Raw genomic sequence first — 46,456 nt, 5'->3', positions numbered from 1 at the left:
GAAGCTTGCACCGGAACGCTCGCAGCCGATACATTCCCTGCTGCATCTCTAGCCTTGACTGTGAACGTATATGCTGTGCCCGGATTCAGGCCAGATACCGTTGTCGAAGTGCCGGTTACGTTCACCGTTGTTGTGCCATAGCTTACGATGTACCCGGTTACCCCGACATTGTCTGTTGAAGCTGTCCACGACAGGTTAATCGACGAAGCCGTTGCTCCGCTTGCGCTTACATTGCTCGGTACCGATGGCGCAATGCTGTCACCGCCTGTATCGCCGCACGGTCCAATCAGCTTCCATACTCCGGATGTCCCGCTTTGATCAGGCTGATCACCTCGTGTCCACCACTTCGCTTCATAGCTGCTGCCGTTATACGAGGCGCGTTGTCCACCTGTATACACGGTGGTTGCGTTCCATGCCGCAACTGAACATACTGCAGCTGCATCTGTCGTCACGGATAGCGGAGAGCTTGCTGCCGATAAGTTGCCTGCTCCATCCTTTGCCTTCACCGTAAATGTATATGCTGTATTCGGTGACAAGCCATTAATCGTTGTGCTTGTTCCCGATACGTTCACCGTCGTTGTGCCATACGTTACCGTGTAGCCCGTTACGGCCACGTTATCGGTGGAGGCGTTCCAAGACAGACTGGCGCTGGAGGAAGTTTTTCCCGTCAACTGTACATTGGTCGGTACAGTCGGCGGTGCCGTATCCACAACGGCCTCCTCTGTCGTGACTTGCAGCGGAGCACTTGCCTCTGAGCTATTGCCTGCTCCATCCTTGGCTTTCACCGTAAACGTATATGCCATATTCGGCAACAAGCCATTAATCGTTGTGCTTGTTCCTGCCACATTCACAGTCGTCGTGCCATAGGTTACCGTATAGCCCGATACCCCTACATTATCTGTCGAAGCATTCCATGCTAGGCTGACACTGCTTGATGTTTTGCCTGTCGAGCGCAGATTGCCTGGTACGCTAGGAGGGGTAGTATCTGTCACGCCCCCACCTGAACCGAATTGATTCAAATATGTCCGATGATTGCGCGAAAATTCAAAGTTGAAGTACTTATCCCAATTGATTGACCAGGTCATTAGACCCTTCATTTCGGGATATCCTGCCGGATTTTTCAGTACATAGCTCCCGCCGAATGATTTCCCTTTAATTAAATAATCAAGCGCTTTTTGCACATTCGCCGGAGTCGTGTAGCCGCCGCCTGCCGCTTGTGGTGAAGAAGGCAAGCCGATCAGCACTTGATCTTGGCGAAGAGGAGGGAACATATTATTTGGATTATTCGCTACGGGGAATCCAGCCAGCATCATCTCGGCCATAGCGACATGGAAATCAGCCGTGCCTTGTGCATAGGACTTTCCATCCAGACCAAGCATCGTTCCCGTGTTATAGTGCTGGACATGCAAATAGTCGAGCTCATTGCGAAGGCTGTAAATAACGGGAAGATAAGCCCCCCACGGTCCTCCATAAGCATTAGCCCCCCCTTGAACATAGGCCGTTTCGGGCGCCATAGTCAGGAGGAATTCCGGACCGTAGCTATTGATAATTTCCTTGGATGCTGTTATAAGGTTTACAATTTTGGGGGTAGTCGGATTTTTGAAGTCGGTGTCGCCGCCATTCAAAGAAAGCGAGCTGCCCTCAAGATCAATATCGAATCCATTGAAGCCGTAAGCATCAATGATATTTTTCATCGTAGTAACAAAGGTCTGCTTTGCTTGAGCCGTTGTCAGTTCAATCGTACCGTTGGCTCCGCCAATCGAGATTAATACCTTTTGACCACGAGATTGCAAGAAAGCCACATCTGATTGAAATTCACTTACTGTTGCATTATAAGGCGTGAAAGCCATATTGCCGGTTGTCGTACCACCGCTCGGCTCGGCGAATGCGACTTGAACCACGTCATAATCTGCCGAAATATCACGCAATTTAATCGTATTAGAGCCATTATCGAAATTATGCCAGTAGCCTACAATAATTTTGTTGTTCGCGGGAATCGCCGCTTGTGCGAATGGAGTCCCCCATTGAAACCCGGTTAATACAAGTGCCAGAATCAATACAAAAGAAAAAGCAGATAAAAATGGGCGAACCTGTCGAGAATTTGCAGATGCAATCATCCTTCTAGTCTCCCTTCTCTTCCTTCAATTGGTTTAATTGCTGCTTCACCTATGGATTGCGGTTATTTTTCATTAAACACTCCCTTAATCATGTTTTTTGAAATCGCTTACATTAGTCCCGTTGTAGAAAATAGGCGATGCCTCACCTCCTTCAAAAAAGACGTGGTGAATAAACCGAGGATTGTCCATCGGTCACAAACGTTTATTAAGGATTCATTCGAGTGTATAAGGCTGGAAATTTAGAGAGGGATAAAATTGCGCAGATTAAAAAGACAACTGATTTCGTTCAGTTCCTATTGTGGGGGATTTATCACACTTTAAAAAGGCGATTTTTATATAATTTAAGGGTAAATATCTCTTATCAATTAAAATCTTGCCCAAATGCGAATAATTAATTACAGAAAAGAATAGATAAAACCAGATTTACAGTGAAATAAACTTGTACATCGAGGAGCAACAAAATAAACAACATTGCCTTTCGCAGCGGTTAATTCAGAAGGGATTGGACGAACAGACCGAGTACAGACAGAACAATGACAGGTACAAGCAGGAGCCATACGTAGCCAATTATTTTATTTGGCTTTTTGCTTATTCGCAATACTAGAAACAAAACAACAAACAGAAAAAAACTATATTTTAACAAGAAATAAAGCATGGCTAACTTCCCCAATCCTATGTATTAATCGTATCTCGCTTTATTATAGCAAAATGTTCTATTCCTCGCATAAATCACTGCTTTCCCCCATAGATGCATCATTCGTGCGTATTTTTATCGGATAGATGCCGTTATGACCCACACGCTTCATCTGCTCTTTCAATAAGCTATTCAAAACTCGTAATCTATCAATCGGATTCAATAAGGTTAATAGATAAAGAGTATAAGCTTTTCAATGATTTTATTTAAAGACGACTATAGAAAGGAGCAGCATTTTTCCTACGGCCCATTATTAAACAGAAAGGAGGTTCTGCATCTCGCGTAAATCTGTAAGACCTACTTTAAGATAGTATTTAATTACAAGGAGGCTAATATCTATGAATCAAATGATCCGACCTATCTCCGCAAAGCTATTAATTGCCTGCGGTATAGCAGTAATTGCTTTTGTTTGTGCTCTACTGCTCTCTCAGAAAGCATTCGCCCATGGCTATATTGATGGGCCGGCAAGTCGTGCCTATCTCTGTAAAACGGGGCAAAATACGAATTGCGGCGCTATTGTCTATGAGCCTCAGAGCCTGGAGACCAAAAAAGGTTTTCCTGCGGCAGGGCCAGCTGATGGCAAAATAGCTAGTGCAGGTGGCATCTTCCCTAAACTGGACGAACAATCCTCAACACGCTGGACGAAAGTGAATATCTCAGGCGGACAAACCACGTTCCATTGGACATTGACTGCTGCTCATTCCACCACGAGCTGGAAGTATTACATTACCAAAGCCAACTGGAATCCCGAAGCCGCACTTACGAGAGACTCATTCGACCTTACCCCATTCTGCTCCGTAAATTACGGCGGTGTTCGCCCACCCTTCTCTTATTCCGATACTTGTAACGTTCCTACGGACCGTTCCGGCTACCATGTTATTCTGGCTGTCTGGGAAATTGCTGATACCGCCAATGCCTTTTATAATGTCATTGATGTCAACTTCGGAGGCAGCAACCCCGTTGATACAATAGCGCCAACTGCACCTGCTTCGCTTGCTTCAACAGGCGTAACTCCAAGCAGCGTATCCTTAGCATGGAATGCTTCCACAGACAACGTAGGTGTTTCCGGCTATAAAATCTATAACGGTTCATCATTGGTAGCTACAGTATCGTCCGCAACACTAAACTATACCGTAACCGGACTGAATTCAAATACTGCTTATACGTTCTATGTAACCGCCTATGATGGTGCAGGCAATGCCTCGCCAAGCAGCAATAGCGTTAACGCAACTACAGCTGTCTATGTCGTTGATGTTCAGAATCCTACGGCTCCGAGCGGCTTGCAAGTTGTCGGTGCGCCAACTTCAAGCACGATTTCTCTCCATTGGAGCCCCTCGATAGACAATGTTGGCATAGCCGGCTATAAGATCTATAGCGGAACCGTGTTAATCGCTACAGTATCAGGTACAACTACGGATTATGCCGTTACAGGATTAAGCCCAAGTACAGCTTATACGTTCACGGTATATGGCTTTGATCCTTCCGGCAACCAATCGGCAGCCAGCAACGCTCTATCTGCGACAACTGCTGCTGCTCCAGCCATACCTGCATGGGCGCCTAACACGTCCTACACGGCTGGCACGTCAGTCACTTATAATGGCTCAGTCTATGAATGCCGTCAATCACACACCTCCCTTAGTGGCTGGGAGCCAGCTAACGTACCCGCGCTGTGGCTGTTGAAATAATTCGAAGACGGATAATAAAAAGGACAGAGCAGACTGTTTCAGCTGCTCTGTCCTTTTTTGTGAAGCGGAATTTAGAAGACCCTCGAAATTTCTAGTTCTGTATCTACCGAGCAATTTTAGTCCATTTTTCCTATATTGGATTAGATGCAGGGATCTTTTGAGCTACTTTTGGTTGAGCGAATATCCATTTTTTTTAGCGAATTCTACCATCAGACCCTTTCAGCTAGCGATTGCAAAGAGTCCGTCTATAAGGCGATTTCTCTTATTATATCTGTATTTACAAGACTTTTCCCCGCCTCGTCCAGACGATGCTGCGCCGATCTTTTTCACAGGTAATTTTTCCAATGTGAAATTATTCCTCATTTTTTTGATTAAATACGCCAAATGGCACTCATAATTGTGACATAATCGTCGTACAATGAAATCGGTCATAAAACAATATACTGAAAAAGATGTTTATTCTTTGATAATTTTGGTTATTGTATCGTGTTACACTGTGTATCTGCGTGGAATGAACGAAATAAAGCTCTTATTACAAATTTTTAACGTAATCAATCAATAATTATTATTGTTATCTAATTTATGTTAAAAAAATTTCGTTCACACAAAGTTCACAGTTAAGTGTATAATCAGGACAGGAATAGACAGAATTCCAATATTTTCTCTTTAATCCACCTGAGAATATCTGTTTTTATTTGTCACTGAGTTCTATGAAAAGGCTTTCTTTTTTGTCTACCCATGCGGTATATGAGCTCCTAACCCGAGTTTATATAAATAAATGATCTGAGAGGAGTGTTGATCGACTGAAGCAAGCATTCAACATGGAGACCGAGCAATACCGAAGGATCAGAGGAGGCGTTAACGTCTGCATTAACGGAATGCGCATAGCACGAACGGAAAGAAAAGTATTAAGCAAAACCCGTAGTTCCAAATTAGAGGAGGCTATTAAATGACATCTATTCGTTTATCAAATTCACCGACTAACAAGCTATTAGCATCGTTTGGGATCATGTTGCTGGCTGTCATCTGTATGGTTTTGTTATCAGATAAAGCGCTTGCACATGGATATGTAGAAGGTCCTGCGAGCCGCGCAGCACTTTGTAAATCAGGACAAAACACGAACTGCGGCAATATCGTATACGAACCGCAAAGCTTGGAAGCACCAAAAGGCTTCCCTGCTGCTGGACCTGCTGATGGCAAAATCGCAAGTGCTGGCGGAGCTTTCCCTACTCTTGATGAGCAAACAGCTACTCGTTGGGCAAAAGTAAACCTTACTGGCGGACAAACAACTTTCAACTGGAAGTTGACTGCAGCTCACGCTACAGCTAGCTGGAAATATTACATCACTAAAGCTAACTGGGATCCGAACAGTGCACTTACTCGCAACTCGTTCGACCTTACTCCATTCTGCTCTGTGAACTACGGCGGTGTACGCCCTCCATTCTCTTATTCCGATACTTGTAATGTTCCTACTGATCGCAGCGGATACCATGTTATCCTTGCAGTTTGGGAAGTTGCAGATACGGCTAACGCATTCTACAACGTGATCGACGTTAACTTCGGCAACGGTGGCGGCGGCAACAACGGCGACACTCAAGCACCAACTGCACCAGCTAACCTTGCTTCCCCTTCCAAAACAGCTAACTCTGTTAGCCTGACTTGGAGCAGCGCGACAGACAATGTTGGCGTAACTGGATACCGCGTATACAATGGCACGAACCTTGTTGCAACTGTAACAGGAACAAGCCACAACGTTACAGGTCTTACAGCTTCCACAGCTTATACATTCAGCATCAAAGCAATTGATGCAGCTGGTAATGCATCCGCATCCAGCAATGCAATTACAGTAACAACTGATGCTGGCGGCGGTGGCGGTACTGGTACTTGCACTGCAGCAGCATGGAGTGCAAGCGCTGTCTATACTGGCGGCCAACAAGTTTCGCTTAACGGAACTGTTTACGAAGCGAAATGGTGGACTACAAACGAAAATCCTAGCACTAGCGGTTCATGGGGCGCTTGGAAAGTAATCGGTACTTGCGCGTAATCTCTACCCTTTCAATTAGGAATTAAGTCCATGCACTCCCTAGGCGGAAAGTCACTTCCGCCTGGGGAGTGCTTCATCTATTCAATCACAGTCAATGAATTTCAGATTTACATGACACTAAGTGTCATAAATCACTCATATTTCTAACATCAATTTTGGATTATTGGCATAACCAAGTAAATTTATAAAACGATACCCATTAATAATTATTATTGATTTGTAAAAGTTCAAAAAAATATTATTTCACACAACTTTCATATTTTATAGTATTATATGGATTGACTCGAACAAGCCCATGATTTTCCTTAGAAGAACATGGCTAACTAGGTATATGGACTCATTCACTTGAGTTTATATAAAAACAAAAGATAGAAGGAGTGAGTATCTGGTAATAGGTAATTGGAACCGTTTCTGTTCACAACTTTACAGGGGAGGAAATGCGCACTATCATTTTTCTACAAGATTCGCAAAGTTAATTGATTAACATCGTTCGCACTGAATTAATTAAATTAATATTTGCCATGTAACACCCAAAATAAAGGAGGCTATTATTTTATGAATCAACTTCGTCTGAACAACCCAGCAATTTCGAAAACGCTTGCAGCAGTAGGTATGCTTATCGTAGCTGTACTTTGTATCCTTATGTTTTCCGAGAAAGCGCTTGCACATGGTTATGTTGAAGGTCCTGCAAGCCGTGCTGCACTTTGTAAAGCTGGCACTAACTCCGATTGCGGCGCTATCGTATACGAGCCGCAAAGCTTGGAAGCGCTTAAAGGTTTCCCTGCTGCTGGTCCTGCTGACGGCAAAATCGCAAGTGCTAGTGGAGCTTACCCTAAACTTGATGAGCAATCCGCTACTCGTTGGTCCAAAGTAAACATCACTGCTGGTCAAAACACTTTCAACTGGAAAATCACAGCTAACCATGCAACAACTAGCTGGAAATACTACATCACTAAACAAAACTGGAATCCTAACGCTGCTCTTACTCGTGATTCCTTTGACCTTACTCCTTTCTGCTCCGTTAACTACGGCGGTCAAAAACCACCTTCCAGCTACTCGGATACTTGTAACGTGCCTGCACGTTCTGGCTACCAAGTAATCTTGGCAGTATGGGAAATTAATGACACTGTAAACGCTTTCTACAATGTAATCGACGTTAACTTCGGTGGCGGTACTTCAACAGGTGATACGCAAGCGCCTACAGCTCCATCCGCTCTTGCATCTTCAGCTGTTACAGCTAACAGCGTTTCCCTTGCTTGGAATGCTTCTTCCGACAACGTTGCAGTAACTGGTTACCAAGTATTCAACGGCAGCAGCCTGGTTGCTACTGTAACTGGTACTAGCCACAATGTTACAGGTCTTGCAGCTTCCACAGCTTACAGCTTCTCCGTAAAAGCAATTGATGCAGCTGGCAACGTATCTGCAGCTAGCAATGTTGTATCCGTAACTACAACTGCTGGCAGCGGCGGCGGTACTGGTACTTGCACAGCAGCAGCATGGAGTGCAAGCGCAGCTTACACTGGCGGTTCCCAAGTTTCGCTTAACGGTACAGTTTACGAAGCAAAATGGTGGACTACGAACGAAAACCCTAGCACTAGCGGTGCATGGGGCGCTTGGAAAGTAGTCGGTACTTGCGCTTAATTCTTACCTACTAATTCGTACAACTAGTTATTGAACGACTGCATCTCCTTGGTAGAAGATCATGCTTCACTGAGGGGATGCAATTTCTACAAGCTACTCGCTCAAGTTCAAATTATTAATGCAACACACACACTAAAGGAGGCTATCATTTTATGAATCAACTTCGTCTGAACAACCCTTCCGTTTCGAAAACTCTTGCAGCATTCGGTATGCTTATCGTGGCTGTACTTTGTATTCTTATGTTTTCCGAGAAAGCGCTTGCACACGGTTATGTTGAAGGCCCTGCAAGCCGTGCAGCTCTTTGTAAAGCTGGCACTAACACAGATTGCGGCTCCATCGTTTATGAGCCACAAAGCTTGGAAGCGCTTAAAGGCTTCCCTGCTGCTGGTCCTGCTGACGGCAAAATCGCAAGTGCTGCCGGCGCATTCCCTAAGCTTGATGAGCAATCCGCTACTCGTTGGTCCAAAGTAAACATCGCTGCTGGACAAAACACATTCACTTGGAAAATCACAGCTAACCATGCAACAACTAGCTGGAAATACTACATCACTAAACAAAACTGGAATCCTAACGCTGCTCTTACTCGTGATTCCTTTGATCTTACTCCTTTCTGTTCTGTTAACTACAGCGGTCAAAAACCACCTTCCTCCTACTCGGATACTTGTAATGTACCTGCTCGTACAGGCTACCAAGTTATCTTGGCAGTATGGGAAATTAACGACACTGTAAACGCTTTCTACAATGTGATCGACGTTAACTTCGCTGGTAATCCAGTTGCTGACACGCAAGCGCCTACAGCTCCATCCGCTCTTGCATCTTCAGCTGTTACAGTTAACAGCGTTTCCCTTGCTTGGAATGCTTCCACAGACAACGTTGGCGTAACTGGTTACCAAGTATTCAACGGCAGCAACCTGGTTGCTACTGTAACTGGTACTAACCACACTGTTGCTGGTCTTGCAGCTAACACAGCTTACAGCTTCTCCGTTAAAGCAATTGATGCTGCTGGTAACGTATCCGCAGCTAGCAACGTTCTATCCGTAACGACAAGCGGTGCTCCTGCTGGTCCTGACACTGAAGCTCCATCAGCAGCTGTTGGCTTCCACGTTATGGACAAAACTTCCAACAGCGCTTGGTTGATGTGGGATCCAGCTACTGACAATGTTGGTGTAACTGGCTACCGCATTTACAACGGTACTACTCTTGTAGCTACTGTTCCTGGTACAGCTACTGATTACACAGTTACTGGCTTGACTGCTGAAACGCTTTACACTTTCTCTATCACTGCAATTGATGCTGCTGGCAACGTATCTGTAGCTAGCGAAGTAATGACAACTACTAAACCTGCAGCTACAACTTGCTCCGCAGCAGCTTGGAGCGCAAGCGCAGTTTACACTGGTACACAAAAAGTTTCCTATGAAGGCAACATCTACGAAGCAAAATGGTGGACTACAAACGAGAACCCTAGCACTAGCGGTGCATGGGGCGTATGGAAACTGATTGGTCCTTGCGGCGCTTAATCGTAACGAAATAATACATTCTATTCTATAACCCTCTTATTCATGCACGGATAAGAAAAAAAACACTCTCCTTCTGGAGAGTGTTTTTTTGTTATTCTCCAACAATTGCATCCATTTAAATCCTTCTTAAGCCCTTTTATCTTTCCCCTAGGCAAAACTTATAGCTGAGCCCAAATTTAAGGCGTAAGGCCAATATTAAGCATTCTTTTTCTATTGCTTGTACATATGCTAATACCATAGAGGTAATCACTTTGAATTCGGGGAAATACAGGAGGATTGTTATGGTAGCATTCGGAATCATTTTATGTGCATTATCGACAGGAATAGGTGCGCTTCCCGTCTTATTTCTGCGTCAAATTTCTCATCGCAAAATGGATATGCTCCTTGCTTTCACTGCGGGCATCATGGTCGCAGCCTCCACATACGGCCTTATTCCCGCTTCATTAAAGCTCTCCAATTTATTCATTCTGTGCTTCGGCGTCCTGCTGGGAGCATTCATCCTAAGTCTTTTGGAGCAATTCGTCCCTCATACCGATCTTCAGCATGCTATCCCTGGTGTCACCCTGCCGGCTGAATCGGTCATGGTCATTATGGCCATGGCATTGCATAATTTGCCGGAAGGCTTGTCCGTAGGAGCCAGCTACGCCAGCCAAACTGAGCATTTGGGCAGCGTTGTTGCCTTCTCCATTGGTTTGCAGAATGCACCTGAGGGCTTTCTTGTCGCCTTATTCCTCGTCAATCAAAACGTAAATCGACTGCTCGCCGTACTCATCGCTACCCTTACTGGCGCTATTGAAATCATTGCCAGCTTGCTTGGCTATCAGTTAGCCCAATATGCGATTCAATTCGTTCCGTATGGCTTAGCATTTGCAGCAGGGGCTATGCTCTTTATCGTATACAAAGAGCTTATCCCCGAAACCCACGGCCATGGCTATGAAAGAGCCGCCACCTTCTCTTTTCTTATGGGTCTGCTTGCTATGATTACGCTTGTGGAATGGTTTGAGTAAACTGTTTTGCATAGATGAAACACTTTTGGTTATCGTAAAGAAATCACCCTGCAACAATGACCCTACATCTGGAGGTAAAAAGTTCATGTATTACGTGTATAGCTTCGCATTGCTAGTTACAGGATTATTAGGCGTCAATATCATCTTCTCGTATCAAAGTCAGCATATTGACCCGCAGCTATGGGCTACAGTCAAGTTCCAATTGCTAATGCTCCCTTTATTCCTGCTGATCAATCTATGCATCGGCTACGGTATTAAATTTGGCTATAAAGCAGTTGGAACACTTTCCTATGTACTGCTCGCATCCAAAGGTCTTGAGCTGTTTATTTCATTATTAATGGGGTTTCTGTTCCTGAAAGAAACAGCCAGCTGGAAAACTTGGCTAGGGCTGTCCATTATTCTTATTGGATTCGCAGTAGCCAAAAGCAAATAAAAGGAAACAGCCTTCGCCTGCCTATTCCTTAAATAACTGAATAAATTGCTGGGCGCTCTTAGACAAATAACGATCCTTGAGCCATACAATCCCTACTTCGGACTGAAAATCAGCATCGGCAATAGTCAGCATCTTAATGGTTGCCAGCGGGAAGGATGCCATTACAGACTTCGGGAATACCGTCGCGCCAATCCCCGCCGCTACAAGTGCCATAATGATTGCAACACTGGAGCATTCACAAATGACCTTCGGCTCGAAGCCATGCGCTCGCGCTTCTATCATCACCTGATCATGCATTCCTGTCGTCTTATCCGTCTTTAATGTAAGAAACGGCAAATTCGCCAGCTCGCTCATATTCATCGTTTCCTTATCCTTGTCCTCGACCCAACTAGAGGGAAGAACAGCAACGAAGGGATCGGAGGGCAAGTTCAGCACACTGAAGGGCTGCATATCGCTTGACGATTCGAAGGGAAGCCTCGCGACAATCAACTCTATGCTGCGCCTCTCTAGCTGGTTTCCCAGCAGAAAATGATCGCCTTCCATTATTTTAAAAGTGACTTGCGGGTACAGCTGACGATATTGCTCGATACGCGGTGGCAGCAAGGAAATGCAAGAGACGACAGAACCTAGCGCCAGAGTACCTTGAATACCTCCATCCAGCTCCTTTACTTCCATTAAAGTCTCATTGAATTGGTACAATAGCTGCTCAGCCTTTTCACGCAGCAGCTCGCCTGCATGGGTAAGGGTAAGCCCCTTGCCGCTTCTATCAAATAAGGTAACATTCAGCTCCTGCTCCATCAGCTTCAACTGGCGGCTAAGGGGAGGCTGCTCCATGTTCAGAACTTTGGCAGCTTTCGTTATCTGACCTTCATTCGCAATCGCCAAAAAATACCGCAGCTGACGTATATCGATAGTATTCTCTCCTCCCATACCCTTATGGTATGCTTATCCCATAAAACAGATATTATTAATATACCGCGTCTAATGTTACGATTCAATTAACTATACCGAATACAGGGAGATGCTAACCGTTATGAAGCCGACAATCGAGATACAATTAACCTCCTCCAAAAAACAAAAGCCGGACGGAGACAAGCTAGGATTCGGAAAATATTATACTGACCATATGTTCATTATGGATTATGATGCAGGCCAAGGCTGGCATGACCCTCGCATTATTCCTTATCAGCCTATCTCTTTAGATCCTGCTGCAAAAGTATTTCATTATGGACAGACTGTTTTCGAAGGGCTCAAAGCCTATTTAACCTCCGATGGGAAAATTCGATTATTCCGTCCGGAGAAAAATTTCCAGAGACTAAATCGCTCTAATGAACGCCTAAGCATTCCTCATCTAGACGAAGAGGTGGCGCTTGAAGCTCTTAAGCAGCTCATCTATACGGATCGCGACTGGATTCCTGCTGAAGAAGGAACCTCACTCTATATTCGTCCATTCATTATCGCGACAGAAGCGGCATTAGGCGTTGCGCCTTCCTTGCAATATAAATTTATGATCTTGCTGTCTCCGGTTGGCTCCTATTACTCGGAAGGCATCCACCCTGTCAAAATCTATGTAGAATCAGAATATGTGCGTGCCGTTAAAGGCGGCGTAGGCAACGCAAAAACCGCCGGCAATTATGCGGCGGGCTTGAAAGCACAAGAGGAAGCGACCAAGCTTGGCAGTACTCAGGTGCTATGGCTTGATGGCGTCTATCGGAAATATATCGAAGAGGTTGGCAGCATGAATGTCTTCTTCAATATTCAAGGAACAATCGTAACCCCATCGCTCAATGGCAGCATTTTGGACGGGATTACACGGGACTCCATCATTCAATTGCTGAAGCATTGGAATATTCCAGTAGAAGAAAGAATGCTCTCTATCGACGAACTAGTGGAAGCTCATAAGAATGGCCACCTCATTGAAGCATTTGGCACAGGAACCGCCGCCGTCATTTCTCCGATTGGTGAGCTTCTATGGCTAGGCACACCTCTATCCATTAATAACGGCGAGACAGGCGAGCTGTCCCGCAAGCTTTATGACACCCTTACAGGTATACAGACTGGTACGGTGCCAGATCCATTCGGTTGGACCGTCATCTTGGACGAGCAGTAATTTTTACTGCTCCCCCCCATACATCCTGGTTTCCATTTGGTCCAGACTTTTGAATTCATATCCTTGCCGGCGCGCTTCGTCAATTATGGCCCCAAGCGCTCCGGCATTATCTTTAGATACGGTATGCAGCAGAATAACTGCTCCGGGATGAAGCTGCTTAATGACCTGTTCATAAGCATAAGAAGTTCCTCGCTGCGCATTTACATCCCAGTCCTTATACGCAACTGACCAGAATACATTCGTATAGCCGGATTCTTTGCTGACAGCTAGCACCTGATCACTGAATATTCCTCTAGGAGGTCTCAGATAGGACATCTCCTGCCGTCCCGTAAGCAAGCTGACCTGCTCCTTCACCTTCTCCAGCTCTGCCTGAATTTGCCCGGCTTGAAGCTGGGTCATATCCGGATGACTCCATGAGTGATTACCAACCAAATGCCCCTCTTCCGCCATTCGCTTTACTAATTGCGGCTGATCCTTCACATAGTGTCCCGTAACGAAAAAAACAGCCGGAACCTGCTTTTCCTTGAGTACATCAAGCACTTTCGTTGTATATCCGTTCTCATAGCCGTTATCGAAGGTCATATATAGCTCTTTTTTTGTCGTATCCCCCAGAAATACAGCCCCATGCTTCATCACGATATCCTTGAAGCCCTCTTCATTAATGGAAGGAAGCTGACCGTTGTTGCTCTTCTTGAAACCAAAATGAAAGACCCCGCCCTGCGCGAATGCAGAATTTTGTATAAGCAGCAAAGCCATTGCCGCTAGCCATAGCGTATGTACCATTATTTTTTTCTGTTTCATTCTTCTAATCCCCTTTTAGCATGATTTCGCCTAGTTTCCCCTAAATTTCAGCCAATATGAATCCTATTTTACCCTTGACAATAAAAGTTGCTTTACATATAGTTGTTATAACAACTAATTAGATGGGATGTGAACCTATTATGCATAAAAAAGGCTTGGATCATTCCTTAGGCTTCTTAATTGGAATTGCCCATCGCAAGATGACACAGCTTTTCCTGATGCGAATCAAGAGCTATGATCTAACTCCGGAACAATGGTCTGTGCTTTATCGTGTAAGAGAAAGAGACGGCTTAATTCAGAAGGAGCTTGCCCAGCGATCTGGCAAGGACAAGCCCACTACAACGCGGATACTAGATACACTTGAAGCAAAGGGCTTTGTAAGGAAACAAGCTGGCATCCATGACCGCCGATCCTTCCATGTCTTCATTACTGAACAAGGAAAGCAAATTGCCGATGAGATCGAGCCTATTGAATTTAGTACGGTGGAGGATATCGCAGAAACGATGAGTGAAGAGGAATATGAAACAATTCTACAATTGCTTCACCGAATCAATAGTACGGCAACAGACTTAATTGAGAAACAGAAGGAGTAATGACAACCATGCACGGACAACAAGAGAAACTCTGGACGAAATCCTTTATTATTTTATCCCTCAGCTATTTGCTTTTATTTCTAAGCTTGCAAATGCTGCTATCGCCATTTCCTGCTTACGCCAAAGAGCAATTTCACCCCGGCGACTTTACGCTCAGCCTAGTAACCAGCCTATTCGCTTTTGCAGCGATAGCGACTCGCTTCGCTACTGCTGCCTTGCTGCGCAGCATTCATCGCAATACGATTCTTTTTTGCGGGATCGCTCTTGCTGCGGTAGCCACGCTGCTCTATCCATCCGCAGGCTCTATGACCCAGCTTTTGCTTCTGCGTGTCGCCTTTGGTATCGGCTTCGGCATGACGAGCACCGTACTTCCTACACTTGTCTCTCAAATTATTCCTCATAAGCGCCTCGGCGAAGGGATCGGCTACTTCGGCTTATCGACAAGTATCGCCATGTCAATTGGACCGATGATCGGCTTGTCCGTCATCAAAGAATATGGCTTCACCACTCTATCCACCATTGGTACTATTGCTGCCGCCATGATTATTCCGTTGCTCATTGCGACCCGCAGCATTCCGCCGCAACCTGTAAGAGCTGCACAGCCATCTGCAGCTAAGGTGAACCAGCCTAAAGCTTCCATCGGGCGATTAATGCTTCCCGCCGCCTTGAACACTTTAATGTCCGTAACTTATGGCGGGATTTTAGGATTCCTTGCCCTATTCGGGCAGGAGAAGCATTTGGATCAAATCGGATTGTTTTTCTTATTCATTGCCTTTACCGTCTTGGTCATCCGTCCAATTTCCGGGCGAATATTTGACCGGATGGGTCCATTCCCTGTGCTTGTTCCCGGCGCACTTGCCGTTATAGCTAGCTTATTAATCCTCTCTTACGCTAATACTCTTCCGCTTGTGCTGATATCCGCTCTGCTTTATGGCCTTGGCTTTGGAGCTATACAGCCTACGACCCAAGCGTGGATGCTGCGTAATAGCGCGCCTGAGCAGCATAGTATGGTGAATAGCCTCTATTATAATTCCATTGACTTGGGGGTAGCCGCGGGCTCCATGCTCCTAGGCGTTATTGCTTCCATGACAAGTTACTCGATTATGTATCGTTATGCCGCTGGTGTAATGGTTCTCTTCATGGGCATTTATTTGGTTAGTGTCTTATTCGGCAGCAGACGCAAGCGCGCTTCTTCTATTTAAGAGGAAGAATCAGGATTATTACTCCAATAGATCAGGGCATTCCCCGAATTACAGATTAAGATAAATGAGTTATACTGGATGAAATATAATCTGTTATTCGGAGGCCTTAAGCTTATGAGAACCTACAAATTCAGTCTTGTCAAAAAGATCGTAACCGGCATAACAACCGTATCCACCGTTACTTTCGGTACCAGCGCCTTCTTTATATTTGTATTGAAGGATATGACAACCGATTATATGCCAGAATGGGCATTCGTTACAGGTACGCTTATGTTGGGCGTTTTTTGGACAGCCTTCCTGGGTTGGATCGCCGCCAGATTGCTGATCAAGCCGCTCGCCCAGATGACCGCAGCAGCAGAACAAGCATCTGCTGGCAATCTTCAAACCGTTATTGTCCCAAGCAAATCAGATGATGAATTACGGGCACTCAGCCTCTCGTTCAGTATGATGATGGAGCATTTGAACGGAGTCGTCAATGGAATTTCCACCTCACACAAAGAAACAGATTCGCATGCGGTAGAGCTTAGCCAAGCGATTGGCCATGCGGCTCATCATATTGAATCTATTACCCTAACCTCCGAACAAATCGCCGACGGCGCGGAGCAGCAATCCGAATCTACTAGACGACTATTCGAATCCGTTGAGCAGATGAATATAGCTTCTGATACGATTGATAAAGAAGCTGATGCGGCAAGAACGTTAACGAATGAGATGGTCGACACTATGGCTAAGAATGCCCTGACTATTCAGGCTCTGGTGGATGGCATTCAATCCGTGGCAGGAGCTAGCGAGCAATCAGCTGCCATGATGCAGCGCCTTAACGAGCAAGCAGAACAAATCAATGGAGTCTCTGCCCTAGTCGGAGAAATCGCTGATCAGACCCACTTGCTTGCCCTCAATGCTTCCATTGAGGCTGCTCGTGCCGGCGAGCATGGCAATGGCTTTGCCGTTGTTGCCGGACAAGTGAAGAAACTGGCTGAGCAGAGCAATGGTGCCGTGCAATCCATTAAAGAGTTGATTCAACATATTCAGAGTGAGATGAACGTTGCCTCGCAGCAGATCACCCAGCAAGCTAAGGCGGCAAGACAAGAATCCCGCAGCGGTGAAGCAGCATCAGTAGCACTAAATGCAATGATCGGCACCGCCGGAGAAGTATCCAGCTCCTTCGAGCATATTGCGTCTCTGCTATCGGATCAGGTTGATCAGGTTCAGCTGACATTACAGGAAGCCAAGCAGATTGCAACCGTTGCCCATTCTATACATTCCGGAGCTAAAGAAGTTTTTGCTTCTACACAGGAACAGACGGCACTTATGCAAGAAATTGCAGCTGCCTCTGACTTCCTTCGGAAGCAATCTGCAACTCTCCGCAATCAAATTGCTTTTTTCGATAAAAGTGCCTAATTCATTTACATAAAAAAGAGTTGGCGCAGAATTATTCTGCACCAACTCTTTTTTTGCTTACTTCTGCTCGTATTGCTCCAGCCTGTATGTATAACCGCAAAACTTGCATTTGAATAATACGCCATTCTCCCCAACGATGAAGCCGAGCCGGTCATCATCCTCTATTTCAATGAACTCCCTGCCGCTTTCATCCCTATCCCCTGTAGCAAAAAACGCTGTTTTGTTGCCGCATTCGCATTCAAAAGCCATAACCATTCTTATCTTCCTCATTTCTTCTTTAAATTTGAGATAACGCTTGACAATGATACATTTTGTATCATAAATTACTAATAGCGGGTTAATATCCTATCTCTTGGGTGCCCGCTGTTCATTACGAATGTTAGGAGCCACTACTAATGACGATGGGAGAACGCTTGAAAGAACTTCGTATTCAGCGAAGCTTATCACAAGAAGCTGTTGCCCGCACAATCGGAATTACACGATCCGCCTACAGCCATTATGAGATTAACAACCGTCAGCCTGTGTACGAGACGCTAAGCAAGCTTGCTGCGTTCTTCCAGGTATCGACCGATTTCATTATTGACGGTGGTGACAGGAGAACGATAGAACCAAGCGTTACCGCCGAGACGCTGGAGATCCTCCGATTGCTCAGCAGCATGGATCAAGACAAGCGCAAGGAATCGATTGACAAAATGATGAGCATCATCAAAGAGGAAGAAGCAGAATAACCGCTCCCTTGCAATATGTGCCAACTAGAGCAAACGGCTGCTATTCATCTGCCCCTGCAAGACAAGCAGTAGTGGTATAAACTCTCTATGTGGATGATGAGCGCAATTGCTTGTTGCAAACGCTACCACCTTTACCTTGCGGTTTTTGCCGGCTTTCTATCAGTATAATAATAGCATCTGCCAATAAGAAAGTAATGCATTACCGCTCGGAAAGCGAGTGATTCACATGGCAATTCCCCCAATGATAACCAACCATTACCCTCTAATGGTAGTCAACCTATAAGACCTTTTGCTGATACCCGCTAAAGCAGCATCCTCATCAGCAATTTTCTTCCTTTTACTTATGCAACCTGCGACTTCCACCTTCTTGGGCAAGCTTACTCCCCATTATTTCACGAAATTTCTGCACCTTCATTGCTTCCACTTGTTTGCTTAGATATAATAATCGTTGACCTTATCATAATACAAAACTAAATTATACACCAAGGAAGGATTTCGATTACATGTATGTAGCAGATAAATGGACCGATTACGAGCTCCTCGACACGGGAGCCGGAGATAAGCTGGAGCGCTGGGGGGCCCATGTGCTTCGCAGGCCTGACCCGCAAATCATCTGGCCGATCGCCAAAGAAAACGCGCAATGGAAACAAGCGGACGGACATTATCTCCGCAGCTCCTCTGGCGGTGGCCAGTGGCAATTCAAGCCGGAATTGCCTGAGAGATGGACCATTTCCTATGGAGAGCTCAAGTTCCATATCAAGCCAACAAACTTCAAGCATACCGGCCTTTTTCCGGAGCAAGCTGTCAATTGGAGCTGGATGATGGACAAGATCCGCTCAGCAGACCGCCCAATTCGGGTTCTTAATCTCTTCGCCTACTCAGGTGGTGCAACTGTAGCCGCTGCTGCTGCAGGCGCTGAGGTCGTACATGTGGACGCTGCAAAAGGCATGGTGCAATGGGCGAAGGAGAATGCTCAATTGTCGGGCCTAGAGAATGCGCCGATTCGTTATATTACCGATGACGTATTCAAGTTTGTACAGCGCGAGCAACGCCGCGGCCGCCAGTATGATGCGATCATTATGGACCCTCCTTCTTATGGACGAGGCCCTAATGGTGAAACGTGGAAGCTGGAAGAGAATCTTTATCCGTTCTTGGAGTTCTGTACGACCATTCTCTCGGACAATCCGTTATTCCTGCTGATTAATTCTTATACAACGGGACTTTCACCTTCTGTCCTGCATAACCTTCTTCATATGACAATGGGACGGAAATTCGGCGGCGAGATTAATTGTGGCGAGATTGGGCTTCCAATTACAGAATCTGGCCTTAATCTGCCATGCGGAATTCTCGGACGCTGGGAGTCGGAATAATGACTAACTCTCACGAGAGTGGCTCTGCCATACCCGTGCTGTATGAGGATAACCATGTGCTCGCTGTCATTAAGCCACCGGGAATTCCTTCGCAAGAGGACGAAACCGGTGCTCCTGACATGCTAACCCTGCTCAAGCAAGATTTAAAAGAGCGACATAATAAGCCGGGGAACGTTTTCCTCGGTCTTGTTCATCGGCTGGACCGCCCAGTCGGAGGCGCTATGCTATTCGCCAAGACATCCAAAGCCGCTTCCCGGCTCTCTGAGGCTGTCCGCAGCCGTTCCTTCGGCAAAACCTACATGTGTGTCGTTCACGGACGTCCGGCCGCCTTACAAGACCGATTGCATCATTATATTCGCAAAGATTCTAAGCGCAATCAGGTTACCGTATTTAATAAGCCTGCCGCTGATGCGAAAGAGGCTATCCTTGAGTATGACGTCATTGCACAAGCCGGAGGATATTCCTTGGTAGCTGTGTTGCTGCATACAGGCAGGTCTCATCAAATTCGTGCACAGCTGTCTCATATTGGCTGCCCGCTAGTCGCGGATCGTAAATATGGAGCCCCTGCGACTGCTTCCGTATCTGATATCGCGCTGTGGTCAACATCCATCACTGTTATGCATCCCACAACAAGAGAACCACTATGCTTTCGGTCCGTGCCTTATGGATCGCCTGCATGGTCCTGGTGGACCAATCAACAGCTAGAGGAAGCTGCAAATTTCTTCATAAAGGACGTCATGCCTTAATGCGCAATAAGCGTAAACGCAAAAAAATGATTTCTTTTTCTTTTGCTCTCCTGCTGCTCATAGCTGGTGGGTTGCTGTTCATCATCATCTCGACTATGACGGACAATGGGCGGAATATAAAGGATGTGCTTATGCAAGAAGCTACGCCTGCCCCTACTGAGACTCCTGTATCTACGCCTGAGCCCCCACCACCTACCCCCTCGCCCCCACAGTATACGGAGGCTGTATGGATGGTAGCAGGAGACATCATGATGCATAAGCCCCAGGTCCCTGGAGCTTATGACGAAGAAAAGAAGCAATACCAGTTCGATCCCTTCTTCGCTGAAGTAAAGCCAATACTTGCTGAAGGAGATTGGGTCTTGGGCAATTTGGAGACCCCCGTTGCAGGTCCTAAATATGGTTTTACAGGCTACCCTAGCTTCAATGCTCCGGTTGAACTGCTGGACGCCCTCAAAAATGCAGGCTTTAATATATTGACCAATGCCAACAATCATTCACTCGATAAAGGTGCAAAGGCACTATTAATTACACTGAACAACTTGAAGGAGCGCCAATTCGGAATTAAAGGAACCGCCTCCTCCCAGGAAGAAGCAGATAAACCAACCATCATTGAACGCAATGGGATCAAAATGGGGCTGCTCGCTTACACCTATGGCACGAACGGCATTCCATTGCCAAAAAATAAGCCTTATATCGTGTCACTAATTGATGAGCAGAAGATGATCGAGGACATTCAAAAAACAAAACAGGCTGGGGCAGATTTCATTACGGTAGCCCTCCACTTCGGTACGGAATACCAAACGGAGCCGAATGAGGAGCAAAAAAAACTAGCGCGGAAGCTTATTGCTGAAGGTGCAGATATTATCGCCGGCTCCCATCCGCATGTCGTCCAGCCTTATGAGGTGCTGGAGACGACCGGCGAAGATGGGCATGCAAGACAAGGACTTATTATCTATTCATTAGGAAATTTCATCTCGAATCAACGTGAAGATACAAAAGACTACGGCGTTATTTTTAAAGTACTCATTCGTAAAAATCAATCTGACGGAACAATTGAACTGGCCGATATCGAGTCGATCCCTACTTGGGTCCATCGCTATAAGCCAGATCATAACTATCGTTATCGGGTCTTGCCCGTCGAACAAACGCTTGCTTCTGCGACAGACAGCTTGCTTACCCGAGCCGACTACGAATCGCTAAAAACGCATCTTGCCATTCTTCGCAGCCGACTTGATTCGATGGCTACTCAGACAACAGAAACGACTACACCCTGATCAAGCGTTAGCTACTTTGCCTAACAAATAGACAAGCAGCTGCTGATTATGGGCAGAAATACGGTCCAGCGCCTCGCCGATCAGCTTCGATCGGATCTCTCCTCCGCGCTGGGCTTCTTCTTTGCCCTTTTCCGATACCGATATCCAAACGATTCGCCGATCATTATCATCCCTTGTACGAATAATCAATGAATTGCGCTCCATACGATCCAACAGCGTCGTAATAGCTGCCGGCGTAGTCGCCAAATAGACCAGCAAATCAGAGGGCTTCATCGGCTCATGCTTCAGCAGAATATCAAGGACATTCAATTGCCCCTCCGTTAATGGTGCCAATCCTTCTTCAAGACCCATCTTCCACTCTCTTGTCATCTTCGTCCATAGTCGAGTAAATTCTTCAGATATCATCCCGCACACGCCTCCTGTCCAGTTTCTCTATTAACCTAATTATACCATTGGCTAATGTCGAATAAAAGGTTAACCCAATTAATAATTTGAGTCATTAAACGATATAATCTCGAACGTTTTGACAAAAGTAGACATACAATAACATAGGCATCTTCCCTATTCGTCGGATCTCAGCGGAAATTATGCATCAACAATCAACTACAAGCCGGACATGAAGGAGTGACCCCATGGAGGATCATAAAGCTGAAATAATCCGTAAAATAAAAGCGTATGGCATCATAAAAGACCCACAATGGCTTGACCGCCCGGATGAGCTGGTACCATTGTGGGTCATACTTGACGCGATGATTCAATTAATTGAACGCCTGGACCCGCCTAATCGCCCTTTTGATTAATTAAGCTGGGGCGGATCATGAACGACGTAATAACATCATTCTTCTCTACAGGAACAAGCAGCTTGCCAATGGATTTGCGATCCTCAATTGGTGCCTTCTCCGTAGAGGCTATGTGCTGGGCTCCTGCTGCCGTAAGAGCTAAAATTTCCAGCTCTTCCTTGCAATATAACGCTGCAACAAGAGCAGCACCGTTCGGTTTCACACGCTTGCCTTCCTTGAACTCGAACGTCTGCACACCCTTGCCGCCTCTACCTTGTACAGGATAATCAAGCAGCAGTGTCCGTTTGGCGTAACCAATATCCGTCACAACGAGCACTTCGCCTTCGTCGTCAGCCACCCACTCTGCGGCGACAAGCTCGTCGTCTTCTTTCAGTTGAATGCCGCGAACACCAGCCGCTACGCGTCCCATGGCATTAACTTCAGTCTCCAGGAAACGTATGCTCATACCGAGCTTGCTGACTAGCAGCAGCTGCTTTGTGCCATCGCTTAAGGAGACCCGGATAATCTCATCCCCCTCAGCCACCTTGCTGGCTGCAATGGCGGTTGAACGAGTCGTCATATAATCCTTTAATTCCGTCCGCTTAACTTGGCCGCGCTTCGTAACAAAGACAAGAGATGCATCCTTCATATTGAAATCCTTGATCGGAATAATGCTGACAATGGCGTCATCCTTCGGTATCGGCACAATATTAACGATAGCTGTCCCATTATCCTTCCATTTGAACTCAGGAACCTGATGAACAGGAAGCATATAATATTGCCCTTTGCGCGTAAAGATCAGCAAATTGTCTATGGTATTGACTTCATAGAGCCCTTTTAAGACGTCGCCCTCTTTAACTCCCGTCGTCTGCAAATCGCCGCCTGAACGAGTGAAGGACAGCATGCTGGTCCGTTTAATATATCCCTCATGGCTTAGAGTAACGAGTACATCCTCGGGTGTCACCAGCACTTCTAAGTTCACCTTCAGCTCTTCAACCTCGCCGCGAATATCAGAACGCCGATCAACGCCGTATTTATCACGAATTTCAATCAGCTCATCCTTAATAACGCTTATGAGCTTCTTCTCGCTGCTTAGAATCGAACGGAAATAAGCAATCTTCTTCATCATTTCCTTGAGTTCTTTCTCAAGCGAAGTAATCTCCAGATTCGTCAGCCTGTACAGCTGTAAGGTCAAGATCGCATCGGCTTGCCGTTCTGAGAAGCCGAATTTCTCTACGAGGTTAGATTGAGCATCAGCACGATTCTTGGACGCTTTAATCGTAGCAATAACCTCATCCAGCAAATTAAGTGCTTTGACAAGCCCTTCTACAACATGCGCACGATCCTCTGCCTTCTCAAGCTCATACTTCGTTCTATGCGTTACGACTTCCTTCTGGTGATCAATATAGGCACCCAGCATTTGCTTGATGCCAAGCTGCTGAGGCGCTTTATTGACAATGGCGACCATATTGAAGTTATAAGTAACCTGCAGGTCGGTTTTTTTGAGCAAATAGGCCAATATTCCGTTCGCATCGGCTTCCTTCTTGAGCTCTACAACAATGCGCATTCCGTTCCGGCCGCTCTCGTCCCGGACCTCTGCAATCCCTTCGACCTTTTTCTCCAGGCGAATATTTTCCATTGCGGTTACAAGACGGGATTTCACGACTTGATATGGAATTTCTGTGATCGTAATTTGCTGGCGGCCGCCGCGCATATCTTCAATCGCTACCTTGGAGCGAATATAGATACGGCCTTTGCCTGTTGCATAAGCATCCCGTATCCCTTCCTCGCCCATGATAATGCCGCCTGTCGGAAAATCTGGGCCTTTTACGATCGTCATCAATTGCTCGAGCGGAAGCTCTGGCTGCCCCATATACGCAATACAAGCGTCTATAACCTCTCGCAGGTTATGAGGCGGAATCTCCGTGGCAAAGCCGGCTGAGATGCCGCTGGTCCCGTTCACGAGCAGATTGGGATACCTCGACGGCAGCACAACCGGCTCCTTCGTCGTATTATCGAAATTATCCTTGAATAGAACCGTACGCTTATCAATATCGCGCAGCAGCTCCATTGCTATAGGAGACAAGCGAGCCTCTGTGTACCGCATAGCTGCTGGAGGATCATCGTCCATCGAGCCCCAGTTGCCATGGCCATCAACAAGCACATGTCCCATTTTCCAAGGCTGCGCCATACGGGCCATCCCCTCATAGATCGATGAATCGCCATGAGGATGATAGTTACCCATTACATCGCCGACTGTTTTGGCCGATTTGCGGTATGGCTTGTCCGGCGTATTGTTTGAATCGTACATTGCGTACAAAATACGGCGCTGTACCGGCTTCAAGCCGTCGCGCACGTCTGGAATTGCCCGGTCTTGAATAATATATTTAGAATACCGTCCGAAGCGGTCACCTACGACCTCTTCCAGAAACGCCGGTAAAAACTGTTCGAGCATGCCCATACGATACCTCCTATTCTACATACTCCGTAAAGTCTACATTTTCCAAAATCCAGCGCTTGCGCGGATCAACTTTGTCGCCCATTAGCGCTGATACGCGGCGCTCGGCTTTGGCTGCATCCTCAATCTGCACTTGAAGCAGCGTTCTTGACTCCGGATTCATCGTCGTGTCCCACAGTTGATCCGGGTTCATCTCGCCAAGCCCTTTATAACGCTGGAGCTCGAAGTTTTTGCCGAATTCCTTCAAATAATTCTGCAATTGATCGTCTGTCCAAGCATAACGCACGGTGACGAGCTTGCCTGATTTGCGCGTAATCTTATATAACGGCGGTTGCGCGATATAGACGCGCCCGGTGTCAATCAATGGCTTCATATACCGATAGAAGAACGTTAGCAGCAGCACTTGAATATGTGCGCCATCGGTATCCGCATCGGTCATAATAATAATCTTATTGTAATTGCATTCCTCAGAATCGAATTCAGGTCCAACACCCGCACCGATAGCAGCAATAATGGCTTTGTACTCATCATTCTTCAAGATGTCGAGCAGCTTGGCCTTCTCCGGATTCATCGGCTTACCCTTAAGCGGCAGAATCGCTTGATGCTTCGAATCCCGTCCTTGCTTGGCTGAACCGCCCGCCGAATCCCCTTCGACGATGAACAGCTCATTGCGCATATGATCCTTGGACTGTGCCGGTGTCAGCTTGCCGTTCAGATTGGAGCTCTCGCTCTTTTTCTTGCCGCTGCGAATTTCTTCACGAGCTTTCCGCGCCGCTTCTCTTGCCCTCGATGCTTGCAATGCTTTTTTGAGCAGCATCTGAGCTACCTGCGGATTCTCTTCCAGGAACACCTGCATTTTCTCCGACACAACAGCATCCACTGCGCTGCGCGCTGACGAACTGCCGAGCTGATCCTTCGTCTGACCAACGAATTCCACCTCGGACATTTTGATATTAATGACAGCCATCATGCCCTCACGCAGATCATTGCCTTCCAGGTTCTTGTCCTTCTCCTTGAGCATTGCAGCCTTGCGGGCATAATCATTCATGACGCGAGTATAAGCCGTCTTGAAGCCCGTCTCATGCGTGCCACCGCCCCTTGTTGGAATCGAGTTGACAAAAGAAGCCAGCGTCTCGGTATAGCCATCATTATACTGTAAGGCGACCTCAACCTCGATCTCATCACGCTCGCCTGCAAAGTGAATAACCTCATGAAGGACTGTCTTGTCTTCATTCAGGAACTGAACGAATTGACGCGCTCCGCCTTCGTAATGGAATACATCCTCTTTACTGGTCCGATCATCCTTGATCGTTACCTTCAAGCCTGAGTTCAAGAATGCGATCTCCTGCAGACGCTCTGCAAGTGTGTCATAATTCAACGCTATTCCGTTTTGGAAGACGCGAATATCAGGCTTGAAGGTAACCTTCGTGCCCGAGCGATTCGTAGATCCTGTCACGACAAGGCCCGTTACCGGTTCCCCGACATGCTCCTTGCCATTCTCATCCACCCAATATTCAAAGCGCTGCTTATGTATTTTGCTATCACGAAAAATTTCCACTTCCAGCCATTCAGACAAAGCATTCGTTACAGAAGCGCCTACCCCGTGCAGACCTCCTGATTTTTTGTAGCCCCCGCCGCCAAACTTGCCGCCAGCATGCAAAATTGTAAATACAACCTGAGGCGTAGGAATGCCCGTCTTATGCATGCCTGTAGGAATGCCCCGACCATTATCATAAATGGTTATTGAACCATTCTTATGTAAAGTGACCTCAATCGCGGAGCAGAACTTCGCCAAGTGCTCGTCCACCGCGTTATCAACAATTTCCCATACGAGATGATGCAAGCCTGAGCTGCTCGTGCTGCCAATATACATCCCGGGCCGTTTGCGGACCGCCGTCAGGCCTTCCAGAACTTGTATATCATCGGCCTCATAATTACGATCAACGGCCGCTGTGTTCGCCATTCTATCTATTTGCTCTGCCATAGGGTCCCCTTTCTAGGTAAATCCGACTTCGCTTTTGCGTATCTTCAAGCTATTTTAATTCAAGATGTCCTGTTTAGTAAAGACAAGAAAGGAAATGACAAGGGCAGCAAGCGCCCAAATCGCAAGCACGGCAAGGGAAAATAAAAACGTCATCCCTTCAATTGGCGGAGGCGTTCCGTCCAAATAGCCGGTCAATTTCAGGTTCACGGAGAATAAATATTTGGCGCTGTACCAGGAGGAAGACATGTTGGACAGAATCGACCCTGTAATGACAGCTGCCATCATCGTAACGATGCTTGCTGCCGTGCTTCGGACGAGCACGGATACCATAAAGGCAAGAGCAGCGACTGTCATCGCCGATACCCACACCAGTCCCGCTTGCATAAGCAGGTACAAGCCGTAAGGCACCGCATGAACGCTGCTGCTGTCAACATCAGACCCATTTATGGCAAAGCCGGTAAAGACCGGCATGGCCCAGCCTCCATAACCAAAAAACAAGCCTGACAAGCCATAGCATAACAGCTCTGTAACGATAATGACCAATGAAACGTACAGCATTAAGGCAATAAGCTTGCTTAACAGCACCCTCCATCGCCTGACCGGCTTAGTCAGCAGCATCTTGATCGTTCCAGTGGAGCGTTCTCCCGATACCAGATCAGAGCCAATTGCCAGGACCAGCAGAGGGATGAAAAGCGTGACCGCGTTATCCATGAAGGTCCGCGTAAAGGTTACGCCACTGGGCTGGCTTGGATTAATATCATGATCCAAATAATATTGCAATTGCTGAACCATTACACGCCTGGAGCGCTTCCACTCCTCTGGTATTCGGTCGCTGGACAGCGTATTCTGGATATCGGTCATACGCTGCAGAGTTTGGTTGCGCCAATCCTTAAATTTCTCCGCGTTGTTCTGTACAACCTTTAATTCGGCGTAAGTAAATATCGGGATGAGGATAAGCAGAATGAATACGATAACGAAAAATCGTTTCTTTTTCCATATTTTCAGCGTCTCATTCTGGATCAAGGGCATTGTTATTTTCACGTTGCGTTCCCTCCGTCATGTTCAGAAACAGCTCCTCCAGCGTCGGTGCTACCTTATGCACGTCATAGATGCTTACTCCATGCTCTACAAGCCTCTTCACGACCCGCGGTATTATATCTTGGGGCATTGTAGTGACAATAGCGCCTGGCAAGCTCGCAAGCAAAGCTTCGTCAAGCTGATGGCTGTCGCTTGCAATTACGGCAAGCTGCTGCTCCTCAGCAAATAGCTGGAGCGCCAGCTCTGGCTGATCCAGCTGCCATAGCACATAGGAGCCAGCTTGCTTCACCAGCTCTTCAACCTCGCCAACGGCAATAACTCTGCCTTCGTTAATAATAGCGACGCGGTCGCACATAAGCTGTATTTCACTAAGCAGATGGCTAGAAATAAACAAGCTTAGCCCTTCCGCTGCAAGCGTGCGGACAAAGGCTCGCAATTCCTTAATTCCTTTGGGATCAAGGCCATTCGTCGGCTCATCAAGGATCAGAAGCTTAGGCTTGCCTAGCAGCGCTTGCGCAATGCCTAGCCGCTGCCTCATCCCAAGCGAATACGTCTTCACTTTATCTTGAATTCTCTCTTCCAGCCGAACGATGCGAACGACCTCTTGAATCCGTATATCGGTGATGCCGCCTAGCATTCTCCCGAAATAAGCGAGATTATCCCAGCCGCTGAGATAAGGGTAAGCCTCCGGATTCTCAACGATGCAGCCAACTTGTCGAAGCGCCTTCTCCGGCTCACGCCGCATAGCATATCCTCCAACAACAACCTCGCCGGCAGTCGGTTTAATCAGATCGACCAGCATCCGAATCGTCGTCGTTTTGCCAGAGCCATTCGGACCTAAGAAGCCGAATATTTCACCAGCGTAGACCTCGAAGCTGATGTCTTTGATAATGGGAACACCCTTTATACTTTTGTGCAGACGATGGACCGATAGTACTGTTGACGTAGTCATGGATTCCCATTACGCTCCTTTATGCCATTCATAACGATTGCAGAATACGCGCCGCTATCGCTTTATAGCCTTCATGATTAGGATGAAAATGATCCGAGGACAAATAATTCAAGGCTTGCTCCTCGAACAAATCAAAGGTTGGAATCATCTTGCTATTCGGATAGCTTTGCAGCATCTCATAGGCCTGCTTGTTCCACTCCTGTACCTCAAGGCTGCCCTCCTTCAGCTCCTCCAGATCATAGAAGGGGTTATAAAGGCCGACATATATCATTTGGGCCTTGGGATTAATCTGATTCAGCTCCTCAAAGACCAGCTTCAATCGCTGCAGACCCTCGGGAAGATCCTCCAAAAGCGCCGACATCGTTATACCGGGCTCCCCCGCTTTCCTGCTATTCATAGCGAACTGAAACAGGTCATTGCCCCCAATGGTTAACAGAATGAGATTGGCCTCGGCCAATACACGTCGAGTTGATTGCTCGCTCTGGAGCTTATCGACCAGCTCATCTGCCCGCAGCCCATTGATTGCCAGATTGTTCATCAGCCTAACGGGCCTGTTCTTTCGCTGCTCCAGCCCGCTCACAACCTGCCTGACATACCCTCCCCCGCTTGCATCCCCAGTCCCTTTCGTCAAAGAATCTCCGATAGCGACAATGCGAAGCTCGCCAGTCTCTTGTTGCGGCTGTGTGTTGTGGGACGGAGCTGGCAGAGCCTGCTCCATTGCTGTCGCGGGAAACAGCATATCGTAAGCCGCATATGCGAAGCCAGCCATTAACAATCCCGTTGACAACAACGAAATACAACCGATTGTGAGCCACAATCTATAGGATGACATTGCCCTTCCCTCAACTTTCGTTGGTGTGCCGAGCAATAAGCTTCGGTAAACATAAGCTTTTCCGTAATTTGCATTTTGTAAGCCTTTTAAGCAAAAATATTGCGCAAATGCCATTACGCACACACCATCACAAGCAACGAATAATATATTGCTCTCAGGAGTTTGTAGGACAGATTAGGGGAGGACGTTGAGCAATGGCGTTTGAATTAGCAAAGGAGCTTTATTTGGAGCTGCTCAAAAAAACGATTTTGTATGAAATATGGCTGGAGCATGAGGGAGGGCAGGCCTCCGTTGTAAATCGCCAGCAAGGATTGGATTGGCCCTTGATTGCCCACAGCATGATTGGCAGAATTCGCATGAATCAGTTGCATCTTGCAGTGGATACCGTACTCAATGAGAATATTCCCGGGGATTTCATCGAAACAGGCGTATGGAGGGGCGGTGCGTGCATTTTCATGCGCGGGGTTCTAAAAGCGAATAACGTCACAGATCGAAAAGTATATGTGGCAGATTCGTTCCAAGGCCTGCCAGCACCGGATCCGAAATATCCGATCGACCAGACCTCGACCTTTCATACCGAGGATTTCCTGCGAGTATCACAGGAACAGGTAAGCCAGAACTTCAGCAAATATGACCTGCTTGATTCGCAAGTCATCTTCTTGAAGGGTTGGTTCAAAGATACGCTGCCTGCCGCACCGATTCAACAAATCGCTATTGCCCGGCTGGATGGCGATATGTATTCTTCAACGATGGATGCCCTAACCAACCTTTATCCCAAAATATCCATAGGCGGTTTTGTTATCATCGACGATTATTCGATTGGCTATTGTGCAGCCGCGGTTCATGATTATCGGGCTCTGCATCAAATTACCGAGCCGATCATCCCTATTGATATTACAGGCGTTTATTGGCGGAAAACGAAATGAAGACCTAGCACAGGAATCAACAAGAGGTTGCCCTAAAAGCAAATAAGGATCTACCTCCAACGACCAAAACAAATAGAATGGAATGGCGCAGACAATTCCCCTGCTCCATTCCATTCTTTGCTTTCTCCATACTTCACTAATCCATCCTCAGCTGCGGGTGCACTACTAACTTCACAAATCAATCCTCAGTTGCGTACGCACCACTAACTTCACTAATCCATCCTCAGTTACGTACGCACCACTAACTTCACTCTTCCGTGAGGCTATCCTCACCCCTACTGCATGCTCTACTTGCTCCATGATCATTCTATGAGGCCAGCCTCACCGCTCAGGAGCCCAACTTCCTGAGATATGAGGTTCACCTCATACCTCCAAGCTTCACTCGCCATTTGCCCGCCATTATGAATGCTTACCCTCATACATTTGTGAGTCTGCCTCATACTGGTCCCACTTTTAGCCCGAGCTTCTAATTCTCCCTCACTTGCCGATTAACAAATAGCAGCACATCCTCCGTCCCTTATTCCTAAGCAGGTAATTGGACCAGTTGGATCAGTATTAAGATACCTATATTTCGTTCTTCAACAAGCTGCTCTAGTAGGCCGCCATGCACCAAAAAGCGCGAGCAGCAGGGTCACTTGTCCCCTGCTGCTCGCGCTTTTACAAAAATCAACCATTAGATAGCCGACCTATACAATTATAGCTTCTATATAGGACAGCCCCTGTGCTGATTCCTATGCCTCTGCCTACTAATCCTTATATTCAATAAATAGAGATTCTGCTGCCTGACGCGCTGTCTCACGCGCTTGCTCCACGTCTCCCGCTGTGCTTAATGCGACCGCCATTCGGCGCCCGATCTTCGTCTCCGGCTTGCCAAAAACACGCACCTGCGTATTAGGGAGCGCCAATGCCGACTCGATGCCGCCAATGCGAAACTCGCTATGCTCGCGGTCCGCTTTTAACGTATGCGACGCACCCGGTGTCAGTAAGCGGATGGTTGGAATAGGGAACCCAAGGATAGCCCGCACATGAAGCGCGAATTCAGACAGATCCTGTGTCGCCATCGTCACCATTCCAGTGTCATGTGGGCGAGGAGAAACCTCACTGAACAATACGCCATCCTGCGTGAGGAACAGCTCTACTCCGTATAGACCGTATCCGCCTAGCTCCTCTGTAATGGCCTGTGCAATCGCTTCTGCTTGCTCTACTTGCTCTCTTGTCATAGCATGCGGCTGCCAAGACTCGATATAATCGCCGTCCTTCTGAACATGTCCAATAGGCGGGCAGAAGCTTGTGCCCGATACCGAACGTACCGTTAATAGCGTAATCTCAGACTCAAAGGTAATAAAGCCCTCCACAATGATCCGCTTCTTCTTGGCGCGGCCGCCCTCCATCGCATAATTCCAGCAGGCTTCAATATCCGATTCAGATCGGCATACGCTCTGCCCCTTGCCCGATGAACTCATAATTGGTTTAATAACGCAGGGAAAGCCAAGCTCCTTCACGGCTTCACGCAGCTCGTCCTCTGTATCCGCGAAGCGATAGGGAGCCGTAGGTAGCGACAGGGTCTCCGCAGCAAGCCGACGAATGCCTTCACGATCCATCGTTAGTCTTGCAGCTCGTGCTGTAGGAATAACATGAAAGCCCTCTTGCTCCAGCTCCACTAATGTGTCTGTAGCTATAGCTTCAATCTCCGGTACGATATAGTCAGGACGCTCTTCCTCAATAATCTTGCGAATAGCAGCTCCATCCAGCATATCCGCTACATAATAGCGATGCGCAACCTGCATAGCCGGCGCATGGGCATAACGGTCGACTGCAATTGTCTCAACTCCCAGACGCTGCGCTTCCAGCACAACCTCTTTGCCGAGCTCTCCAGAACCTAGAAGTAATAGCTTGCGAGCATGTGTTGACAATGGTGATCCATACATAATGACAAAGAACCTCCTAGAAGTGAGCCATGGCAGCAGCCAGCGCATCTAACCCGGTGGACAAATAGCTGCTGGTTGCTTGTGGCATGTTTTCTTCCATTGTGGAGGTTCTAAGCCTAAAAATCAAGACTATGCGGACAAGAAACGATACTGTGCTTCAATTAGTCCATTGTATATGCCGCCCTTGGCAATAAGCGTCTCATGATTGCCCTGCTCAACGATTTCGCCATGATCGAGTACAACGATTTCATCGGCATGCCGGATCGTAGACAGCCGGTGAGCAATCATGAACGAAGTGCGTCCGGCAAGCAGTGTTTTTAAGGCTTCTTGAATATGAAGCTCCGTTTCCGTATCAATGCTGGCTGTCGCTTCATCCAAGATCAATACGCGAGGATTCGCCAGCAACGCTCTTGCAAAAGACAACAGCTGGCGCTGGCCCATCGAGAGGATGTTCCCCCGCTCCTCTACCTGCGTGTCATAGCCGTCAGGCAGGCCCATAATAAATTCATGCGCATGTACAGCGGCTGCTGCTGCTTCGATATCGGCATCTGTCGCATCCAAGCGCCCGTAACGGATATTATCACGGATTGATCCGGCAAAGATGAAGGTATCCTGCAGTACGATGCCAACCTGCGAGCGCAAGCTCTCAATCGTTACATCACGTATATCCAATCCATCAATCAGAATGCGTCCTTCCACAGGGTCATAGAAACGGCATAATAAATTAATGATGGTGCTTTTGCCTGATCCCGTGTGCCCTACTAGTGCGATAGACTGTCCTGCCTTCACATTCAGGTTAATTCCTTTCAACGCAGGCCGTCCCGTCTCATATTCAAATACAAGGTGATCAAAGGTGACATCCCCGCGAATAGGGGGCAGCTCTCTCGCTGAAGGCAGCTCTCCTACTGTGGGCTCCTCATCAATAAATTCAAAAATACGCTCGGAGGAAGCCATCGCAATCAACAGCTGCGAGTACATTTGGCCCAGTCGATTGATCGGGTCCCAGAAATTTCCGATATAATTCGCGAACCCGACCAATACACCTACTGTAATCGCACCGATCTGAATCAAATGAGAGCCATACCAGAATAAGATGAACGTTCCAAGAGCTGCTGTAATCTCAATGACAGGTCCAAAGGACTGGTTGAGTGCTGAAGCCTTATTCCAGGATTTCAAATTCACGGTATTCATATGATCAAAGAAACGCATATTGTCTTTTTCCTGTACATATGCCTGCGTTACCTTCATCCCTTGAATACTCTCGTTCAAATGAGCATTAATACGCGATTGCTTCATCCGAACATCCTGCCATGCGAATCGAATCCGCTTGCGAAGCGAGGTCGATACGAGGAACATAAGGGGGACGGTAATCATAACCGCAAGGCCAAGCTTAAAGTTCCATGCCAGCAAAATAATGACAATACCGACGAGCTGCACACAGTCCATCAGCAGATTGACAACGCCGTTAGTGAACAGATCCTGCAAGGCGTTCACGTCATTCGTTACCCGCACGAGCACGGAGCCTGCAGGCCGTTTATCATAAAAGCGGAATGAAAGCTTCTGAATATGACGGAACAAATCATGGCGCAGATCATAGATGACCTTCTGCCCGATGACATTCGTATATTTGATCCGATACGTATTGGCCCCCCACTGTACGATATACAGAGCAAGCATAATAGCTGCAATGCTATACAGCTTGGTGAAGCTCGCTGCGCCGTTCTCAGGCGCGATTGCTTCATCAATAGCTAGTATGACGAGAGCCGGAATCCCCAAGCGAGTCAACGTGCCCAGAATCATCATGAGCAATACGGGAATCAACTGCCTCGAATAAGGCTTCATGTAATGGAAGAGCCTGCGCAGCTGTGCCCAGTTAAACGGTTTTTCGATCACTTCGTCATCTTGATAAACGAATCGTTCCTTTTTATCATTGTTGGTTTTACTGCTGCTCATTGTAAGGTGTTCCTCCCTTGCTTCACTTGCGATTCCACTAGCTCATCTAACTCATCTAATGGATGATCGGCATATTGAATCGAATAGGTATCCCGGTATGGGCCCTTCTGGGCAAGCAGCTCGGTATGAGTGCCGCGCTGAACAATATGGCCTTGATCAAGAACGATAATCTCGTCAGCATGCCGAAGGGAGGAAATGCGATGGGCGATAATGAACGTGGTCCGGCCGGCCATCAGCTCCTTAAAGCCCGCTTGAATCTCATGCTCTGTCTCCATGTCTACTGCACTCGTCGCATCATCCAGAATGAGAATACGCGGATTTTTGATCAATGCTCTAGCAATCGCAATCCTCTGCTTCTGCCCGCCCGACAAGCCCATTCCCCGTTCCCCGACGATTGTGTTGTAGCCAAGCGGCAGCTCCATGATGAAATCATGGGCTTTGGCAAGCTTAGCGGCATATTCAACCTGCTCATCCTTCACCTCACGAACCCCATAAGCAATATTCGCCCGAATGGAAGCCGAGAAGAGAAAGGTTTCCTGAAAGACAGGTGCTATCTGGCTGCGAAGACTTTCAACCTCAAGATCATTGATATCTATGCCATCCAGCGTAATCCGGCCTTGCTTCACCTTGTAGGCTCGCATAAGCAGCTGTATAATCGTAGATTTGCCGGAGCCAGTCGCCCCGAGCAGTCCGATCACAGCACCCGCAGGCGCATCAATCGAAATGTTAGTCAAGGCCGCCGCTTTATCGGGATACTGGAAGGTTACATTCTCGAATCGAACGCTGCCTTTTACAGCTTGGTTATCCAATACAACAGCGTCCGCTATGCTTTTTATATGCACATGCTCATTCAGCAGCCCAAGTACCCGTTCGCCGGAAGCCTTCGATTGTGTATAGTTGTTAATATGGAAGCCGATGCCCCACATAGGGCCAATAATGTACCAAATCAGGCTGAAGAATGCGACGAGCTCTCCCAGCTTTAATTCACCCTGAATAACAAATGTACCGCCGACAACGAGTAGAATAACCGGGCTTAGATTGGCGAACAGCTCCATGAAAGGGAAAAACTTCGCCCAAATGCTCGCAGCCCCTATCTGATTTTTCTGGTAAGCTTCGTTTCGTATAGAGAACTTGCTGACTTCATGAGATTCGCGGGCAAATGATTTAACAGTGCGTACGCCTGTAATGTTCTCTTGTACCGCTGTCGTCAGGTTGCTCATCGCTTGCCGCATTTCTTGAAAGGCTGGATGGATTCTTTTCTCGAAGCGAATAGCTGTGAACACAAGCAGCGGGATAGCAACCAGCGTAATCAGTGTCAGCTGCCAATGGATCGACATCATCATGGCTCCTCCGAATACAACCATAAGCACAACGTTCAAAATTTGGGCGAAGCCAAACCCGATGAAGTTGCGGATCGCCTCAAGATCAGCGGTCAGCCGTGACATCAGATCACCAGTCTTCGCTTTATCATAATATTGAAAAGAAAGCGTTTGTAGTTTGTCATAGCTCGCATTACGCATCCGATAAGCGACTCGATTGCCGAGCCTGCCCCCGAAGAAGCCATGTAAAAACTGCATAAGTCCTTTTAAGGTGACCACGCATACGACGGTGAGAGCGAGCATAGGCACCTTGCCATATTGTTCTGGAATGATGACATCATCAATCAGAATGCGCAACAGGTTGGGGTACACGAGACCAAGCGCAGTAGCACACATCAGGCAGAGGATTGAAGTCAACAAAAACTTGCGTTCAACCCAATAAAACCGTTTTAATTGCTTAAAAACGTCCACGTAACTCCCTCTCCCCATTTATGTATTTATAAGTATGGAATGAATATTATCAGCATCATTCCAGAGGGGCAAACCGTATAAAATTCCGTATATTTGGATGAAGCAGCCGAATGTGGCGAATTAGAAAACATAATGGGGTAATGCTTTCAATTAATCCAAAATCATCCTCTAAATAGGCCTATTCCTTCGTTTTTGCACAGAAACACACAATAAAGGAATATTTATCGAAAAAAAGGCTGTCTGGAAGCCTCCTCTACAGGAGACTAGCCAGACAGCCTTTGTATTCACACGCGAAGTCGAATATACGTTGTGCTTTATGAAGTTTGAAGCTGAACAAGCTGCTCATGCAGCCCTTGAAGCTGACCCCGGTCCGCATTGTCGGACAAGGAGCTTTGCTTCCCTTCCACATAGCTGGCCAAATCATTTTGCAAGCCATGCCCTGCATGCTCGGCACTATTATGCCATAAGAACCCATACATAGCTGTCCACTGCTCAATATGAACATTCATCCAAGCCTGAAGCGTTGGCGCCAGAATCGTGTCCAAATCTTTGCGCAGCAGCGCTTTCCCTTCACCCTCGAAAAACTGGCGCGGTGATTTGAAGCGGCTCCACAGCCATTTGACATCAATAGCAGCAGCTCTCCACTCCTCTATAGCCTCAGGCGTCGGAATGTCGACAGCGGTGTATGGAACACCGCTGTAACCGGAGATCAACGACTCCAGCTGCTCAAGGCAGAGGGCATATTGCTTGCCCAAAAGCACATTCAACGTTTTCTCCATCCTGAGCGTCGTAGCTTGCAGCTCTTGCGAGAGCTCCGTCTGTACAAGACGCTGAAGCTCCAGCCATGACGTCCAGATCATCTTGCGCAGATCACGTCCATCATCCTGCAAGCTGGATGGATTGAAGGCGTAATTATAGAACTCCCCGAATCTAAGCTGTATCCGTTGGATGACATAATACAAAAGCTCATTAAGCTCTTGGCTCAATTGCGCAGGCGCTTCTCCAGCGATGAAAGCCTCCATTCTTGCGGAAGCCTCTACATAATGCCGATCAAGCTGCTCTCGCATAGCTTGCCTTGAAGCTGCATCCCCCGCGGCACTTTGCAAGAAATCGGCAACGGTAGCAACTGCTCTGGCGATCTCCTGATCAGCCGAATCAACAGCTAAACGGCCAAGATCATGCTGCACGAAGTGCAGGAAGGACTGTTCGAATGCATCGACGCCAGATTGCTGCAGCAGCTGCTCATCGCCAGCTAGCTTGGCATCCAGCGCTTGCAGGCTGGAGACGGGATATAGACGAGGGGAGCGAATTCCATGCTGAAGCAAGTTATGCCCTACATGCTTGAGGACATCCTGCAGCTCTTCTTCATCAGCCGCCAAGTCTGCCGCATTCACAAGGAAGAACATTTTATCAAGCTCGAACTGGTCCTTCACTCGCCCAAGCTGCATCAGAAACTGACGGTCAGCCTGCGAGAACGCATGGTTATAATAAGTAACGAACAATACAGCATCCGCATTCTTGATGTAATTAAAGGCGACGCCCGTATGTCTGGCGTTAACCGAATCCGCTCCTGGGGTATCGACTAATACGATACCTTGACGTGTAAGCGGACAATCATAATGCAGCTCAATCTCGCTGACGAAGCAGGAACGCGACTCCTCCGCGACAAACCGCTCATATTCATCTTGGGATACGGCGATTTGCTGCCCCAGCAGCTCCTCATGCGTCTCCCACCCCATGCGAGCGGCACGCAGGAAGCTGTAATGCGGCCTGCCGCCAGCGTGAATAGAATCTGGAGATATGCGGTCAATGGCGCGCATGATAGCCGCAGCGTCCGGCATAGCCGCTTCTGAGGCGTCCTCACCCAGCAGCGCCAATGAATATCGCAGATCTTCAATAATCGCTTCGCGAGCCTTCATGACTACAGTAGCGGTACCATGCGCGTACTCTGCCGTAGGCGGTACGAGACGGTTAATCGCAGCTGTCGTCGGATTCGGCGACACCGGAAGCACCGGCTCGCCGATAAGCGCATTAGCGAGCGAGGATTTGCCCGCGCTGAATGCTCCGAACAGCGCGATTGTGAACCGGCTATGCTCCAGCCGGTTCGCTTTGTCGCGCATAGCGTGCGCAGCCGCTGCGAGCGGGGCATGCGGCGCCAGCAATGCGGCGGCGCGATTGAGACGCGCAGCTGCGCTATGCTGCTGCGCGAGCGCTGCGCCGCCGGCAAGTGCGGCGCCAGCAGGCGCAGCCTTGCGCTGCGGCGCAGCAGCTGGCGCTGGCGCGCTGGCAGCAGCTGCTGCTGGCGCACTAGCGGCGCGAGCGCTCGCCTGCGGCGCTGGCAGCGCTGGCCGCGGCGCTTGCGTCGGCAGCGCGGCAGCGAGCCGCGCCGCGTGAGCGGCGCCGCGCTCTGCAAGCGCAGCGAGCTGCGCGAGCGCCCCAGCTTGCACGCTAAGCGCCGCAAGCTGGCCTTGCACATCCGCAGCTGCCGCCGTGCTTGCGCCAGCCGCGTGCTCTACCAACGCGTCGACGATCTCGTACGAGCGCTTGCGATAAAGAGCCTTTACCTCTGCGGCAAGCTCGCGCGTATACGTCATTGTATACTCGTTGCCGAATACGGCTCCGGTATTCACGCGATCGATCAGCCATTGCGGCTCAGGCTGCCAGTTAAGTGTCTGAGCCAGTGCCTGCTCCAACAGGTCAAGCGGATACCCGCTGGCTTCTGCTGAGCGGCGCAGCATATCCTTCACATGCCAATCTACTGCGGCATTCACTTGTCCTGCGAAGTCGACCCGGAAGGTCTCCAGGCGGCGTTCCTGCTCTGCAGCGGTCTTTGCTCCAGCGAATAATAAGCCAGCCTTGAAGCCTGGCTTACGGCTTTCCAGAAAAGCATGCGCTTTGTCCCTGACAGGCGCAGGCGTAATAATCGCATTATCGAGCAGCGCTTGAAGCTCTTGGCGCATAGCCAGTCGAATTCGCTCTGGCTCGTCTCTTAGCCTATCCGCCTCTGCCGCTAGCTGAGCCATCTCATCCTTAACCCGGGCTGCCTCATCCTCGCCTCCCGCTTCCGCGATAAGGCGTTCACGCTCTGGCTCATCGCGAGTCTCTCCCCACTTCTTATGCTCAGAGAGCAGGTGCCGCAGGGAAGCATCCACGCTATAAGCAGCCAGCGGATCTCTTAATTGCGCAAGCTTGGTTAGCAGCAGCTCCAGCTGTTCCCACTCCTGATGCGGGTGATCGGGCTGACGCAAAGACAAATAAACGATCCCAGCCGGCTCCAAATGCCAAGCTTGAAACGCTTCTGCTACACTTTTACGATATTGCTCGAATGACAATTCTTGCTCTCTGTGCTTATCGATTTGATTAACGATGAAGTATAAGGGCTTGCCCCAGTCTTTCAACTGTTTGGCGAATGCAAAATTAATCTCGGATTGCACATGATTATAATCCATCACATAGAAGACTACATCTGCCAGATGAAGGGCTGATTCCGTTGCCATCCGATGCGCATCATCTGTGGAGTCGATGCCCGGTGTATCCAATAGCACCGTGTGCTCTCCCAATCTTTCCGTAGGATAAGAAATAGCTACGGATGTAATATTCTCTCCATCCTTGCAATAGGCGTCAAGCTCTTGCAAAGGAATATCAACTGTCACGTAATGACCATTCTTCTCAGTCATCACGCTGGCTTTTGCCTCCATGCCGCCACGGATGGCAACTACGTTTGCACTTGTTGGTATCGGGCTCGAAGGAAGCAGCTGCGCTCCGCATAATCGATTGATGAGCGTTGACTTTCCAGCCGAGAAATGGCCGCAGAAAGCAACAGTAAGCCGACCCTCGGCCAGCTTACTGTTCAACTCCAGTACTTGCTGTGCGTGCAACGTATCGCCTGCAGCGCCCATCTCCGATGCTGCGAAGGCCAATGCTTCAGCCATGCTGCGTACGGTCGTATCAATCATCGTCTATACAGCTTCCTCTTCTGCCGGAAGGCAAATCTCGAACACGTTGCCGTGCTGCAAAATCATAATGTTGCGTTCTTTCTCTCTCATCACAACAACCTCAGGCTTTTGGCGCATACGCTCAATGTATTGATCCGGAACATCGCCCGAGCCGCTCACTGTGATACCTTCTACGAGAATATCTTCATTTTCTTGCGGAGGAAATTCTAGCACTTGCTCATAAATATCAGAGAACTGTTCAAAATCGTTTGTATACACGGAAATGCATTTCATTGTCATCATCCTTCATTGGCTATTTTCGGTTTCTTTGCCTTATTTATAGTTTTAGTAGTTTTACCCGGCTTCATACGTCGCTGACCTTCTTTACATAAATCCAGCAGTGGACATATAGGGCATTGCGGGTTCTGTGCTTTGCAATGATAGCGCCCAAAAAATATGAGTCTGTGATGAGTCAGCGTCCATTCATCCTGAGGCACCAGCTTCATCAGCTTCTTCTCTACCTCTAATACCGTATCATCCGGCTTGGCGACCCCTAATCGTTTGGATACTCGGTCCACATGCGTATCCACCGCAATTGCAGGAACACCAAAGGCATTTGACACGACAACGTTGGCGGTCTTACGGCCGACACCAGGCAGCTCGGTCAGTTGCTCATGCTTCTTCGGAACTTCACCTTCATATTTATCGATGAGAATTCGGCATAACTTTTGAATGTTGGAAGCCTTGCTGCGGAATAAACCGATTCGTCTAATATCCTGCTCCAGCTCTTCCAATGGAACAGCCAAATAATCCTCAGGCCTTTGGTATTTCTCGAATAATGTGGCCGTCACTTTATTCACTGTTTCATCTGTGCACTGGGCAGATAACAAAACGGCGATTGTAAGCTCGAACGGATTGCGATGGTGCAGCTCACAATGCGCATTAGGAAACATCTCTGCTAACGTATCCAATATATGGCGCATCTTCTGTTTTGCATTCATCGGTCGTCTCTCCTAATTCAATTACTATCGTTCAAAGTGTAGCGAAAATTGTCACGCTGCGCAACCCATTAAACGCTGTAAATAAAGAAAAAACTGCCCGAAGAGCAGTTTTTTCACATAACCTTACGATTTTTTAAGATTTTTTGATCTCAAAAGCCTTGTTGCGGAAGGCATAAATAACAAGCGTGTCTCCGTATTTAATGGAATCAAACGTAATAGCTTTTCCATTCGAAGTCAGCTTCGTATCCGCCGAAATATAGAAAAAGTTGCTATTATCATTAGAAGTTGCCTTGAGCGTCCAGAGCAAGCCTTCCGATGCTTTGTATTCCGTGAACGTTCTCGTCTCGCCTAGAGCAACGTTAATAATAACAGATTCGTTAACGTCCTTGTAGACTTCTACGAAATCCCCTACTTGAAGGAGTGATAGGTTCGCTGCGCTGCTTGACCCTTTATTCACTTTGAAGCTTGAGCCCAATGGGATCGTTACGGCTGTTCCATTCTGTTGCGTAACAGAAATGCTTGTATCTGTTACCGAAGCTATTTTGCCATAAGTGAATCCAATTACTTTAACCATAGTCGGCTGCTTGCCAACATAGCTCACATTAATATAAGAGCCAGGCTGCAACAAATCTACCGTCATCTTAGCGCCTTTCTCATTATAAAGATCAATAGAGGACAGATTAAGCTCCATGGTCACGTTAGCAGAGCTTGTTACAACAATTCTCTTCGTTTGGCTATTAACAGATTTCACTTCATATTGAAGCGACTTATGCACTTGCACAGACGAAGCCTTGTCCTGTGAGCCGTCTAATAGAACCGTTAATTTGTCTCCTGCTTTAAGATCCGTAAGCGCGGCCGTCGATTGTCCTGGAATTTCTACAAAAGGATTGGTATATGGCACATTTACAGTTGTACCGCCAGCAATCGTCATTGTAATGGTACGGCTGGAAGGATTAAGGGAAACGAATAACCCTTCATGCCTATAAATAAATTGAATAGATACTACAGTCTGACCCGATAATGTAATCGTAATCTTCCTGCCTTTATTCATATAGCTGTCGATGTCTTTCAATTCAATAATTCTTCCGTTATAATCCAACCTCGTTTTTTCATTCAAGTATACAATTTGGTCAGATTTGCCGCTAGGATCGGATACCACCAGCATTTTTTTCTCAGGGAAATAACCTTCAACCTGAGCGCCAACGATCGTGTCCACATTGCGGTTGACGACCTTGATTTTCGTTACTTCCTCATCATCATTCAACGTAATCTCAATGTCATCTACTTCTTTAAGCAGATCCTCGATCGTTGGCGATGCGATCCCTTCAATCGATATATCTACTTTATCCGCAAGAAAACGGGATACAAGCTGCTTATTAGCATCCATATAAGTAATAAGCGTATGGTCTGCCGAGAAAAACTTCCCTTTTACTACACCAGCACCTGATTGTTGATCTGTAGTAATCTTTACAGCCAGGGATGAAGTACGGAATGTATCCTGCGTAATTGTGACCATGCTGTCACGCTTCAGCTCACCCAACGTCAATGTCTTGCCAGCTGTGTCTGTTACGATCAAATTACTCGCATAATTTATTCGTACAGGCTCATCATTAATCCACACATAAATATAATTATTGGCTGTGTTGACGCGATCAAACTTTGCTGTCACCGTCTTAACCTGCGGCTCATCGCTTTGCACTTCTATATACTGCAGCTTACCGGATTTCTCGATCAGAATAATATTTGTATAGAGCTTCACGCTGCTAAGTGAGATTGGCTTCTCGCTGTCTCGATGATAGACCAATGTATCTGTTCCAATCGTATAGGTCTTGTCCGTACCCTCGCTATAAACCGTAATAGCCGAATCAGTCAGTCCCGTTACGACACCACTGCTTTGTCCGGCATAAGCAACAGCATGCAGTTTCTGCGCACGACTAAACAATGTCGCCAAGCTTGCCCGATTAACAGCGGCCTTCGGATCAAATTTATCTGCTGTAACACCCTTGACGAGGTCTAGAGAAACGGCTGCATTCACATAGCCCAAATAGGATGATGTAATTTGAGCCGAGTCCTTGAAGGAGGAGGCTGTTCCGCTCAATTGCTTGGCTGTCTCTTCTTCCCCAATTGCTCTAACTAGAAGCTTCGTCACCCATTCTCTCGAAGCAGGCGTCGTTCCCCATTCTTTGTTAGCATCGCGGGATGCCAATTCATATTCCTGCTTTTGGTCAAGAAGGCCCTTCTCAAAGGCAAGCTTAATATAAGGCTTGTAGAAAGTGCCAACCTTGAAGGATTCAGGGAAGACAACAAGATCATTCGTATTGATCTGATCTTGCAGGCCAGCGAAGCGAAGAGCCATAACAACTGCTTCTTCCTGTGACACACTCTTTGCCGGACGGAATTCCGTCTTGCCGCTTGAAGTATTATAGCCATTAATAATACCTTGCAAATACAGCTTTGCTATATGCTTTTCTGCCCAATGGCCTGCACTTACGTCAACGAATGGCGTATTCATTGCAGCTGCCGCATAAGTAGAGTGCGGCGGTATAACAATTGCACTGCCTGCAAGCAGAGAAAACGCAAGTGTACTTGCTATAATTGTCTTTCGTGTAGATTTCGATGCCATGAATAGAATCCCCCTCAACGGTTGTGTAGTAACGGTTTCATTAGTTTGTAATTGGGTTAATTAGTAGATGTACGAAGTTTCGGGTGTTCAAGCTCTACATGGCCCATCAAGCTATCAACCTGTTCACCTGTCACTAATAAATCATAGGATTGAACAAAATCAAATTGAAATAAGGTTTTCTCCAAAGATTCAATAATTAATGCTTCTCCCGGTGCTCCCAGACGAGCCTCGTCTGGCACATGAACATCAATCGTGACAGCGCCTTGCTCCAGCTCAACGGAAAGAATATGAATCGATTTCCACAGAGCTACCTTACCTTCAGTTGCTCCTTGCTGCAAGGAAGTCAATGCCTTTTGAATAAGCTCTTTCTCGGATTGATACTCTACCTCTACTTGCTCGCTGAAAAGCTCCGTTAGCTCTTTATCTGTATAGTAGACGGTAATTTCCTTGCTTTGCTTGGCCGGATCTACAGGCTGAATAGTAGCAGTGGGAGTTGGTGCCGGAGTTGAAGAAGCACCCGCTTGTCCATTCGGCTTGTCCGTATTCCCGCAAGCAGCCGCTATGAGAATAATCAATACTAGTGATAACAACAAGCTTGTCGACTTACGCATCCGCGAAATCACTCGCTTTCTATGAAAGTTTCAAATAGTCTTTAATTCCTGCAACAACGCTAGCAGCAATGCGATTCTGCACCGCGTCGTCAAACAATACTTTAGCATCCGAAGCATTGGATATGAAGCCTGTCTCCAGCAATACGGCAGGCATCTTCGTTTCTCTTGTTACATGGAAGCTTTGCTTCTTCACACCACGGTTCTTAAGGCCTGTAGCTGGAACCAAATATTTATGAATGGTCTCTGCGAGGCGCTTGCTATCATCTCTTGAGTAATAAGTCTCAGTGCCATTTGGATCTTTGCTAGGATTGCTGTTTCCATGAATGGATATAAAAAGATCTGCTTTATTCTTCTGTGCGAACGCAACTCGATTAGCTAGAGTAATATACGTATCATCTGGCCGACTTAGCAGTGGTTTGATATTCTTTTCCTTGTCGAGAAGAGCCTTCACCTTAAGTGCAATGCTAAGGTTCAGTTCTTTCTCCCATCTGCCATTAATTCCTTTGGATCCTGGATCCGTACCGCCATGCCCCGCGTCGATGACAATATTATATACCTTATTCGTTACAGGCGGTTTAACAGGGGGGTCAACCGGTGGAATAACCGGATCAACTGGAGCCGTTCCTGCTTCCAGCATATGAATCCGTATTTCCCCAGTTCCCTCGGTAACCTCGACATCCGCATCAGCGGTCAAATCCAGCACAAGTCGAACCGTTGCCGGGCTGTTGGAGAACAAGGAATAACGAATTTGCTGCAATGAAGCATGATCCGCTACCGGAATAGTAGCTCCTGCCGCTGTCATTCCTGAAGCTAGCAAGTCCGAGAAAGTGGTATTTGGAAGATCCAACACAATTCTTTTGGGACCATCCAGCTTGAATGTCTTCTTGGGAACAACCGTTCCTTCATAATTGATTAATACGCTGTTCACACCATCATAGAGTACGGACGTAATGCGTCCTGCAGGACCCTCTACCGGGGGTTCGGTCACTGGAGGTTCGGTAACCGGGGGCACTTCCACATCAGGCTCTTTGATCAGATAGACTGATTTGGTTGCATTATCCCAATTCACCTTGAGCCCAAGCTGTTCTCCTACGAATCGTAGAGGAATCAGTGTAGTCCCTTTTTGAACCTTCGCCGACATGTCCATCTGTACCGGAGTGTTGTTTACTAGAGCAACGCTGTCATCAATTTTAAGAATGATTTCATTGTTCCCGTTATGTATGGTGACTGTCTTGGCTGAGGACGACCAGTTCACTTTGTAGCCAATGCTCTCAGACACAACTCGTATGGGAACAATGGTATTGTTCTGGACAATTTGTGGAGCAACACTGGATTGCAACAATTGGCCGTTTAAGTAAAGCTTCGGTACAACTGTGGGAGCTGCTTGTCCGACATTGCCGAACAAAGTGAATAGAACCGACATTAACAACAGAATGGGTACAAATTTTTTCATTTTCCACCTCGATGACTGAATTGCCCGCATCGAACTCTCTCATTCGACTTTTGCCAGACGATTTATTAGACGCATACTGTCAGAAAAAGTTGCGTTAAGAGGAAAAAAGAGGACGAATCTTCTAGTAGGAAGATTCGTCCTCTTTGGCAGCTTGCCATTAGCCCAATTTAGCGGCTTGTTTTTGCTCATAAGCAGTAATTTTATCTTCATGCTGCAGCGTCAAGCCGATATCATCCAGACCTTGAAGAAGGAATTGACGACGATGCTCATCCAGCTCAAAAGATAGATCCAAGCCGTAATCATCAGTCAGCTTGTTGTTCTCTAGATCAACCGTCAGCTTGTAGCCATCATGCTTGGCTGTCCGTTGGAACAGATCCTCAACTTGCTCTTCGCTAAGCGTGATCGGCAGGATGCCGTTCTTGAAGCAGTTATTGTAGAAAATGTCGGCATAAGAAGGTGCGATAACAACTCTATAGCCATAATCCAGAATAGCCCACGGTGCGTGCTCACGGGAGGAGCCGCAGCCAAAGTTAGCACGGGATACCAGAACGGATGCCCCTTCATAACGCGGCTTGTTCGGCTCGAAGTCAGCATTGACTTCACCGTTTTCATGGAAGCGCCATTCGAAGAAAAGGAACTGACCGAAGCCGCTGCGCTCAATGCGTTTTAGAAATTGTTTAGGAATAATAGCGTCCGTGTCGACATTCACGCGGTCGACCGGGGCAACAATGCCCGTTAGTTTTTTGAATGATTCCATATCGGTAATACCCCTCTCACCCGTTCAATTAGTTCAACACTTCGGATTTAACATTCCAACCGCGCACATCTGT

General features: G+C 47.4%; 38 protein-coding genes (1 of these 38 cut by a window edge). 16 read left to right on the top strand and 22 right to left on the bottom strand.

Features of this window, described 5'->3' with window-relative positions; genetic code table 11:
- On the bottom strand, window positions 1-2,117 hold a 2,117-nt coding region (locus AC50YO_RS11470; protein WP_494846961.1), incomplete at its 3' end, for a fibronectin type III domain-containing protein.
- 1,032 nt (window positions 2,118-3,149) lie between these two features.
- Between AC50YO_RS11470 and AC50YO_RS11465 the strand changes: the two genes are divergently transcribed.
- From AC50YO_RS11465 to AC50YO_RS11440, 6 genes are all read left to right on the top strand, one after another.
- Complete coding sequence (locus tag AC50YO_RS11465; RefSeq protein WP_494846960.1) at window positions 3,150-4,496, top strand: lytic polysaccharide monooxygenase; 1,347 nt, start codon at window positions 3,150-3,152, stop codon at window positions 4,494-4,496.
- Between the two features lie 949 nt (window positions 4,497-5,445).
- Window positions 5,446-6,540 carry a lytic polysaccharide monooxygenase gene (locus AC50YO_RS11460; protein ID WP_494846959.1) on the top strand — a complete coding sequence of 365 codons (1,095 nt, stop codon included), beginning with the start codon at window positions 5,446-5,448 and terminating at the stop codon, window positions 6,538-6,540.
- Between the two features lie 555 nt (window positions 6,541-7,095).
- Window positions 7,096-8,181, top strand: coding sequence for a lytic polysaccharide monooxygenase (locus AC50YO_RS11455; protein ID WP_494846958.1), 1,086 nt, complete (start codon window positions 7,096-7,098; stop codon window positions 8,179-8,181).
- 152 nt (window positions 8,182-8,333) lie between these two features.
- On the top strand, window positions 8,334-9,698 hold the full coding sequence (locus AC50YO_RS11450) for a lytic polysaccharide monooxygenase (protein ID WP_494846957.1): 1,365 nt from the start codon (window positions 8,334-8,336) through the stop codon (window positions 9,696-9,698).
- Window positions 9,699-9,979: 281 nt separating this feature from the next.
- Entirely contained in the window at window positions 9,980-10,705 is a 726-nt protein-coding gene (locus tag AC50YO_RS11445) for a ZIP family metal transporter (protein WP_494846956.1), read from the top strand.
- Between the two features lie 85 nt (window positions 10,706-10,790).
- Complete coding sequence (locus tag AC50YO_RS11440) at window positions 10,791-11,138, top strand: hypothetical protein (protein ID WP_494846955.1); 348 nt, start codon at window positions 10,791-10,793, stop codon at window positions 11,136-11,138.
- Between the two features lie 21 nt (window positions 11,139-11,159).
- Here AC50YO_RS11440 and AC50YO_RS11435 read toward each other — a convergent pair whose 3' ends face one another.
- A complete protein-coding gene (locus AC50YO_RS11435; protein ID WP_494846984.1) occupies window positions 11,160-12,050 on the bottom strand; it encodes a LysR family transcriptional regulator in 891 nt (296 codons plus the stop codon).
- A gap of 121 nt (window positions 12,051-12,171) precedes the next feature.
- Here AC50YO_RS11435 and AC50YO_RS11430 point away from each other — a divergent pair, with 121 nt between their 5' ends.
- Entirely contained in the window at window positions 12,172-13,248 is a 1,077-nt protein-coding gene (locus tag AC50YO_RS11430; protein ID WP_494846954.1) for a branched-chain amino acid aminotransferase, read from the top strand.
- A 3-nt stretch (window positions 13,249-13,251) separates the two neighbouring features.
- Here the strand turns inward: AC50YO_RS11430 and pdaA are convergent, their stop codons facing one another.
- The gene (gene pdaA, locus AC50YO_RS11425) at window positions 13,252-14,004 is read right to left on the bottom strand and encodes a delta-lactam-biosynthetic de-N-acetylase (RefSeq protein WP_494846983.1); all 753 of its coding nucleotides are present in this window, start codon (window positions 14,002-14,004) and stop codon (window positions 13,252-13,254) included.
- 185 nt (window positions 14,005-14,189) lie between these two features.
- Between pdaA and AC50YO_RS11420 the strand changes: the two genes are divergently transcribed.
- From AC50YO_RS11420 to AC50YO_RS11410, 3 genes are all read left to right on the top strand, one after another.
- Window positions 14,190-14,642 carry a MarR family winged helix-turn-helix transcriptional regulator gene (locus AC50YO_RS11420; RefSeq protein WP_494846953.1) on the top strand — a complete coding sequence of 151 codons (453 nt, stop codon included), beginning with the start codon at window positions 14,190-14,192 and terminating at the stop codon, window positions 14,640-14,642.
- A gap of 8 nt (window positions 14,643-14,650) precedes the next feature.
- Window positions 14,651-15,844, top strand: coding sequence for an MFS transporter (locus AC50YO_RS11415; RefSeq protein WP_494846952.1), 1,194 nt, complete (start codon window positions 14,651-14,653; stop codon window positions 15,842-15,844).
- A 114-nt stretch (window positions 15,845-15,958) separates the two neighbouring features.
- Window positions 15,959-17,245, top strand: a complete 1,287-nt coding sequence (locus tag AC50YO_RS11410) for a methyl-accepting chemotaxis protein (protein ID WP_494846951.1) — start codon at window positions 15,959-15,961, stop codon at window positions 17,243-17,245.
- A 57-nt stretch (window positions 17,246-17,302) separates the two neighbouring features.
- Here AC50YO_RS11410 and AC50YO_RS11405 read toward each other — a convergent pair whose 3' ends face one another.
- A complete protein-coding gene (locus tag AC50YO_RS11405; protein WP_494846950.1) occupies window positions 17,303-17,500 on the bottom strand; it encodes a hypothetical protein in 198 nt (65 codons plus the stop codon).
- A gap of 140 nt (window positions 17,501-17,640) precedes the next feature.
- On the opposite strand from AC50YO_RS11405, the gene AC50YO_RS11400 reads away from it, so the two are divergent.
- From AC50YO_RS11400 to AC50YO_RS11385, 4 genes are all read left to right on the top strand, one after another.
- Window positions 17,641-17,973, top strand: a complete 333-nt coding sequence (locus AC50YO_RS11400) for a helix-turn-helix domain-containing protein (protein WP_494846949.1) — start codon at window positions 17,641-17,643, stop codon at window positions 17,971-17,973.
- A 503-nt stretch (window positions 17,974-18,476) separates the two neighbouring features.
- Window positions 18,477-19,343, top strand: a complete 867-nt coding sequence (locus tag AC50YO_RS11395) for a class I SAM-dependent methyltransferase (RefSeq protein WP_494846948.1) — start codon at window positions 18,477-18,479, stop codon at window positions 19,341-19,343.
- On the top strand, window positions 19,343-20,089 hold the full coding sequence (locus tag AC50YO_RS11390; RefSeq protein WP_494846947.1) for an RluA family pseudouridine synthase: 747 nt from the start codon (window positions 19,343-19,345) through the stop codon (window positions 20,087-20,089). The genes AC50YO_RS11395 and AC50YO_RS11390 overlap by 1 nt, the downstream gene beginning before the upstream one ends.
- Window positions 20,089-21,363, top strand: coding sequence for a CapA family protein (locus tag AC50YO_RS11385; RefSeq protein ID WP_494846946.1), 1,275 nt, complete (start codon window positions 20,089-20,091; stop codon window positions 21,361-21,363). Before AC50YO_RS11390 ends, AC50YO_RS11385 begins: the two co-directional genes overlap by 1 nt.
- Here the strand turns inward: AC50YO_RS11385 and AC50YO_RS11380 are convergent, their stop codons facing one another.
- Window positions 21,364-21,768, bottom strand: coding sequence for a MarR family transcriptional regulator (locus tag AC50YO_RS11380; protein ID WP_494846945.1), 405 nt, complete (start codon window positions 21,766-21,768; stop codon window positions 21,364-21,366).
- Window positions 21,769-21,995: 227 nt separating this feature from the next.
- Between AC50YO_RS11380 and AC50YO_RS11375 the strand changes: the two genes are divergently transcribed.
- Window positions 21,996-22,163, top strand: coding sequence for a hypothetical protein (locus AC50YO_RS11375; RefSeq protein WP_494846944.1), 168 nt, complete (start codon window positions 21,996-21,998; stop codon window positions 22,161-22,163).
- Here the strand turns inward: AC50YO_RS11375 and gyrA are convergent.
- Genes gyrA through AC50YO_RS11350 form a run of 5 tightly spaced genes read right to left on the bottom strand, consistent with a single transcriptional unit; the run spans window position 22,144 to window position 29,406 of the window.
- A complete protein-coding gene (gene gyrA / locus AC50YO_RS11370) occupies window positions 22,144-24,603 on the bottom strand; it encodes a DNA gyrase subunit A (RefSeq protein ID WP_494846943.1) in 2,460 nt (819 codons plus the stop codon). The two genes, AC50YO_RS11375 and gyrA, sit on opposite strands and share 20 nt — an antisense overlap.
- A gap of 10 nt (window positions 24,604-24,613) precedes the next feature.
- Window positions 24,614-26,584 (bottom strand): DNA topoisomerase IV subunit B, encoded by a 1,971-nt coding sequence (gene parE, locus AC50YO_RS11365; protein WP_494846942.1) that lies wholly within the window; start codon window positions 26,582-26,584, stop codon window positions 24,614-24,616.
- Between the two features lie 54 nt (window positions 26,585-26,638).
- Window positions 26,639-27,613 (bottom strand): ABC transporter permease, encoded by a 975-nt coding sequence (locus tag AC50YO_RS11360; RefSeq protein ID WP_494846982.1) that lies wholly within the window; start codon window positions 27,611-27,613, stop codon window positions 26,639-26,641.
- The gene (locus AC50YO_RS11355; RefSeq protein ID WP_494846941.1) at window positions 27,594-28,574 is read right to left on the bottom strand and encodes an ABC transporter ATP-binding protein; all 981 of its coding nucleotides are present in this window, start codon (window positions 28,572-28,574) and stop codon (window positions 27,594-27,596) included. The genes AC50YO_RS11360 and AC50YO_RS11355 overlap by 20 nt, the downstream gene beginning before the upstream one ends.
- 28 nt (window positions 28,575-28,602) lie before the next feature.
- Window positions 28,603-29,406 (bottom strand): GDSL-type esterase/lipase family protein, encoded by an 804-nt coding sequence (locus tag AC50YO_RS11350; RefSeq protein ID WP_494846940.1) that lies wholly within the window; start codon window positions 29,404-29,406, stop codon window positions 28,603-28,605.
- A 194-nt stretch (window positions 29,407-29,600) separates the two neighbouring features.
- Here AC50YO_RS11350 and AC50YO_RS11345 point away from each other — a divergent pair, with 194 nt between their 5' ends.
- Window positions 29,601-30,332 carry a TylF/MycF family methyltransferase gene (locus AC50YO_RS11345; protein WP_494846939.1) on the top strand — a complete coding sequence of 244 codons (732 nt, stop codon included), beginning with the start codon at window positions 29,601-29,603 and terminating at the stop codon, window positions 30,330-30,332.
- A 171-nt stretch (window positions 30,333-30,503) separates the two neighbouring features.
- Here AC50YO_RS11345 and AC50YO_RS11340 read toward each other — a convergent pair whose 3' ends face one another.
- The 12 genes from AC50YO_RS11340 to leuC all read right to left on the bottom strand — a co-directional run.
- Entirely contained in the window at window positions 30,504-30,638 is a 135-nt protein-coding gene (locus AC50YO_RS11340) for a hypothetical protein (RefSeq protein ID WP_494846938.1), read from the bottom strand.
- Window positions 30,639-31,078: 440 nt separating this feature from the next.
- The gene (purT, locus tag AC50YO_RS11335) at window positions 31,079-32,260 is read right to left on the bottom strand and encodes a formate-dependent phosphoribosylglycinamide formyltransferase (RefSeq protein WP_494846937.1); all 1,182 of its coding nucleotides are present in this window, start codon (window positions 32,258-32,260) and stop codon (window positions 31,079-31,081) included.
- A 129-nt stretch (window positions 32,261-32,389) separates the two neighbouring features.
- Window positions 32,390-34,213, bottom strand: a complete 1,824-nt coding sequence (locus AC50YO_RS11330; RefSeq protein WP_494846936.1) for an ABC transporter ATP-binding protein — start codon at window positions 34,211-34,213, stop codon at window positions 32,390-32,392.
- Entirely contained in the window at window positions 34,210-36,003 is a 1,794-nt protein-coding gene (locus AC50YO_RS11325) for an ABC transporter ATP-binding protein (protein WP_494846935.1), read from the bottom strand. Before AC50YO_RS11325 ends, AC50YO_RS11330 begins: the two co-directional genes overlap by 4 nt.
- 314 nt (window positions 36,004-36,317) lie before the next feature.
- Window positions 36,318-39,959: a dynamin family protein gene (locus tag AC50YO_RS11320; RefSeq protein WP_494846934.1), complete on the bottom strand. Its 3,642-nt coding sequence runs from the start codon at window positions 39,957-39,959 to the stop codon at window positions 36,318-36,320.
- Between the two features lie 3 nt (window positions 39,960-39,962).
- Complete coding sequence (locus tag AC50YO_RS11315; RefSeq protein WP_494846933.1) at window positions 39,963-40,232, bottom strand: NAD/NADP transhydrogenase alpha subunit; 270 nt, start codon at window positions 40,230-40,232, stop codon at window positions 39,963-39,965.
- Window positions 40,233-40,237: 5 nt separating this feature from the next.
- Window positions 40,238-40,939 carry an endonuclease III gene (gene nth, locus AC50YO_RS11310; protein ID WP_494846932.1) on the bottom strand — a complete coding sequence of 234 codons (702 nt, stop codon included), beginning with the start codon at window positions 40,937-40,939 and terminating at the stop codon, window positions 40,238-40,240.
- Between the two features lie 133 nt (window positions 40,940-41,072).
- Window positions 41,073-43,562 carry an S-layer homology domain-containing protein gene (locus AC50YO_RS11305; protein WP_494846931.1) on the bottom strand — a complete coding sequence of 830 codons (2,490 nt, stop codon included), beginning with the start codon at window positions 43,560-43,562 and terminating at the stop codon, window positions 41,073-41,075.
- A 56-nt stretch (window positions 43,563-43,618) separates the two neighbouring features.
- Window positions 43,619-44,185, bottom strand: coding sequence for a GerMN domain-containing protein (locus AC50YO_RS11300; RefSeq protein WP_494846930.1), 567 nt, complete (start codon window positions 44,183-44,185; stop codon window positions 43,619-43,621).
- Between the two features lie 7 nt (window positions 44,186-44,192).
- Entirely contained in the window at window positions 44,193-45,626 is a 1,434-nt protein-coding gene (locus AC50YO_RS11295; RefSeq protein ID WP_494846929.1) for an N-acetylmuramoyl-L-alanine amidase, read from the bottom strand.
- Between the two features lie 157 nt (window positions 45,627-45,783).
- The gene (gene leuD / locus AC50YO_RS11290) at window positions 45,784-46,383 is read right to left on the bottom strand and encodes a 3-isopropylmalate dehydratase small subunit (protein ID WP_494846928.1); all 600 of its coding nucleotides are present in this window, start codon (window positions 46,381-46,383) and stop codon (window positions 45,784-45,786) included.
- Window positions 46,384-46,411: 28 nt separating this feature from the next.
- Window positions 46,412-46,456, bottom strand: partial view of a 3-isopropylmalate dehydratase large subunit gene (leuC, locus tag AC50YO_RS11285; protein WP_494846927.1) — the final stretch only. Its footprint extends 1,374 nt past the window's final position; the window shows 45 of its 1,419 coding nt (coding positions 1,375-1,419); its start codon lies beyond the right edge, outside the window; the stop codon is at window positions 46,412-46,414.

It is taken from the genome of Paenibacillus sp. J22P59 (assembly GCF_059383895.1).
This window is presented reverse-complemented; position numbering and strand designations above follow the sequence as displayed.

What these genes read in the sequence shown, in the direction of transcription:
- AC50YO_RS11465 (WP_494846960.1), top strand. Translation starts at nt 3,150, where the DNA reads ATGAATCAAATGATCCGACCTATCTCCGCAAAGCTATTAATTGCCTGC.
- AC50YO_RS11460 (WP_494846959.1), top strand. Translation starts at nt 5,446, where the DNA reads ATGACATCTATTCGTTTATCAAATTCACCGACTAACAAGCTATTAGCA.
- AC50YO_RS11455 (WP_494846958.1), top strand. Translation starts at nt 7,096, where the DNA reads ATGAATCAACTTCGTCTGAACAACCCAGCAATTTCGAAAACGCTTGCA.
- AC50YO_RS11450 (WP_494846957.1), top strand. Translation starts at nt 8,334, where the DNA reads ATGAATCAACTTCGTCTGAACAACCCTTCCGTTTCGAAAACTCTTGCA.
- AC50YO_RS11445 (WP_494846956.1), top strand. Translation starts at nt 9,980, where the DNA reads ATGGTAGCATTCGGAATCATTTTATGTGCATTATCGACAGGAATAGGT.
- AC50YO_RS11440 (WP_494846955.1), top strand. Translation starts at nt 10,791, where the DNA reads ATGTATTACGTGTATAGCTTCGCATTGCTAGTTACAGGATTATTAGGC.
- AC50YO_RS11430 (WP_494846954.1), top strand. Translation starts at nt 12,172, where the DNA reads ATGAAGCCGACAATCGAGATACAATTAACCTCCTCCAAAAAACAAAAG.
- pdaA (WP_494846983.1), bottom strand. Translation starts at nt 14,004, where the DNA reads ATGGCTTTGCTGCTTATACAAAATTCTGCATTCGCGCAGGGCGGGGTC.
- AC50YO_RS11420 (WP_494846953.1), top strand. Translation starts at nt 14,190, where the DNA reads ATGCATAAAAAAGGCTTGGATCATTCCTTAGGCTTCTTAATTGGAATT.
- AC50YO_RS11415 (WP_494846952.1), top strand. Translation starts at nt 14,651, where the DNA reads ATGCACGGACAACAAGAGAAACTCTGGACGAAATCCTTTATTATTTTA.
- AC50YO_RS11410 (WP_494846951.1), top strand. Translation starts at nt 15,959, where the DNA reads ATGAGAACCTACAAATTCAGTCTTGTCAAAAAGATCGTAACCGGCATA.
- AC50YO_RS11405 (WP_494846950.1), bottom strand. Translation starts at nt 17,500, where the DNA reads ATGGTTATGGCTTTTGAATGCGAATGCGGCAACAAAACAGCGTTTTTT.
- AC50YO_RS11400 (WP_494846949.1), top strand. Translation starts at nt 17,641, where the DNA reads ATGACGATGGGAGAACGCTTGAAAGAACTTCGTATTCAGCGAAGCTTA.
- AC50YO_RS11395 (WP_494846948.1), top strand. Translation starts at nt 18,477, where the DNA reads ATGTATGTAGCAGATAAATGGACCGATTACGAGCTCCTCGACACGGGA.
- AC50YO_RS11390 (WP_494846947.1), top strand. Translation starts at nt 19,343, where the DNA reads ATGACTAACTCTCACGAGAGTGGCTCTGCCATACCCGTGCTGTATGAG.
- AC50YO_RS11385 (WP_494846946.1), top strand. Translation starts at nt 20,089, where the DNA reads ATGCGCAATAAGCGTAAACGCAAAAAAATGATTTCTTTTTCTTTTGCT.
- AC50YO_RS11380 (WP_494846945.1), bottom strand. Translation starts at nt 21,768, where the DNA reads ATGATATCTGAAGAATTTACTCGACTATGGACGAAGATGACAAGAGAG.
- AC50YO_RS11375 (WP_494846944.1), top strand. Translation starts at nt 21,996, where the DNA reads ATGGAGGATCATAAAGCTGAAATAATCCGTAAAATAAAAGCGTATGGC.
- gyrA (WP_494846943.1), bottom strand. Translation starts at nt 24,603, where the DNA reads ATGGGCATGCTCGAACAGTTTTTACCGGCGTTTCTGGAAGAGGTCGTA.
- parE (WP_494846942.1), bottom strand. Translation starts at nt 26,584, where the DNA reads ATGGCAGAGCAAATAGATAGAATGGCGAACACAGCGGCCGTTGATCGT.
- AC50YO_RS11360 (WP_494846982.1), bottom strand. Translation starts at nt 27,613, where the DNA reads ATGCCCTTGATCCAGAATGAGACGCTGAAAATATGGAAAAAGAAACGA.
- AC50YO_RS11355 (WP_494846941.1), bottom strand. Translation starts at nt 28,574, where the DNA reads ATGACTACGTCAACAGTACTATCGGTCCATCGTCTGCACAAAAGTATA.
- AC50YO_RS11350 (WP_494846940.1), bottom strand. Translation starts at nt 29,406, where the DNA reads ATGTCATCCTATAGATTGTGGCTCACAATCGGTTGTATTTCGTTGTTG.
- AC50YO_RS11345 (WP_494846939.1), top strand. Translation starts at nt 29,601, where the DNA reads ATGGCGTTTGAATTAGCAAAGGAGCTTTATTTGGAGCTGCTCAAAAAA.
- AC50YO_RS11340 (WP_494846938.1), bottom strand. Translation starts at nt 30,638, where the DNA reads ATGATCATGGAGCAAGTAGAGCATGCAGTAGGGGTGAGGATAGCCTCA.
- purT (WP_494846937.1), bottom strand. Translation starts at nt 32,260, where the DNA reads ATGTATGGATCACCATTGTCAACACATGCTCGCAAGCTATTACTTCTA.
- AC50YO_RS11330 (WP_494846936.1), bottom strand. Translation starts at nt 34,213, where the DNA reads ATGAGCAGCAGTAAAACCAACAATGATAAAAAGGAACGATTCGTTTAT.
- AC50YO_RS11320 (WP_494846934.1), bottom strand. Translation starts at nt 39,959, where the DNA reads ATGATTGATACGACCGTACGCAGCATGGCTGAAGCATTGGCCTTCGCA.
- AC50YO_RS11315 (WP_494846933.1), bottom strand. Translation starts at nt 40,232, where the DNA reads ATGAAATGCATTTCCGTGTATACAAACGATTTTGAACAGTTCTCTGAT.
- nth (WP_494846932.1), bottom strand. Translation starts at nt 40,939, where the DNA reads ATGAATGCAAAACAGAAGATGCGCCATATATTGGATACGTTAGCAGAG.
- AC50YO_RS11305 (WP_494846931.1), bottom strand. Translation starts at nt 43,562, where the DNA reads ATGGCATCGAAATCTACACGAAAGACAATTATAGCAAGTACACTTGCG.
- AC50YO_RS11295 (WP_494846929.1), bottom strand. Translation starts at nt 45,626, where the DNA reads ATGAAAAAATTTGTACCCATTCTGTTGTTAATGTCGGTTCTATTCACT.
- leuD (WP_494846928.1), bottom strand. Translation starts at nt 46,383, where the DNA reads ATGGAATCATTCAAAAAACTAACGGGCATTGTTGCCCCGGTCGACCGC.